This is a genomic window from Streptococcus sp. 263_SSPC (genome assembly GCF_001071995.1).
Taxonomy (GTDB): Bacteria; Bacillota; Bacilli; order Lactobacillales; family Aerococcaceae; genus Granulicatella.
The window spans coordinates 1-43,646 of record NZ_JVNU01000020.1 but is presented as its reverse complement, the minus strand read 5'-3'; the positions used below and the strand labels follow the sequence as shown (position 1 = coordinate 43,646).

The 43,646-nt window shown below is 41.0% G+C and carries 38 protein-coding genes, 4 tRNA genes, 2 rRNA genes, 1 riboswitch and 2 other annotated features; of the genes, 39 read left to right on the top strand and 5 right to left on the bottom strand.

The window, feature by feature from the left end; all coding sequences use genetic code 11:
• The 11 genes from ADH02_RS01850 to ADH02_RS01800 all read left to right on the top strand — a co-directional run.
• Window positions 1-498 (top strand): 23S ribosomal RNA (locus tag ADH02_RS01850); the annotation flags it as partial.
• Between the two features lie 79 nt (window positions 499-577).
• Window positions 578-693: ribosomal RNA gene (rrf, locus tag ADH02_RS01845) — 5S ribosomal RNA — on the top strand.
• An 11-nt stretch (window positions 694-704) separates the two neighbouring features.
• Window positions 705-778, top strand: a tRNA-Asn gene (locus ADH02_RS01840).
• Window positions 779-801: 23 nt separating this feature from the next.
• Window positions 802-874, top strand: a tRNA-Thr gene (locus ADH02_RS01835).
• A 220-nt stretch (window positions 875-1,094) separates the two neighbouring features.
• Entirely contained in the window at window positions 1,095-1,829 is a 735-nt protein-coding gene (locus ADH02_RS01830) for a metallophosphoesterase family protein (RefSeq protein ID WP_048712757.1), read from the top strand.
• 9 nt (window positions 1,830-1,838) lie between these two features.
• A complete protein-coding gene (locus tag ADH02_RS01825; RefSeq protein WP_048782101.1) occupies window positions 1,839-2,489 on the top strand; it encodes a CPBP family intramembrane glutamic endopeptidase in 651 nt (216 codons plus the stop codon).
• Window positions 2,490-2,507: 18 nt separating this feature from the next.
• The gene (locus ADH02_RS01820) at window positions 2,508-3,632 is read left to right on the top strand and encodes a sensor histidine kinase (RefSeq protein WP_048782099.1); all 1,125 of its coding nucleotides are present in this window, start codon (window positions 2,508-2,510) and stop codon (window positions 3,630-3,632) included.
• Window positions 3,633-3,646: 14 nt separating this feature from the next.
• Window positions 3,647-4,297 (top strand): response regulator, encoded by a 651-nt coding sequence (locus ADH02_RS01815; protein WP_048782097.1) that lies wholly within the window; start codon window positions 3,647-3,649, stop codon window positions 4,295-4,297.
• Between the two features lie 287 nt (window positions 4,298-4,584).
• Window positions 4,585-5,517 carry an ABC transporter ATP-binding protein gene (locus tag ADH02_RS01810; protein WP_048782094.1) on the top strand — a complete coding sequence of 311 codons (933 nt, stop codon included), beginning with the start codon at window positions 4,585-4,587 and terminating at the stop codon, window positions 5,515-5,517.
• 9 nt (window positions 5,518-5,526) lie between these two features.
• On the top strand, window positions 5,527-6,681 hold the full coding sequence (locus ADH02_RS01805) for an ABC transporter permease (protein ID WP_048782092.1): 1,155 nt from the start codon (window positions 5,527-5,529) through the stop codon (window positions 6,679-6,681).
• Window positions 6,678-7,778 carry an ABC transporter permease gene (locus ADH02_RS01800; RefSeq protein ID WP_048782090.1) on the top strand — a complete coding sequence of 367 codons (1,101 nt, stop codon included), beginning with the start codon at window positions 6,678-6,680 and terminating at the stop codon, window positions 7,776-7,778. Before ADH02_RS01805 ends, ADH02_RS01800 begins: the two co-directional genes overlap by 4 nt.
• Window positions 7,779-8,128: 350 nt before the next feature.
• Here ADH02_RS01800 and ADH02_RS01795 read toward each other — a convergent pair whose 3' ends face one another.
• The gene (locus ADH02_RS01795) at window positions 8,129-8,848 is read right to left on the bottom strand and encodes a YebC/PmpR family DNA-binding transcriptional regulator (protein WP_048782106.1); all 720 of its coding nucleotides are present in this window, start codon (window positions 8,846-8,848) and stop codon (window positions 8,129-8,131) included.
• Between the two features lie 156 nt (window positions 8,849-9,004).
• Here ADH02_RS01795 and ADH02_RS01790 point away from each other — a divergent pair, with 156 nt between their 5' ends.
• The 4 genes from ADH02_RS01790 to ADH02_RS01775 all read left to right on the top strand — a co-directional run bounded on the left by ADH02_RS01790 (window position 9,005) and on the right by ADH02_RS01775 (window position 13,204).
• Entirely contained in the window at window positions 9,005-9,283 is a 279-nt protein-coding gene (locus tag ADH02_RS01790) for a thioredoxin family protein (protein WP_048782088.1), read from the top strand.
• A gap of 88 nt (window positions 9,284-9,371) precedes the next feature.
• On the top strand, window positions 9,372-11,003 hold the full coding sequence (locus ADH02_RS01785; RefSeq protein ID WP_048782086.1) for an ATP-binding cassette domain-containing protein: 1,632 nt from the start codon (window positions 9,372-9,374) through the stop codon (window positions 11,001-11,003).
• The gene (locus tag ADH02_RS01780) at window positions 11,000-12,565 is read left to right on the top strand and encodes an ATP-binding cassette domain-containing protein (RefSeq protein ID WP_048782083.1); all 1,566 of its coding nucleotides are present in this window, start codon (window positions 11,000-11,002) and stop codon (window positions 12,563-12,565) included. The genes ADH02_RS01785 and ADH02_RS01780 overlap by 4 nt, the downstream gene beginning before the upstream one ends.
• A gap of 18 nt (window positions 12,566-12,583) precedes the next feature.
• Window positions 12,584-13,204: a sugar O-acetyltransferase gene (locus tag ADH02_RS01775; protein WP_048782081.1), complete on the top strand. Its 621-nt coding sequence runs from the start codon at window positions 12,584-12,586 to the stop codon at window positions 13,202-13,204.
• A 49-nt stretch (window positions 13,205-13,253) separates the two neighbouring features.
• Here ADH02_RS01775 and ADH02_RS01770 read toward each other — a convergent pair whose 3' ends face one another.
• The gene (locus ADH02_RS01770) at window positions 13,254-14,381 is read right to left on the bottom strand and encodes a CobW family GTP-binding protein (RefSeq protein ID WP_048782080.1); all 1,128 of its coding nucleotides are present in this window, start codon (window positions 14,379-14,381) and stop codon (window positions 13,254-13,256) included.
• Window positions 14,382-14,523: 142 nt separating this feature from the next.
• Between ADH02_RS01770 and ADH02_RS01765 the strand changes: the two genes are divergently transcribed.
• The 9 genes from ADH02_RS01765 (at window position 14,524) to tyrS (ending at window position 25,665) form a co-directional block, all read left to right on the top strand.
• A complete protein-coding gene (locus ADH02_RS01765; RefSeq protein ID WP_048782078.1) occupies window positions 14,524-15,414 on the top strand; it encodes a methyltransferase domain-containing protein in 891 nt (296 codons plus the stop codon).
• A gap of 46 nt (window positions 15,415-15,460) precedes the next feature.
• Window positions 15,461-16,927, top strand: coding sequence for an SseB family protein (locus tag ADH02_RS01760; protein ID WP_048782076.1), 1,467 nt, complete (start codon window positions 15,461-15,463; stop codon window positions 16,925-16,927).
• 103 nt (window positions 16,928-17,030) lie between these two features.
• Window positions 17,031-18,398: a hypothetical protein gene (locus ADH02_RS01755; protein ID WP_048782074.1), complete on the top strand. Its 1,368-nt coding sequence runs from the start codon at window positions 17,031-17,033 to the stop codon at window positions 18,396-18,398.
• Between the two features lie 111 nt (window positions 18,399-18,509).
• The gene (locus ADH02_RS01750; RefSeq protein WP_048782073.1) at window positions 18,510-19,859 is read left to right on the top strand and encodes an SseB family protein; all 1,350 of its coding nucleotides are present in this window, start codon (window positions 18,510-18,512) and stop codon (window positions 19,857-19,859) included.
• Between the two features lie 348 nt (window positions 19,860-20,207).
• A complete protein-coding gene (gene queG, locus ADH02_RS01745; protein ID WP_048782071.1) occupies window positions 20,208-21,416 on the top strand; it encodes a tRNA epoxyqueuosine(34) reductase QueG in 1,209 nt (402 codons plus the stop codon).
• Window positions 21,413-21,922, top strand: a complete 510-nt coding sequence (trmL, locus tag ADH02_RS01740; RefSeq protein WP_192831702.1) for a tRNA (uridine(34)/cytosine(34)/5-carboxymethylaminomethyluridine(34)-2'-O)-methyltransferase TrmL — start codon at window positions 21,413-21,415, stop codon at window positions 21,920-21,922. Before queG ends, trmL begins: the two co-directional genes overlap by 4 nt.
• Before the next feature lie 9 nt (window positions 21,923-21,931).
• Complete coding sequence (locus tag ADH02_RS09500; protein WP_160312853.1) at window positions 21,932-22,087, top strand: hypothetical protein; 156 nt, start codon at window positions 21,932-21,934, stop codon at window positions 22,085-22,087.
• Window positions 22,088-22,134: 47 nt separating this feature from the next.
• Window positions 22,135-22,334 (top strand) — a binding site (T-box leader).
• A 74-nt stretch (window positions 22,335-22,408) separates the two neighbouring features.
• The gene (gene argS, locus ADH02_RS01735; protein ID WP_048782070.1) at window positions 22,409-24,100 is read left to right on the top strand and encodes an arginine--tRNA ligase; all 1,692 of its coding nucleotides are present in this window, start codon (window positions 22,409-22,411) and stop codon (window positions 24,098-24,100) included.
• Window positions 24,101-24,142: 42 nt separating this feature from the next.
• Window positions 24,143-24,344, top strand: a binding site (T-box leader).
• Between the two features lie 55 nt (window positions 24,345-24,399).
• On the top strand, window positions 24,400-25,665 hold the full coding sequence (gene tyrS, locus ADH02_RS01730) for a tyrosine--tRNA ligase (RefSeq protein ID WP_048782068.1): 1,266 nt from the start codon (window positions 24,400-24,402) through the stop codon (window positions 25,663-25,665).
• Between the two features lie 905 nt (window positions 25,666-26,570).
• Here tyrS and lacC read toward each other — a convergent pair.
• Window positions 26,571-27,503 carry a tagatose-6-phosphate kinase gene (lacC, locus tag ADH02_RS01725; protein WP_048782066.1) on the bottom strand — a complete coding sequence of 311 codons (933 nt, stop codon included), beginning with the start codon at window positions 27,501-27,503 and terminating at the stop codon, window positions 26,571-26,573.
• A gap of 375 nt (window positions 27,504-27,878) precedes the next feature.
• Between lacC and ADH02_RS01720 the strand changes: the two genes are divergently transcribed.
• From ADH02_RS01720 to ADH02_RS01670, 11 genes are all read left to right on the top strand, one after another.
• A complete protein-coding gene (locus tag ADH02_RS01720; RefSeq protein WP_048782065.1) occupies window positions 27,879-29,180 on the top strand; it encodes a CHAP domain-containing protein in 1,302 nt (433 codons plus the stop codon).
• Window positions 29,181-29,321: 141 nt separating this feature from the next.
• Entirely contained in the window at window positions 29,322-29,798 is a 477-nt protein-coding gene (locus ADH02_RS01715; protein WP_048782063.1) for a hypothetical protein, read from the top strand.
• Between the two features lie 133 nt (window positions 29,799-29,931).
• The gene (locus ADH02_RS01710) at window positions 29,932-30,408 is read left to right on the top strand and encodes a DUF1307 domain-containing protein (RefSeq protein WP_048782061.1); all 477 of its coding nucleotides are present in this window, start codon (window positions 29,932-29,934) and stop codon (window positions 30,406-30,408) included.
• A gap of 13 nt (window positions 30,409-30,421) precedes the next feature.
• Entirely contained in the window at window positions 30,422-30,910 is a 489-nt protein-coding gene (locus tag ADH02_RS01705) for a DUF1307 domain-containing protein (RefSeq protein WP_048782060.1), read from the top strand.
• Between the two features lie 138 nt (window positions 30,911-31,048).
• Window positions 31,049-31,163, top strand: a riboswitch (FMN riboswitch).
• A 115-nt stretch (window positions 31,164-31,278) separates the two neighbouring features.
• Entirely contained in the window at window positions 31,279-31,896 is a 618-nt protein-coding gene (locus tag ADH02_RS01700; protein WP_048782059.1) for an ECF transporter S component, read from the top strand.
• A gap of 152 nt (window positions 31,897-32,048) precedes the next feature.
• A complete protein-coding gene (locus ADH02_RS01695; protein WP_053091391.1) occupies window positions 32,049-33,521 on the top strand; it encodes an SLC13 family permease in 1,473 nt (490 codons plus the stop codon).
• A gap of 16 nt (window positions 33,522-33,537) precedes the next feature.
• Window positions 33,538-33,804 (top strand): chorismate mutase, encoded by a 267-nt coding sequence (locus ADH02_RS01690; RefSeq protein ID WP_048782057.1) that lies wholly within the window; start codon window positions 33,538-33,540, stop codon window positions 33,802-33,804.
• A 191-nt stretch (window positions 33,805-33,995) separates the two neighbouring features.
• Window positions 33,996-35,318 (top strand): alpha-L-fucosidase, encoded by a 1,323-nt coding sequence (locus ADH02_RS01685; protein WP_048782054.1) that lies wholly within the window; start codon window positions 33,996-33,998, stop codon window positions 35,316-35,318.
• A 31-nt stretch (window positions 35,319-35,349) separates the two neighbouring features.
• A complete protein-coding gene (locus tag ADH02_RS01680) occupies window positions 35,350-38,040 on the top strand; it encodes a DEAD/DEAH box helicase family protein (protein WP_048782052.1) in 2,691 nt (896 codons plus the stop codon).
• A 115-nt stretch (window positions 38,041-38,155) separates the two neighbouring features.
• A tRNA-Tyr gene (locus ADH02_RS01675) sits at window positions 38,156-38,239 on the top strand.
• Between the two features lies 1 nt (window position 38,240).
• Window positions 38,241-38,312 (top strand) — tRNA-Gln (locus ADH02_RS01670).
• On the opposite strand, the gene ADH02_RS09240 is transcribed toward ADH02_RS01670, so the two are convergent.
• The gene (locus ADH02_RS09240; protein ID WP_065427000.1) at window positions 38,304-38,486 is read right to left on the bottom strand and encodes a hypothetical protein; all 183 of its coding nucleotides are present in this window, start codon (window positions 38,484-38,486) and stop codon (window positions 38,304-38,306) included. The two genes, ADH02_RS01670 and ADH02_RS09240, sit on opposite strands and share 9 nt — an antisense overlap.
• A 237-nt stretch (window positions 38,487-38,723) precedes the next feature.
• On the opposite strand from ADH02_RS09240, the gene ADH02_RS01665 reads away from it, so the two are divergent.
• The 3 genes from ADH02_RS01665 (at window position 38,724) to ADH02_RS01655 (ending at window position 40,921) form a co-directional block, all read left to right on the top strand.
• A complete protein-coding gene (locus tag ADH02_RS01665; protein WP_048713445.1) occupies window positions 38,724-39,047 on the top strand; it encodes a PTS sugar transporter subunit IIB in 324 nt (107 codons plus the stop codon).
• A 231-nt stretch (window positions 39,048-39,278) separates the two neighbouring features.
• Window positions 39,279-40,028, top strand: a complete 750-nt coding sequence (locus tag ADH02_RS01660) for a copper homeostasis protein CutC (protein ID WP_048782050.1) — start codon at window positions 39,279-39,281, stop codon at window positions 40,026-40,028.
• Entirely contained in the window at window positions 40,025-40,921 is an 897-nt protein-coding gene (locus ADH02_RS01655; RefSeq protein ID WP_048782049.1) for a PEP phosphonomutase, read from the top strand. The genes ADH02_RS01660 and ADH02_RS01655 overlap by 4 nt, the downstream gene beginning before the upstream one ends.
• A 334-nt stretch (window positions 40,922-41,255) precedes the next feature.
• On the opposite strand, the gene cbpA is transcribed toward ADH02_RS01655, so the two are convergent.
• Window positions 41,256-41,894, bottom strand: a complete 639-nt coding sequence (gene cbpA / locus ADH02_RS01650) for a cyclic di-AMP binding protein CbpA (RefSeq protein WP_048782048.1) — start codon at window positions 41,892-41,894, stop codon at window positions 41,256-41,258.
• 250 nt (window positions 41,895-42,144) lie between these two features.
• Here cbpA and ADH02_RS01645 point away from each other — a divergent pair, with 250 nt between their 5' ends.
• Window positions 42,145-43,518, top strand: a complete 1,374-nt coding sequence (locus ADH02_RS01645; RefSeq protein ID WP_048782045.1) for a hemolysin family protein — start codon at window positions 42,145-42,147, stop codon at window positions 43,516-43,518.
• Window positions 43,519-43,646 lie beyond the last annotated feature (128 nt).

Here is a 43,646-nt window from a genome sequence, read left to right as displayed (position 1 = left end):
CCGTATGGAAGGGCCATCGCTCAACGGATAAAAGCTACCCTGGGGATAACAGGCTTATCTCCCCCAAGAGTTCACATCGACGGGGAGGTTTGGCACCTCGATGTCGGCTCATCGCATCCTGGGGCTGAAGTCGGTCCCAAGGGTTGGGCTGTTCGCCCATTAAAGCGGTACGCGAGCTGGGTTCAGAACGTCGTGAGACAGTTCGGTCCCTATCCGTCGCGGGCGTTGGAAATTTGAGAGGAGCTGTCCTTAGTACGAGAGGACCGGGATGGACACACCGCTGGTGTACCAGTTGTTCTGCCAAGAGCATCGCTGGGTAGCTATGTGTGGACGGGATAAACGCTGAAAGCATCTAAGCGTGAAGCCCCCCTCGAGATGAGATTTCCCATCATTTTAAATGAGTAAGACCCCTGAGAGACGATCAGGTAGATAGGCTAGAAGTGGAAGTGCCGCGAGGCATGGAGCGGACTAGTACTAATCGGTCGAGGACTTAACCACGAGTTGTATAGCTGGTAGATTGATGGAGTTGGATATAGATTCAGTTTTGAAAGAACGAAAGTTTTTTCAGAAGATAAAGTGTGGTGACGATGGCAAGAAGGATACACCTGTTCCCATCTCGAACACAGAAGTTAAGCTTCTTAGCGCCGATAGTAGTTGGGGGTTTCTCCCTGCGAGGGTAGGACGTTGCCACGCTTTAATATTTTTCCGCCATAGCTCAGTTGGTAGTAGCGCATGACTGTTAATCATGATGTCGTAGGTTCGAGTCCTACTGGCGGAGTTCTTTTTTTTTACCCAAAAAACGCTGCTTTAGCTCAGTCGGTAGAGCGTCACCTTGGTAAGGTGGAGGTCGCCGGTTCAATCCCGGCAAGTAGCTTTGATTAAATAAATGAATGATGAAGCGAACTAGAAATGATGATGATTTCTAGTTCTTTTTTATGAACAAAAATCTGAATACGAAATGACTAGGAATATTAAGAATAGAGTTTTAGATTGAATCATAGTATTTGCAAATTTTTTCATGAGTCAAATCCACTTTCATATTGACGCGAAAGTTTGCTATAATAGACAGTAACAGAGCAATTGAGGTGTAGAAAATGAAAAAAACGTATTTTATTATTGGTGATATTCACGGTGAAGCAGACATGATGGAAGAAATGCTTCAAAACTGGGACGAAGAAACTCAGCAACTTGTCTTCATGGGAGACTTGATTGACCGTGGACCAGACAATAAACGTAGTGTCCTAACAGGGATGAAATATGCGAAAGAGAAAAATGCATGGTATTTGATGGGAAATCATGAAGTGATGTTCCTGGCATTTATCGACGATCCTGAAGGACGTTTTCCACACTACTTCAGAAACAATGGGGATACAACGATTAACGACTTACTCGGACGTCCACAAGGCACTCCAGTCAATCCGGTGGAAGATGCCGAAGCAATTAAAGCACAATATCCAGAACTCATCGCGTTTCTAAGAGAACGTCCACTCTTTATCGATGAAGGCGATTTGCTCTTAGCTCATGCTGGGGTGGATTTACGCTTAGACGACTGGCACGACACTGAGCCAAAAGACTTCTACTGGATTCGTGAGCCATTCCATAAAGGGGCCAACAACACTGGCAAGACGATTATCTTCGGTCACACACCTTTACGTGGCTTAAACGAAGATGGCGACTTTATGAAATTATGGCAACATGACGGCAAAATCGGTATCGATGGCGGAGCTGTTTTTGGCGGCGCGCTTCACGGTATCGTATGGCATGATGGCAAAATCGAAAAAATCTATAGCATTAAAAATACAAAACCAGTCCGTTTCACGGATGACTAGAGGTGTTCTATGAAGAAAAATGCGGTTCTATTATGGGTTGTTTACTTTTTAAACTTGATGGTTTTCCCGGCGTTCTTTATTCGTTATACGTCTTCGGGACCAAGTATTGATACAAATGCCTACCTAATCCTTCAACTGGTTTCAACAGTGATTGGGGTCGCATTGTTCCGCGAGAAGCTTGTAGAAGGGTTCAAAAACTTCATCAAGCGTCCGTTTATTCGAGATTTGGCAATTGGATACGCACTTCGTATCGGGTTAGCAATTGCGGTCGCTCAATTGATTGGAGATGTGACGTCGGATAACCAAGAACAAATCGAGAAAATGATGAGCACAAACAATGCAGTGACCATGTTTGTTCTAGTATGCGTTGTGGCGCCAATCTTGGAAGAATTGGTGTTTCGTGAAGCCATCATTGGTTCGTTTAAGAAATCGCTCAATATTCACGTACTAACGTTTATTTCAGCGTTTCTATTCGTACTACTTCACGCACTTTCAAAAGATGCTGTAGGTTTGATTGATTGGACAGCGGCGTTGATGTACGTTCCATTAACGATTCCGATTGTTGGGATGTATCGTTATTATAACGACAATGTTTTTGCATCTATCTCGATGCATTTTCTCAATAATTTTATCGCGTTTTTATTTTTATTAAATCAGTAATGACAAAGGGGTGAAATCATGAAAATCGATCAATGGGTACGATTCATTATTCGGTATGGTTTCATCCTTTTTGCGCTTTTTGAATGGTCGCAACTACCGAATATGAACGCAGGAGACATCGCCTTCTTCTTTGGATTTATCGCGCTTGTGCAAGTGGGCTATTATTCATTGAAATATCAGTGGTATATCCTGATTGAAGGCATCGCGGTCGTCCTCCTCTGTTTGTATTTCCATACCATTTTTACAGGACTGATTCTGCTTCTCTGCTTCGAGGTGAGTCTACGATTCTCCTTTAGAAATGCATTGATTTTACAGTTCATATTAGGGGCGGTCGTTATCGTGCCAGCCGTTCAACAAGGGAACAGCATTCAAGTTGTGATGACCTTGTTCTTCCTTTTATTCTTCTCTTATGGAAATCATATTTTGGAAGAGCGAAGAGCGCTGCAAGAAGAGTTGGAAAAAGCCGAGCAAAAACTTAGCGAGCAACGGTATGACTTGCAACAAGCCCAATATAAAATGGGGACGATGAAGGAAATCTTCACGCTGCAAGAGCGAAACCGAATTTCTCGTGAGATTCACGATTCTGTGGGACATAGTCTGTCCACGATTATTATTCAGCTAGGGGCGATTTCGCAACTGGCGAAGCAACAAAATTCACCGATTCAAGAAATGAGCGAGGGGCTTCGTGATTTTGCGGTCGAAGGATTGCAAGAAGTGCGTAAGATTGTTCATGACTTGAAACCAGAACAAATGGATAAGAAGCAGCTGGATATTGCGTTGGAAGAATTTTTCCACGAGGTACAAGTCAACAGCGGCATCGATATTCAATTTAGAAAAAATGAGCCAACCTTCACGCTTACAAGTGAGGCAGAGCTCAGTATCTTCCGTGGGGTTCAAGAGGCGATTACAAACGCCATGCGACATGGCCAAGCGACGCGTATTACTGTGTTACTGATGTATAATCCATCGCAATTAGTCGTAACGATTAAGGATAACGGAACGGGAGCGGTCGATTTAGTTCCAAAAGGCGGACTCAAATCCCTCCAAGAACGACTCCGTGCAGAAGGTGGATCGGTGACACTGGAGGCGTCAAATCCTGGCGTGACCGTGCAAATGATCCTACCGAATACAGAAAAACAATAGAAACGAGGAGAACCATGACAAACCCAATCAAACTTATTATTGCCGACGATGAAATGCTCATCCGTACGGGTTTAAAAATTATGCTTGAGGCGAGCGGTAATGTCGAAGTCCTCGCTTTAGCAGAGAGTGGACGTGCGGCCTTCGAAGCCTGCAAGGAGCACCAACCAGATGTGGTCTTGATGGACATTCGCATGCCAGAGAGTAACGGAATCGAAGGAACGAAGCTGATTAAAGAGGCCTTTCCAGAGGTGAAGGTGCTGATTGTGACGACCTTCCAAGATACCGAATATATTGTAGAAGCCGTGCAAAATGGTGCTTCGGGGTATTTATTAAAAGACAGTAGTCCAGAGGCGATTCTTGACGGAATTAAAGTCGCCATGTCTGGAAAAGTCGTGATGGATACGGTGATTTCAGAGGCGTTATTGACGAATACGACTGTTGAGAAGCCTGCAAGCTTTGATGCGGAAAAATGGGGGCTCACACCGCGTGAGGTGGAACTCATCCAACAAGTGGCGCAAGGCTTAAGCAATAAAGAAATCGCGCAAACGCTCTTCCTCTCAGAAGGAACCGTAAAAAATAATATTAGTACGATTCTATCTAAATTAGAATTGCGTGATCGCACTCAACTTGTGATTTTCGCGTACGAAAACAAACTCAAACAATAATTTAAGACTGCTCCGATTCTTTCAGACAAACCACCGTGGAGTATAGAATCTGAAAGAGTCGGGGCATTTTTTATAGAAAACATGACTTTAGTCACGGTATGTGATGACGTTTTGGACTATAGACTCCGATGGGTGTTTGCTATGATAAGGGTACAAACAAGTAGGAGGATAAACAAATGAACGAATCCAAGAAGACGCCTAAAGATTTAAAACAGGAAAAAATCGTCGCGATTGTTCTTTGTTTATTAATAGCAATCCTTTCATTTATTCGATAAAGAGGTGTACATATGATTGAAATTAAAGACGTAACCAAATCTTACGGACGACAAAAAGTCCTACAAAATGTTTCCTTTGAAATTATGGAAGGGGAACTATTCGGCTTGCTTGGTCCAAACGGGGCCGGGAAAAGTACATTGATTGATATTCTGACAGGGATTCAATCGATGGATAGCGGTGACATTTTCATTAATGGAAAGTCGATTAAAACCGATAAAGTAGAAATTCGAAAACACTTAGGCTTAGTGCCACAAGATATCGCGCTTCTTGAGGAATTGAACGCGGTCGACAACTTAGAATACTTCGGTGGACTTTACGGCTTAGCTGGAGCAGAGTTAAAGAGTCAAATCGAGAAGTTGCTGGAAGTGGCCGGACTAACCGACAAGAAGAAAGAAAAAGTGAAAAACTACTCTGGCGGGATGAAACGTCGCTTGAATATTGCTGTTGCGATGTTGCATAATCCTTCGATTTTGATTTTAGATGAACCAACTGTCGGGGTTGATGCGCAGTCGCGTCAACATATCTTCGACTATATTCAGTCTCTCGCTGAACAAGGCACGACAATTCTTTACACATCGCACTATATGGAGGAAATCGAAACCCTCTGTAAGCGTGTCTTCATTCTCGATTTAGGAGAAGAAGTGGCATATGGCACGAAAGAAGAAGTGAAAAAACTCGTGGGCCATACACAAACGGTGGCTCTCACATTGGACCGCGTGCCTGCTGGATTCGATGAAGTGTTGAAGAATAGCGAAAACGGCATTCAATTTGTAACAGTGGACGGACAAGACATAGCCCTCACGATCGACCAAACGATTTTCTCGATGATGAAATTGATTGAGCAAGTCGAACAGGCACAACTCGTGATTAAATCCGTCAACGTAAAAGAAACGACATTAGAAGAGGCGTTCTTACAATTAACAGGAAAAACGCTTCGTGATTAAGGAGGACTTATGAGATACATTCGTTATATTAAAGCCAATTTAATATCCTCTCTGAAGTCTTTTCCGGCGCTATTACTCATGGTCTTAATGCCATTTCTATTAACGCTATTTTTGGCGTTTACCACAAAGAGTGCCTTCAATCCGTCTGATTTAACGATTGAAACGAAGATTTATATCGATAATCAAGACAAAGGGGCTTACGGACAACAAATCGTTGCGTTATTTGAGCAACTCACTGAGGAAAAACAAATTGCGCTGACAAGTGTGAAAGACGATGCCAAAATCATTGCGACGATTCCAGCTGATTTTACAGAGTCGATTCAAACGCGTTCGCAAGCAACTCCGATTACCATCGAGAAATCAGGGCGAACATCGAGCACGTCGCTCGCGGTGTATGAATCGCTCTTGAAAACAATGACTTCGCAACTATTAGAAGCAAGTTCAGTGATGCATGAAGTCGCAGAAAGTAAAAATGCATCCATTACTCCTGAACAAGCTGCGGGAATGCTTGTATCCTTACAACAGGAAATCGCATCTAGAGCCTTCGAGACAGACCAAGTGGAAGCTGAATCCCAAGTGACTGCGAACCAACACTACGCAATTACAGGGCTTGGATTTCTATTCATCATGTTCCTTGAAACTGCGATGCGCTTTGGGGTACAACGAGAACTCAGCGGACTTCGCAAAAGATTGAACGTATTGCCATTTAGCATTTGCGAAAGAGACAGACTCGATTTAGCTGTGAACATGATTATGACGACGCTATTGTCATTTGTGTATATCGGCCTATGGAAAATCCTCGATCGAACGACTTTTGGAGGAAACATCGGTATCATCTTTATCCTCATCGTTTTCTATAGTCTAGTCTTTAATGTCCTTGGAAACTTACTCGGTAATTTTGTGACGGAGAAGAACATGCCAGCCTTCTCAACTGGAATTAACTTGGTTTACTTGTTCTTATCGGGTGTCATCCCGCTAGATCGTATTAGTTCAACCTTCAGTTTCCTAAGCGGAAATCCATTCCGCCAATTTATTTACACCCCATTTGTCGATGTGATGAATGGCGTGTCGATGAAAGGAATGGCTATGGTTGCCGCACCGATTATTTTAGTGTTAGGAGTAGCCTTTAACTGGTCATTGAAGAGAAAGGAGGCGCGTCAATGAATCTTGTAAAAATGACAATCTTTCATTTAAAACGATTATTGAAAATGCCACTGATTCTCTTTATGATGATTGGAATGCCAGTCCTTATCAATGGAATTATGCTTACCACGCAAGGAAGGGTGGATACGAAAGCGCCAAGTACGGTCGCAAAAACCGTTGCCTTTGTATTCAACGAGGGAAATGAAGAGTACGAAGAATTGATTGCGCCGTATATCCGAGAAGAGAATGTGTACTTCGATTTAGACAGCGCCAAAGACGCCTTGAAAAAAGGAGAAATGACCGTTATTTATGAAGTGCCTGCGAACTATTTACAGAAGGCGAAAGAAGGGCAAGTGCCAACGATTCGCATCTGGAATACGCAGCGCGGCACAAGAGACTTTCTACTTGATGCACAGTTGACGAAGGTGCTAAAAGAAGTCATGCTAAACGCGAAGCTGCAACAAACAGGCGTGTTGACGAAAGAAGAGACCTTGCCAGAGACTGACAATGAAATGGTCGTAACTATCAATGAAACGAAGACGAGTGTTGCGAGTGGGGTAGTCATGCTCATCTCTCTCCTTTATGTCATCATGAATGCGTCAGTGATTGCTTCGGACTGGATTAACTTCAAGAAGAGTCATGTGTTGAAACGCTCAGTCGTCTCTCCACGTTCGAATTTGGAGATTACACTTTCGTTCTTATTAGCGTACTTTATCTTTATGTTTATCGTCAATATGCTTATGATGGCAGCGATGTTCTTTACAGGACTCGTACCAGAAATGAACTGGGGAGTGTTTACAGGACTATTAGCCGCGACGATTATTTACAGTCTCTGCCTAAACTTATTCTTCTTCAGAATTTTCAAATCACCAGGACATGCGACGACGTTTGGAGTGCTGTTTGTTATGGTGATGGCGGGGATTGGAATGCCAGCAGCGTTTGGGGATTTTGGAGGAAGCTGGCTCAGACTTGTGGCGTATATTAGCCCAATCTACTGGTTGTACAAGTCGATTGACCTTCAAACGCTCTTCCCATCAGTCTGGGTTATCCTTGCGATGGCAGGGGTCTACCTCACTGCAGGAAGCTACCGACTTGAGCAGTATGTGCAAAATAAATAGGACGGACAAAAAACAGGACACTACAAGCTCCTATGGATATCTTCATAGTAGTGACAATAGCTGCACCGGATTGAGCCTTACGTCTCAATTCCTTTCAAGCTTCAAACTGCCGCTAGGAAATAAATTCCCAAGCAGCAGTAATTCACATTGAATTCACTCGCTATTGTTCCTACTATAGAATCCATGGAGCTTTTCGTGTCCTGTTTTGTCCTTTTTGCTGAAAAGTTAATGGGGTGCTTCCTGGGTGAGGTGCCCGCGAGATAAGAAGCTGATGAGAAGGGCGTTCTCAGGTTGAAAGGGGACAAAAAAAGCAAAATGTAACATATAAGTACATTTTGCTTTTTGACGTATTAGTCTTCTAAGTTTACGTTGTGGTACACTTTTTGAACGTCTTCGTTGTCTTCTAGAGCGTTAATCATGCGTTCGAATAAACGTAAGTCGTCGCCTTCAAGTGTTACTTCTGATTGAGGAATCATTTCGATTTCGCTCACTGTGAATTCAGTGATTCCTAAATCTTCTAATGCTTTACGAACAGTATGGAAGTCGTTTGGTTCAGCGTAAACAATCGCTTGGTCGTCTTCTTGAACAACGTCACGAACGTCAACGTCTGCTTCCATTAATTGTTCTAATAATTCGTCAGCATCTTTGTTTGCGATACCGAAGATTGCTGTGTGGTCAAATAAGTAAGTTACAGAACCTGGAGCACCCATGTTACCGCCGTTTTTGCTGTAAGCGGCACGTACGTCAGCTGCTGTACGGTTTACGTTATTTGTTAAGGCATCTACGATAATCATAGAGCCGTTTGGTCCGAAACCTTCGTAACGGAGTTCTTGGTAGTCGCCATCGCCGCCACCTTTAGCTTTTTCAATCGCACGTTCGATGATATGACGTGGTACATTATAAGTTTTAGCACGGTCAATAACGAATTTTAATTTTTGGTTTGAATGAGGATCTGGTTCCCCTTGTTTTGCAGCTACATAGATTTCAATCCCGAATTTAGCGTAGATTTTACTATTGTTAGCATCTAATTTTGTTTTCTTTTCGACAATATTTGCCCATTTACGTCCCATTGTTTCACTCACTTTCTGATTTTCATCTGGACTTAACTCTTCCATTATACACAATCAAGACGCGGTTTGTTAAGTGTTTTCTACTAAAAAAGGGCCTATGAGCAAAGTTTGCAAGAATTCTTGGGCTATCGGGTATGATAGGAGTGAGGTGAGAAAATGGAAACTGTAAAAATCATCTATATTTCGACTCCGACATGCGGCGTGTGCCATGTGATTCGTCCGCAAGTCATGGAAATCGCAGGAGACTACGGCATTACCGTAGAAGAAATCGACGCCACTCTTCATCCAGAAGTGGCTAGCCGCTATGAAGTATTAACCGTGCCCGCCATTCTCTTGATGGTTGGAGACAAAGAATTCGCGCGCCAAGCACGATTTATCGACCTGATGGAACTCGAAAAGCGTATTGTTCAAGCAAAGGCGTATGTAGAAAATTAAAAAATCCAATATTTTAATTGAAAAAACGTGGAGAAAGTACGAAATCTCCACGTTTTTTGTATTGTGCCTGTTTTATGACGGGAGTATAATGGGATTATCTTATAATTTTTTAGACATTGAAAAATGGGAGAACGAATCAATGAAACAGTATCTGCTCAGGCATAAAGTAGCATCTCTTGTTGTGGTGTTATTATCTTTTTTGGAAAATGCATCCTCTATTATTAGTATTTCGTTGAATGCACCAGCATTTAATGCTTTGGTAAAGGGCGATTTTTCTACGTTTTTAATGTGGAAGTTAGTAGGAATAGCTTTCAGTGGAGTTTATTTGGCATCGTTATATGGATATAATGTGCAACTGAATAAGCTCATCCAAAAAATTAGCATTGAAATCCGAGGAGAAATTGCTGACAGAATCGGTCGTGCGAATTATTCAACAGTGACAGAAAAAGATGTTTCTGCGTACGTTTCATGGTTTACAAGCGATTTAGAGCAATTAGAAGACAATGGATTTGCTGTGCTATTCAATAGTATCGGAAGTGGAATGATGCTGATCTTTGCATTGATTTCTCTCTCACTATTCCATTGGGGATTAGCAGTCGTGACTGTCTTGGTAGCGTTGATGCTTATTTTCACGCCAAAGTGGTTTCAAAAACAAACCAAGGAAGCTACTTCAAATCTATCTGCTGCCAATGAAGAATTTACTACAACTGTTCAAAACTTATTTAAAGGATTCGAAGTGTTTTATACCTCGAATGCAGTGGGACAATTTGTGAAGCGAATTAAAGTCGCTTCAGATGCATTATCAGAAGTTAAAGTCAGTTATCGAAAGAGATTTTCTTTTGTACAATTGTGCATTTCGATACTGAATTTTGTTGGGAAAATTTCAGTGGATGTCGTAGCCGGAATCATGGTGTTTGCTGGAATGATTTCAGTAGGGGCATTTACTGCAGCAGGTTCTCTTACATTTAACTGTTTTGCATCGTTAGAACAAGTCGTTCAACAATTAGTTCAATTAAAATCGATTCATGTTTATTTTGATAAATTCAATAGCTTAGAAGAGGATTCGAATTTACAACCAGAAAACAGTTCTCTGCAACAATCTTTATCATTACGAGATGTATCAGTTAGCGTGAATGGGAATGTCATTGTACAACCCGTGACGTTCACCATCGAAAAAGGGAAGAAATATGCGTTGTTAGGGGATAGCGGCACTGGGAAATCAACATTATTGAATTTCTTAGCCGGTCGAAATCACGATTTCACGGGTGAAGTGATCCTCGATGGAAAGCCTCTTTCTAAGAAACAAATTGTACAGCTGCGCAATATTACTGCATACAATCCTCAGAAGAATCATATTTTTAACGCCACAGTAAAAGACAATATTACGTTATGGGAAAATCGTCCGTTTGAGGAAGAATCTCGTCAAATGGGATTGAATCAATTTACGAATGCTCAGGAAGTTGTGAGTGAACATGGGACTAAGTTATCAGGAGGGCAACGACAACGATTAGCGCTGGCTAGAACGTTACTTGAATCAGATAAGGTGTTATTACTCGATGAAAGTACCGCGAATTTAGATTTGGAGAGTGCGCGAAGTATAGAGGCTCAACTCCTTCAAAATCCTAACCTAACCCTTGTGATTGTGACACATCATTTTTTTGAAGAACATCGTGATTTATTTGATGAAGTGATTTACTTAGGGAAGGAGAAATCATTATGAAGCAGAAGTTATTACAACATCCATCCAAAGTAATGATTCTTCTCGTACTAGTAATCATCAAGAGTCTTTTAACCGTAGCAAATATTGCCATTATTGCATTTGCCATTGACGCGTTAGTCGCATTAAACGCTTGGCAATTTGTAGGAACGCTTGCGATTCGGTTTGCTATGAAAGGCATATTATCGTATGCAGATTTCTTATTCTCCGTTCAACAAGAAAAATTCATTCAATTAGTGAATACGGAATTAAGGGAAGAAATTGCAGAAAAACTTCGTAAGGCGAATTATATGGAAATCACCAAACGTGAATTTCCAGAGTATGTAGCTTGGATGACAAATGATATGGAGAGAATCTCGTCATTGGGACTTCCAATGTTCTTCACGATAACAGAAAGTGTACTAACGGTGCTGTTATCAATAGGAGTTATCCTTACTTATCACTGGTCTATTCTATTGCTTTTAGTGGTATTAATTAGCGGACTTCTTTTTATTCCAAAATTATTCGAACCACATACGAAGAAAGTACTGGAAAGTTATTCTGCAACGCAAGAAAAATTTTCTTCGAATGTTCAGAACTTACTAGAGGGATATTCCGTATTCTATGCATTAAATAAAATGGATACCTTTAAAAATCGTGTCCAATTTGAATCGGGTGCTGTTAAAGATTCGGTAGTTCGTTTAATTCGCGCATTCATGCTCTCTGGAATTGCTTCAGGAGCCGTGAATAGTTTAGGGCAATCATTGAGTGCTATTTTAGTCGGATATCTTGTAGTTAATGGAATTGTATCGATTGGGGTTATGGGAAGTGTCGGTTCATTTACAGGAATCCTTTTCGGCAAAGTCAGCCTAATCGCGCAAAATCTAGTACAGTATAAGTCTGTTCAAGTGTATTTTGATAAATACGAATCCATTCTTCCTGATGAAATGTTACAAGAAGAACTGGAACTGAAGGACTCTCTAGAATTGAGATCTGTAGAAGTAGCGGTCAACGGAAATAAAATTGTGAAACCAACTTCCTTTAAGATTGAGAAAGGAAAAAAATATGCTCTAGTCGGGGATAGCGGAAGCGGAAAATCGACATTATTACATTTCCTTGCAGGAGAAAACAATGACTATTCTGGGGAAGTATTTTTAGATGGAAAAGAACTAACGAAGGAACAAATAGTTCAATTGCGTAGTGCTGTTCACTACAATCCGCAAAAGAATCATTTGTTTAACGCAACTGTTAGAGAGAACATTACATTGTGGGATAACACCAAAGAAATCTCACTTCCTGAAGAACTAGGCATCCAGCAATTCTGCCAATTGGATGATGCGGTTACTGAGCATGGTAGTCAATTATCTGGCGGTCAAAGACAGAGAATTTCTATAGCGCGAGCATTAACGCAACCACATAAACTCCTTCTGTTTGATGAAAGCACAGCGAGCTTAGATATGGAGAGTGCTGCTCGTATTGAGAAAATGATTTTGTCAAATCCAGAACTAACCGTTATAATGGTGACACATCATTTTATCGAAGAGAATAGAAATCTTTTTGATTATGTGATTCAATTGGAGAACTAGCTATAAAGGAGTATCTAAATGAAAACCATGAAAGAACGTATGCTCACAGGAGACTTATATATTCCGTCTCTGACAGAAGGGCTAAGAGACTTATCAATTAAAGGGAAAAAACTAGCGCAACAATACAATCGTTTGGACTTCGATGATTTCGAAGGAAGACGTGCGTTGTTGAAACAGTTATTCGGAAAAACAGGCGAGAAGATTTACATGGAGCAACCCATCTATGTGGACTACGGAGTTCATACAACGATTGGCGAAGGCTTCTATGCGAATTTTGACTGTACATTATTAGATGTAGCGCCGATTACGATTGGGAACAACTGCATGTTCGGTCCGCACGTATCGCTTGTGACGCCAGGACACCCAACCGATGCCGAAACGCGCAATGCGGGTCCAGAATTTGGCAAGCCGATTACAATTGGTAATAATGTATGGCTTGGGGCCAACGTGACGGTGAATCCGGGAGTGACGATTGGCGACAATACGGTCATCGGGTCTGGATCTGTGGTCACAAAAGACATTCCAAGTAATGTGATTGTGGTCGGAAATCCATGCCGCGTCCTTCGTGAAATTACCGAAGAAGAGAAGGCAGAATGGAGACAAAAACACCAAGAGCTATTAGAGGAACTTGGAAAATAAAATAGAAAATGAAGAAGGTCGTCCAAGTAGGACGACCTTTTCGTTTGATTTATTTTTCAGTACAAGCAATAAAGCTTTCGCGTAATTGGTTTTCTGGAAGGTTCTTTCCGATGAAGACCAATGTTGAGCCGCGTTTTGTATCATTCCAATCGCGACCTCTTGAGATATCAAAGCTCATTTGAACACCTTGGAAGATGATTTGGTAATCTAATCCTTCCACGTTCAAGATTCCTTTGTAACGGTATAATTCTGGCCCGTAAATATAAACAAGTTCGTTCAACCATTCGTTAATGTTTGCGAGAACTAATGGTTTGTCAGTCTCGATAACGAATGAGTTAATACCGCTATGGTGGCTATGACTGTGGTGGTGATGATGCTCGTGTTCATGGTCATGGTGGTCATGTTCATGCTCGTGTTCATGGTGGTCATGTTCATGCTCATGGTCGTGGTCATGATGGTGGTGCTCGTGATCGTGGTCACCGTGCGCATGTGTATGGCCACATTCTTCGCAATATTCTTCTTCAGCGTGTTCTTGCATTTCTAAGATTTTCTTTTCAGATGCGTAGAACAATTCAAGTCCGAACATGTCGCTCATATGAACAGGACGTGCGTCAAGGTCTTGGATTTCCGCAAAGGCATTGATGCTACGAACTTCGTTAATCACTTTCGCGTAAATCGTTTCGTCTACTAAGCTATGTTTTGACATGAAAATTTTATCCGCGAATCCAACTTGTTTTGCTGGTTCAGGTTGATGCGCTGTTTGGTATAGGAAGTTTTTAGAATCCACTACCGTTAATACCGCATCTAAGATAAAGTGCTCGTTTAAGAATGGCACGTTAATAAATGTTTGTGCGATTGGTGCTGGATCAGCAAGACCTGTTGTTTCAAATAACACGCGGTCCACGCGAATGCCGTTTTGTTCTTTGACCATTAAGATCGATTTCAACATATCGGCAATGTCTGTACGAAGTGTACAGCAGAGGCAGCCGTTATCCATTTGATAGATTTCTTCTTCAACGTCAAGCACGAATTGATGGTCTACACCGATTTCGCCGAATTCGTTAATGACAACAGCGATATGTTCGCCGTGTTTTTCTTTTAAAACTTTGTTGATTAAAGTTGTTTTCCCAGCGCCAAGGAAGCCGCTGACGATTGTAACTGGAATTTTTTGTGACATAATTCTTCTCCTTCACCTTTTCCATTTTCTTCAAGTAAATTCATTGTAGCACTCTCTTAAAAAATCTCAAAATAGACTGTTTCCAGCATTTGGTTGCGAATGTGCTATACTGAAACAGAGAAAACTAGAAAGAGTGTATCGAATGACAAAACAGGAAGCACCAAATGCGGCCATTAAGAAAATCGATTGGGCCGAGCAATTTATCAACCAACACTTACAGGCCTTTCGTTGCCCGTATTGCCATGAAGCGATGGTTTCTACCGAGAATCATAGCGTGGTTTGCGAAAAGGGGCACAGGTTTAATATCTCTAAAAAAGGCACCTTGCATCTCATGAAGCAAAATGCGAATACGGATTATGATGCAACACTTTTCCAACATCGCTATGAACTGGCGCAGAGTGGTTTCTTTGAGCCTTTATTAGAGGCAATCTTGCCGCATCTTTCGGGAGGCGAAGAGAAGTTTATTGTCGATATCGGATGCGGGGAAGGCAGTCATTTATCGTGGCTATCCAAGCGCGTAAAGGTACCCTTATGCGGCATAGATATCGCTAAAGAAGGCATCCATCAAGCATCGGTTCATTTTGGAAACGATGCGCTATTCTTCTTAGGAGACTTGGCGAACTTGCCATTTGCGGACGAATCCTGCGGGACGCTGTTAAATATTTTAACGCCGTCGAACTACCAAGAATTTATGCGCGTGTTAGCTCCAGGAGGGACGCTCGTTAAAGTCATCCCTGGAAACGAGTATTTGGCGGAGCTTCGACAACAGCTGTATCGTTCAAATCCGGAAAAACAAACGTATTCGAATACGGATATTCTAGAACGCGTGAAGACCGAATGCCCTCAAGTGAAATTTGAAGAAGTGCGCTACACGGTGGATTTGACCGAAGAAACCTATCGTCATTTACTTGAAATGACGCCTTTATACTGGGGAGCAAGCGCCGAAGATAAGGCCTATAGCACCTCTCATCCGCTCTCGCAAGTAACGGTGCACTATGTAGTGGCTATCGTGAAAAAAGCCGAAAACAAATAGGAAAAGTATGGTATAATAAACTTATTAACAAGCAGGAGGCCAAATAATGGGATTCAAAGATTTATTTTCTCGTAAAAAAGAAGAACCGAAAGTAGAAGAAAAAACGGTTCAACCAGAAGAAAAAAAGGAAGAAAAACAGGCAGTTGAGCCTGCTCCAAAAAAAGCTGAAGAAACGAAGGAAACTGAAGAACCACGCGTGTTTACTGTGGGGATTGAATATGTATATACTGTCTCAAAAGATTCACCAGATATGGTTGTTGCTGGACAAGTAACGGGAACCATCAAAGTGGGGGATGAAGTCATTCTTACTAAGATGGGGAGCGATGATGAAGAACCATTTAGAACAGCGGTCTACGGGATTCAAGTCGGCGAAGATCGTGTGATGGAAGCAACGAATACAAAAGCCGTTCTATGGGTGGAAGATGCGACAAAATTCTTCCCATATATCGGAACAGTGCTTCACTCTGAAGGCGTTACTGAGCAGCAAATGTACTCTGCTTATATTAATGCCCTTGGCGAACGTTTTGTTGGTATGGAGGACGGAGTCATCTCTGATTTTGACCGAGCACATTTATCAATCACCGACGTTGCCGAGATTTGGAGACTCTTTTTATGGTACTGCAATGCCAATGCAGAGAAAGACTCGGAAGAAAAACGTGAAGAGAATTTCAACAAACTTCGTACTCTTGTAACAATCGTTCGAGACAAATTATTCCTTTTAGATGGTATTTATGCAGTCTATTCTGTTAAAACAGGTGAACCGTTCTTATTTGCTAAGACATCGACAGAAGATGAGGATAACTATTTAACATCACCTCCAATGATTCACTTGGTAACGAAAGCGAACAAGAAACACTTAAAAGAACGAAATGAAGATACAGAAGACTTAGAACTTCGTTATATCGACAATGGAGAAGATAAACAAGGTATTTTAAACTTCCTCAGAGAGGCCATTTTATTAGATGGAGCACAAGGGGTTCAGATTCTTTCTGAATATACCGCAATTGCAGCAGAAGGCTTAGTTGAAATTCCAAACTATGAAGGAATGCGTGAAGTAGATGTTCCTGTTGAAAACCCAGGATTAGTTCGCTGGATGTTGCTTCTTGGTCAATTAGGAAAACCAGATACTCCTGAAAAAGAATTCCTTCATGAAATGTACTTCTATTTCTTCGGGCAAGAATTATTGAAGGCTAATTTCATCATTCCAATGCGTGCCCATGGAGAAATTCCACAAGCGGATGAAAAAGGCGTTACGAAATTCAAAGACGGCTTCAAGTTTGATTTAGCCATGGAAAAAGGTACAGAAAAGAAACAAGCAATGATGTTCTTTACAGACTGGCTACGCTTCCGTCAAAAATTCGGAGAAGACTGGCAAGGACTCATTCAGCAACTTGATGGTAATCTTGCTTTCCATGATGTCATCATTAATGGAACAGGAAAACCAGAAGCAGGAGTCTATATTACAGAAAGCATCTTTAACAAAATTAAAGAAGCCCACAAAAAAGACGCATAATGCATAAGGACTCACAGTGTGAGTCCTTATTTTTTGTCTCTATATTCGCAAAAAAGCTATGCTATAATGGATTTATCAGCGATTAGCAACGGGAGGAATATGAATGGGATTATTCGATTTTTTATTTGGAAAGAAGAAACAGGATCCGAGTTTTACTCTGGGTAAGGAAGAAGCAGAATCAATCTGTATGCTTGGAGTAAGTGATGTGATTGGTGTTGATGACAACGCTACAGACTTCATCATTGAGGGCTTTGTTCAAGGAAGCCTCAAAGTAGGTGACGAACTTGTTGTTACAAAGATAAGTTGTTTGTCCAAGACGCCTGTAAAAACCGTCATTACATCCATTTATGTTAATGAAGAAGAAGTTCAAGAAGCCTCAGAAAAAATGGTGAAGGTAAAAGTCAAAGATGGGAATAAACTTGGGATTTATAAAGGTACCATGTTGCATTCGGAAACCGTGACAGATACTCAGGTTTACCATGCTTATCGTTTTACAATGGATATCGCTTTTGTAAGGCAACAAGATGGAATACTCACTGAGGAGGATCGTGAAAAATTAGCCGCTTCAGACATTTCGGAGATTTGGAGTTTATATTGGAAGGCCCATCTTGAAGAATTTGAAAGGGTAAAAGAAATAGAACTGAAGGTGGATCAGAGAAGACGAGATTTCTTTAAACTGATTCGAGAAAAACTATTTTTATTAGATGACATTTATGTAATATACTCAACAAAAATGAACGAACCTCATTTGTTTGCTAGAGCATCATTAGATGGAAATAAGGGGATGACTGTTTCACATTCATGGGTTTATCTGATTCCAAGTTCATACATGCATTACCGTAAAGAGATTTATAAGAAAGATAAGAGATATGATTTTAAACGGATTGAAAACGGACCTGAAAAAGAGGGAATTCGTAATTTTCTAAGAGATTTATTTATATATGATGGAGTAGAATCGATTCAATATTTCACAGAAGATACGTTGATTTTTGCAAAAGAATTAATGGACCTTCCGAATTATGAAGGGGTAGATGAAGCAGAAATCCCTGTAACGAATCCGGATTTAGTTAGATGGTTACATCTAACACGTCAATCGAGCGGAATAGACGATAAAGAACAAAAGAATATCGGTTACGGATATTTTTGTATTTTTGCCAAATCTACAAAGACCGCAAAATTTATTGCGCCAATGCGACTTCATGGGTATGACCAACTTCTGGAAGATAATCCACAAACTGCAATCGAACCTAATATTCCTTTTAATTTAGCGATACAACAAGGGAAAACAAAAGAGAAGGCCGTTCAAGTGTATACAGATTGGAAGAGACTCCGTAAACACTTTGGTGAAGAGTATAAAGGATTAGTTGTAACGCTTGATGAATTGATAAAAGATTATGATGTTGTTATTAATCCTGGAGAATATCCGATAGCTGAATTGATGACAGAAGAATTCTTTAATGCAGTAGATTAAATAGTTATAAGAAAAGCAACTCCTTGAGTTGCTTTTTCGTTGTCTCTATATTCGCTAAAAGAGCTATGTTATAATTGAAGTATCAGCGATTAGCAAACGGGAGGAATATGAATGGGATTGTTCGATTTTTTATTTGGAAAGAAGAAACAGGATCCGAGTTTTACTCTTGGTGTTGTTAATTTTTTTAAGGGAGAAGACAATCCTTCAGACTTAATAATTGTGGGTTTCGTGAAAGGAACTATAAAAGTTGGGGACGAAATTGTTGTTACAAAGATGAGTCGTGTGACGGAAACTCCTGTGAAAATAACCGTTCTATCACTTGAGGTTCCTGAAGGCGAGGTTCAAGAAGCTACAGACACAATGGTGATAGCAAGAGTCCAAGATGGGGCTAAACTTGATATTTATAAGGGAACGGTGTTGCATTCGGAAAATGCTCCGGATGCACAACGATATAATGCTTATATTACTGCGCTGGGAATCGCTTTTGTGAATGAACAAGAGGGCAAACTTACTAAAGAGGATTGTGAAAAATTAGCGGCATCAGATATTTCGGAGATTTGGCAATTATATTATAAAGTGCATGCTGAAGAGGCTAAACGATTTGAAGCCAAACAGGTACTATTAAATTATAAAAGACGAGAACTCTATAAATTGATTCGAGAAAAACTGTTTTTAGTAGATGATATTTATGTAGTGTATTCAGTAGAAACTGATGAGCCTTATCTATTTTCACATGCATCAGAAGATGAGAAGGGCTCACTCTCTGTTACAATGCCAATGGCTCAATTGATTCCAAGCTCATACATGCATTACCATAAAGAGATTTATAAGAAAGATGAGATATTTGATTTTAAACGAATTGAGAATGGGCCTGATAAAGAAGGGATTCGTAATTTCATAAGAGACTTATTTATCTATGATGGAATACGTGGAATCCAATATTGTGGTGAAAAAACAACGATTCTTGCGGAACAACTAGTGGATCTTCCGCGGTATAAAGGGATTGATGAAAAAGAAATACCTGTAACGAATCCGAATGTGATCAAGTGGTTATATTTGGCACGTCAATTGGGCAAGCTGAATACTAAAGATAAGAAAACACTCAACCAGGTCTATTTATATCAGTTTTATGAAGCTTTAAAAACAGCAAAATTTATTGCCCCAATGCGACTTCATGGATATGACCAACTTTTGGAAGACAACCCGCAAACTGAAATAGAACCTAACATTCCTTTTGATTTAGCGATGCAACCCGGAAAAACGAAAGAGTGGACACTCAAAGTGTATACGGACTGGAAAAGACTTCGTAAGCACTATGGAGAAGATTGTAAAGCATTAATTGTGACGCTTGATGAACAATTAGAGTATTATGATGTCGTTATTAATCCGGGAGACCATCCGATGGCAGCTGCTACGATTACAGAAGAATTGTATAATGAAGTGAAGAAGAAAACAGTATAAGAAAAGCAACTCAAGGAGTTGCTTTTCCTTTGTTTATAATGCTCTTAAAGTGCATAACAGAAGGATTTTTTTGATGGAAATTCAAATTAACCCGGGGAATGATTAAAAAATTCCAAAAACGTTAGAATTTCTTAACTTTTCAGTTGATTTTTTTTGAGAAAAGCGCTATTATACAAATAATCTTTTGCTCTGTAATTGATTTTGCACGGCAATTGATGTTCGACTAACGTTAACTTTCGCAGTGTTTTCACCGAAGGCTAGCGTTCTTTTTTTGCGCAAAATTTAGACACTTTGTGATAAAAGAGAAGTATAGTACAATAGATAAGTACAAAGGAGAGGAGGTTTTTGATGGATACAGCAGTCTTGAAACAGAAAATTATTGCAAAAAGTAAAGAGCTTGGCATCGATAAGATTGGTTTTGCTTCTGCCGAGCCGTTTACGCACTTAGAAGAGAGCATGCGTCGCTCCAAAGAACTCGGTCATACGACGGGGTTTGAGCATCCAGTGCTTGAAGAGCGTATTTATCCTGAGAAAATCTTCGATACTCCAAAAACGATTATTTCCATCGCGCTAGCATATCCGACACTTCCGAAGAATAAGCCGGAACGTGTGAAGGGTGAGCGTCGCGGAGCCTTTGCGAGGGCTTCGTGGGGGGAGGATTATCACTTTATTCTCTCAAGACGCATGGAAGCACTGATTCATTACATCAAAGAAGAAGTTCAAGACGAAGATTCCCGTTTTAAGCCGATGGTCGACACGGGCGAATTAATCGATGTCCGCGTGGCTGAGCGTGCGGGAATTGGCTTTGTCGGCAAAAATGGACTTCTCATTACGAAGGAATTTGGCTCGTATGTCTATTTAGGCGAGCTGATTACGAATATCGAGTTTCCAACCGATGAAATGGTGGACTACGGGTGCGGCGATTGTACGCGCTGTGTGGATTTCTGTCCGACAGGTGCGCTCCTTGGCGACGGGCGTATGAATGCCATGCGCTGCTTGTCGTATCAGACGCAGACGAAAGACTTTATGCCGCAAGAGTTTCGTAAAAAAATCGGGCATGTGATTTATGGCTGCGACATTTGCCAGCAAGTGTGTCCGTATAATAAGGGGAAAGATTTCCACTTGCATCCTGAAATGGAGCCATCCGTTGAGGAGACACATCCGCTACTGAAGCCGCTCGTGACGATTTCAAATAAGGAATTCAAGGAGCGTTTTGGCAAAATGGCCGGATCGTGGCGTGGGAAGAAGCCGTTGCAACGAAATGCGATTATCGCCCTGGCCAACTACCGCGATAAAACGGCGGTGCCACTGCTGCTTCGTGTCATGAAAGAAGATATGCGCCCTGTGATGAAGGGGACCGCTGCATGGGCCGTTGCAGAAATCGTAAATGAGTCCAATCAAGAGATGATCGATTATTTTAACGAACAAAAAGCAGCAGCAACAAAGAAACTCGAATCGCTCGAAAATCCGTCGAAGGAAGATATCGAGTTAATTGAAGAGTTAGACAAAGCAATTGTAGTCTTACAAGAAAAGTATAGAGAAGAGGCAACCAAATGACGGTGAATCATATCGTATTATTTGAACCACAAATCCCAGCAAATACTGGGAATATCGCAAGAACCTGTGCGGCGACGAATTCGCCACTGCACCTGATTGAACCGCTTGGATTCTCGACAGATGACAAGCACTTAAAACGCGCGGGGCTTGATTATTGGCATGATGTCGATATTACGTATCACAAATCCCTCGAAGCGTTCTTAGAGTATTTAGGAGAACGTCCATTATATTTAATTACAAAATTCGCCAACCATACGTATGATGAGGTGGATTTAGCCCGTGATGAGGAACAATTCTTCATGTTCGGGAAAGAAACAACCGGTCTTCCTGAAGACTTTATGCGTGAAAACGAAGAGAAATGCTTGCGTCTTCCGATGAACGATACGCATGTAAGGTCATTGAACTTGTCGAATACGGCAGCGATTGTTGTGTACGAAGCGCTTCGCCAACAACGTTTTGCAGGGCTTGAGCTTGTGCATACGTATGACCATGATAAATTGAAGTAGGTGACCAATATGAATCAGAAATTATATCAATGTATTGTGTACGCCATTTGTGCGATTGCTTTTGTGATTTTAGCGGTCACTTCGAAGCCCCTCTATGGCATCTGCGCGGCATTATTTGCCATTTCGTCAGTGGTCAATGGGATTCGTTATTTCAAAGAGAAGTAAAATTGCAAAATCGCACTAGTTATGATACAGTGGATGACAGTTAAATAGCAAAATTGATGAAAAAGAGAGTAGTTTTTAACCGAATGTATTAGCGAGTTGGAAGGGTGAAAGCCAACCATTCATTAAAAATGAACCGCACTTTTGAAATGATTATTTGAAATGTAGGATAATCCGGATTCGCCGTTACCGAGTAAAGTGGCTCAATTTGAGCAAGCAGAGTGGTACCACGGGAATTCTCGTCTCTATATGACTGTCGTCGTATAGGGATTTTTTTGTGCAAATGGATATCCGAGTATAAAACCAAAGAAAAGGAGAACAAAGATGAATTATAAGAAAATTGTTGCAGAACAAATCGCAAAAACAGTCGGCGAGCATTTAAGCGTCGATGAAATCGTATCAATGATTGAAGTGCCTAAATATGCGAACCAAGGGGACTTAGCTTTCCCTGCATTTACACTTGCAAAAGTATTACGTAAAGCGCCACAAGCTATCGCGACAGAAATCGTGGAAGCCGTTAGCGATAAGCATATCGAACGCGCAGAAGCAATGGGACCATACGCGAACTTCTTCTTAGAACGTAGCGCTTTTGCTGATGAAGTCTTAAAAGAAGTCTTAGAACTTGGCGCGCATTACGGTGACTGGGATTACGGTCAAGGACGTAAAGTCGTGATCGATATGTCTTCACCAAACATCGCGAAACCAATGTCAATGGGACATTTACGTTCAACAGTAATCGGGAACGCGATTGCGAACCTTGAGAAAAAAGTAGGCTATGAGCCAATTCGTATCAACCACTTAGGAGACTGGGGAACACAATTCGGTAAATTAATCGAAGCGTACAAATTATGGGGAAGCGAAGAGCTTGTAAAAGCAGATCCAATCGCAGAACTCATTAAATTATACGTTCGTTTCCACGAAGAAGCAGAACTAGATCCAACATTAGATGACAAAGGCCGTGCATGGTTCAAGAAACTAGAAGATGGAGACCCAGAAGCCGTTCGTCTATGGGAATGGTTCAGAAGTGAATCATTAAAAGAATTCAACCGCGTGTATGACTTACTCGGCGTGACTTTTGATTCATACAACGGTGAAGCGTTCTATAACGACAAGATGGACGTTGTGGTCGACATGCTTGAAGAAGCGAACTTACTAAAAGTGGATAATGGTGCTACCATCGTAGACCTTGAAAAATATGATTTACCACCAGCATTAATTAAAAAATCAGACGGCGCAACACTATACATGACACGTGACTTAGCAGCCGCAAACTACCGTAAGAATACTTACGATTTCGCGAAATGTATTTACGTGGTAGGGATGGAACAATCAAACCACTTCAAACAATTAAAAGCAGTCTTAAAGGAATTAAACTTACCTTGGTCTGAAGATATCGTGCATATTCCATTCGGACTAATCACATTGAATGGTAAGAAATTATCGACACGTAAAGGAAAAATCATCCTTCTTGAAGGCGTGTTAAAAGAAGCGACAGAACTTGCTTTGAAACAAATCGAAGCGAAAAACCCATCACTTGAAAATAAAGAAGCTGTGGCACACGCTGTTGGGGTAGGTGCGGTTATTTTCCACGACTTGAAGAACGACCGTACAAACAACTTCGACTTCGCGCTGGAAGAAGTGGTGCAATTCGAAGGTGAGACAGGTCCTTACGTGCAATATACACACGCTCGTGCGATGAGTATTTTACGTAAAGCCAACCATACCGTAGATACACAGGCTGCCTTCTCATTAACAGACGATGATGCGTGGGAAGTATTGAAACTCATCGAAAACTATCCAAACGTTGTGCGTTTTGCTGAAGAAAAATGCGAACCATCAGCAATTGCGAAATACGTTATCAACTTAGCACAAGCGTTCAATAAATATTACGCACATACAAAAGTACTCGTTGAAGATGAAGCCTTCAACAGCCGTATCGCTTTAGTACAAACAACAGCAAGCATCCTAAAACAAGGCTTAGCGCTTCTTGGCGTAGCTGCTCCTGATGAAATGTAGTCATTGACATCAAGTAGGATAAGCCGTATACTAAATGCACATATATAAGCAATGAACAAGCGCAGTAGTGGTTGTCCACGGGAGAAAGAAGAGAATTGTCGGTCGGTGCAAGACAATCCCCCACATCCGCGAAGTACACTTGGGAGCTATCCGTCAGGACGTCTCATCCGCGATAAGGATGCTCGAGTGGATGATGTCCTGCATCGTCAACAAGGGTGGTAACACGGTGAAAATCGTCCCTAATAGTCTTTTTGGCTATTAGGGATTTTTTATTTACAAGAAAGAAGGGAAGAAACAAGATGAACATTATCGATGATTTAGAATGGCGCAGCGCCATCAACCAAATGACAGATGAAGAAGGCTTACGTGCCTTAACAAACGAAAAGGCTGTATCCCTCTACTGTGGGGTAGACCCAACTGGGGACAGCATGCACATTGGACACTTAATTCCATTTATGATTCTTCGTCGTTTCCAATTAGCAGGACACAAACCAGTGATCTTAATTGGTGGAGCAACAGGTTCTATCGGGGATCCAAGTGGTCGTACAAGCGAACGTGTGCTTCAATCAATGGAACAAGTTCAACACAATGTCGAAAAACTGACAGCGCAAATGAAGAAATTATTCTTCACAACCGATGAAGACCAAGCGACATTACGCCTTGTAAACAACTACGATTGGACAAAAGATTTATCATTATTAGACTTCTTGCGTGACTACGGGAAGCATTTCAACTTGAACACAATGCTTGCTAAAGACGTTGTCGCAAGCCGCTTAGAAGTGGGAATTTCATTTACAGAATTCTCATACCAAATCCTACAATCAATGGACTTCTTGCATTTATTCAAGACAGAAGACGTGCAAGTCCAAATCGGTGGTGCGGACCAATGGGGGAATATCACTTCAGGTCTTGAATTAATCCGTAAAGTGGAAGGGGCAGAGTCTCGTGCTTACGGTTTAACTATTCCATTGATGTTAAAATCAGACGGTACAAAATTCGGGAAATCAGCTGGTGGCGCTGTATGGCTCGACCCTGAAAAGACAACTCCATACGAATTCTACCAATTCTGGTTAAACCAAGATGACCGCGACGTGATTAAATACATCAAGTACTTCACATTCCTAGACCGCGAAGAAATCGAAGCGCTCGAAGAAAAAGTGGCGACAGAACCACACAAACGTGAAGCGCAAATCCGCCTTGCCGAAGAAGTCACTCGCTTCGTTCACGGCGAAAAAGCCCTAGAAGACGCGAAGAAAATTACAAACGCGCTCTTCACAGGGAACGTACAACAATTAACAGCCGACGAAATCGAACAAGGCTTCAAAAACATGCCAACTTTTGAAAGTTCAAAAGAAAGCCAAAACCTAGCAACATGGCTTGTGGACCTTGGTATCGAACCATCAAGAAGACAATCACGTGAAGATATTCAAAACGGCGCGATTTCAATTAACGGTGAAAAAGTAACCGACCTCGAATTCGAATGGACGAAGGAACAATCTTTTGAAGAACGCTTCGTCATCGTCCGCCGCGGTAAGAAAAAATACTTCTTAGTAGTGTTGAAATAATAAAACGATAGATGATTCTTTCGAATCCTTCGGATTTATTTATCATCATTGTAACGTTGCACCGGCGCAAGCCTCGGTCTTGCGCCTTAAAAGCCTCAAAGAGGGAGTAAGACCAAAGACAAAACAGGACTCACAGTGTGAGTCCTGTTTGCTTTGTAGTCTTACCCCCGCAAAAGGATGATTAGGATTAAGCGAATCACGAGTGATGAAGCTTAATTCAATCATCTACTGCGTCTACCTTATAAAGTACTTTAAGTACGGATTATAAATCCTACGCCCTCTTTTTCATTTTTATGCTTTAACACGTTACTATGATGATAAAATCCGCAGCATTCTCCAGAATCATCCTGTATCTTCTTTATACCTAAAACCACTAAAAAATGATTCTTAACGAATCTGACGATAACGGGCAGTTCACAAACTTGGGAAATAAAAAAGTTTTTAAATAGATTTTTAAACCTGCTATAAACGCCTACACAATCATATTTCAAAAGCAAATGTAAAAAACACAATATAACGTATACGTTATATTGCAAAATAACTTTTTGATCAAAAACCCGAATTTGTTGCCTCTAAAACTCAAGATTTTAGGTAGCTCATTTCGAATGCAAAGCGGTGCACCTTCCCATATAAAACTGCATCCGCTCAATCCCATGAAAGCTCGAGTTGTTTTAAAACAGAAACCGCAGAGTTATCTTCAAGCGGAGAAAAAATAAGATTCCAAAGAATGGGCGGATTTTATAATAACCGTAATGGGGGATAGGATTAAATGCGAAATAGCGGCCGTCAGAAATTTTTTGTACGGCCGCTTTGAGGCTTTGAAGGTGAGAGACTTCGGCTCGAACCGGTCCCCCATTACAGTTATTATGAATAAATCCGCAAGGATTCTTTGGAATCAAATGGAATTATACTTTCTCCACCGTTACCGCATTGAAAATAGCATCGAAGTTATCCATGTTAATAAAGCCCGTTTGAGCTTCCATGGCATTGAGCGTACCTGCAGTCACAGCAGTTTTTAAAATGGTCTCGCTGCTTTCGCCTTTTGCAATCGCATGCGCTAACCCAGCAATCGTTGAGTCTCCAGAGCCAACAGGATTCACGGCGTTGACTTTGGGGATGTTGACTTGATAAAAGACCCCTTCGTGTTTTGCCAATGCGCCTTTTGACCCAAGCGAAACAACCACCCAATCCACCCTGTCAAATAGCGGAGAGTTCAATTGTTCCTTCAATTCTTCCACCGTTGTTGCTTCAGGAACCCCTAGTAATCCAGCAAGTTCTTCTTGGTTTGGCTTAATTAAAGCAGGCTTTGTAGCAGCTTCGAGCGCAATCTTCAATGTCTTTCCAGAAGTATCTAAAAGCACAGGAATGTTGGCTTTAGCAGCTTTTTCAATAATCGTTGCGTATAAATCGTCGTCCATTCCAGCAGGCAAGCTCCCAGAAATCGTGATGAGATCGACTTCTTTTAATAAGTTTTCAAAGTGTGCGAGGAAACCTGCTTGTTCCTCTGGCGTAATCGTAGGACCAGCCTCTAAGATTTCCGTTTGTGATCCTTCGTGTAGGATGGCAATACAATTACGAGTTTCCGATTGGATCGGATAGAAGTCATTTCGCAAGCCAACCTCATCCAGTTTTTCTTTAATAAAAGCTCCAATATGGCCCCCGAGTAACCCTGTTGCTAACACCGGCGAACCGAGCTGTTTGAGCACGCGACTCACGTTTAGTCCTTTCCCTCCAGGCGTTTTGCTCACCTTTTTTGTACGATTGACTGTATCAATCTTTAATGTGTCAACGGTATATCCGATATCGACCGCCGGATTCATCGTCAATGTTAATATCATAAAAATAGCTCCCTTCTATTTTTTCAAGATACGTTAAATATACCATATTTATCGGGAGTTGAAACCGTTTGTAACAAAACTTTTTTCGTGTGTCATAAAGAGGAGTGTGGAAGAGTTAAAAAACAGAAACCCACTCCAAAAATCGACAAAAATTCACATTTTACCCTGTAATTTTTCACAAAAAATAACCATTTATGTATCAAAAAGGTCAGTCGTTCGGGTTATGTTACAGCTTTATTACAAGGTATTATCAATTCGAAGAAAATCAACATCGGCCTAAAGTCCTATGGTATTATAGTATCAAGTTAAGTTTTATAAAAGCCGTGACCGGCTACTTCGAATATATATTTAGTGAGAAACATTGGAGGGAATCACTTGAAAAAACGTTTATTAACAGTATTAGTAACAGGAACAGTATTATCATTAGGAGCTTTAGCGCCATCAGTTAACGCGCAAGATTTCGATTCACAAATCGAAACAGTTAACTCATCAATCGCTAACATTAATGAGAAAAAATCAGCAGTTAATTCTACAATCGATACATTAGCGAAAGAATTATCTGATGTACAAACTAAAATCGATACAACTCAAGCTAAAAAAGCTGAAGTTCAAGAACAAATCGAAACATTAAAAGCTGAAATTGCTAAATTAGAAAAAGTTATCGCAGAACGTAACTCACGTTTAGAAGAACAAGCTCGTTCAGTACAAACAAACGGTGCTCGTTCATACTTAGATTTCTTATTAAATGCTGAAAGCTTATCAGATGCGGTTAGCCGTATCGGTGTTGTAATGGACTTAATGAGCGCAAACCGCGAATTAATGCAACAACAAGCTGAAGACAAAAAACAAGTAGAATCTAAAGAAGAAGCTCAACAAGAAAAATTAGCTGAACAAGAAGCAGCTGAAAAAGAATTAGCTTCTCTACAAACAGAATTAAACGATACTTTCTCTAAAAACAAAGTATTATTAGCAAACCTTTCACAAGAAGAGTTAGCTGAAATCACAAAACGTGACGGATTAGTTGCTGAAAAAGAAGCTTTCCAAAAACGTTTAGCTGAAGAAAAAGCCAAAGCTGACGCAGAAGCAGCTCGTATTGCTGAAGAATCACGCCAAGCGTTAGCAGCTCAAGCCACACAAGCAACACAAACAGTTGCAACGGCCACAGCTTACCAAGCTCCAGCAGCAAGTACAACTTCAGAAAGTACAACTTCAACATCAACTTCAACTTCAAGCTCTAATGCAACACCAGCAGCTACAACACAAACATCAAGCTACACTTACACAACTGGCGGAGGTTTTCCAGCAGTTGACCCAAGTTTCCGTGCTTCACTTAACGGTGGATACTTCGGGCAATGTACTTACTATGTATTTAACCGTATGGCACAAGTCGGTACACCAATCGGTCACAGCATGATGGGTAACGCTAATGAATGGCCTTCATATGCACGTAGTTATGGATACTCAGTGTCAAGAACACCGGCAGCAGGTACAGCGATGGTATTCCAAAGCGGTATCGGTGGGTCACACCCAACTTATGGACACGTTGCATTCGTAGAATCAGTTAACGCTGACGGATCAGTTTACATCTCTGAAATGAATTTTGTTGGATTAAACGTAATCTCTTATCGTACAATTCCAGCAAGCGTAGCAGCACAATGTGAATATATCCATTTTTAATACGAAATGAAATGACCGTCTCCTGAAAGGGAGGCGGTTTTTGTTTACACTTTTTATCGTAGTAATCTTATAAAAGCAGATTTGACATTGCGTACTATATTTTCTATGATAAAGGTAAGTCAGATTTAAAGGAGTATTCTAATGAAGAAAATTTTGAAATTAACAATGGTGTTGTTAGGAGCGTTATTTGTTTTACTAGGATGTAGTTCAGAAGCTAAAAGTGAATTTGTTTTTGATCTTAGTGATATAAAACAAAAAATAACCTATGTATACGATAAAGAAAAAGATTCAGTTTCATCTGTAACATTTAATCTCATCTATGACATTTCAAAAAGTAAAGAAATCGAGGAAAGAGCACGTAGTACCCAAAAACTAATAGTAGACGACGCGAATGGCATTGAAGGGGTCAAAGTCACTCAATCTGATAGCGCAAAAGAACTAAAGATAACGATTGAAGTGGATCTTAAGAAGTTCAACTACGATGATGAGAAGACAGGTGCTAAAGCACCAGCTCTCTATAGTAGCGTTCATACAGCGGTAATAAAGAAAAATGATATTTTCAGCTTTGAAGAATCTAAAAAGAGTATTTTAAAAGAAGGATTTAAAGAAGTGAAATAATCGATATGAACTTGGATTGCAGTAAATGTAATCCAAGTATTTTTATAAGTGATGAGTATGGACTGCAATGGAAATTGACAAACTATAGTTCATTTTCTATGCTTAAAGCAAGTCAAAACAAGGGAAGTATCATATGAAGAAAATTTTTAAACTATCCATTCTACTATTGGGAGCATTATTTGTATTACTGGGATGTAGCCAAGAGACAAAAAGTGAATTTGTTTTACAAAAGACTGCAAGTAAGACGACATTAACTTATGTATACGATAAAGAGAAAGATTCGGTTTCCAAACTAACGATGAATATTATTTACGATATCACAAAAAATGAACAGTACACAGAAGCCGTGCGTAGTCAGCGAGATGGAATTGTTTCAGAGATGGAAGGAATCGAAGGTGTTACATACACTAAAAAGGACGATAATAACTACATTACGCTAACGATTGAAGTCGACGTTAATAAATTTAAGTTCGATGATGAGGCAAGTCGCAAGAAAGCTCCAACGCTCTATAACACAGTTAATGCAGCTTTGAAGAAAAAGGATAATATGGTTAGCTACCAATTATCTAAAGAGGCTATTTTAGAATACGAGTTTAAAGAAGTGAAATAAGGAGAGTACTGTCATGAAGAGAATATTGAAGTTATCTATTGTACTATTAGGAGCATTGTTTGTATTACTAGGATGCCGTTCAGAAAGTAAATCAGTCTTTGTTTTTCAAACAGAAAATTCGAAGATCACTTATACATATGTATATGACAAAGGAAATGACGAAGTTTTATCTCTAACAACCGATGTAGTAGTACGTTTATCAGAGGTTCAGGAATTAGCAACAGCAACTCGTCAAAAACGAGATGAACTCGTGAATCAAATAAAAGATATCGAAGGTGTAAGAATTACTTTGTCAGATGGTGCAAAAGCAATAGGTTTCACTATTGAAATAGACATGAAGAAGTTCAAATTGAATGATCCAGAAAGTCGTGCAAAAGCGCCAAGTTTATATGAAACAATGGATGTTGCACTGATTAAGAAAGATGGCAAAGTAAGTTTTTCAGCATCTAAAGAAAACATTGAACGCCTTGGATTTGTTGAGCAAAAAGAAGAAAAGAAATAATTTTATCAATCAAATAGCAGGACTTGGATGATGATAAACGTCATCCAAGTTTTTTTATTGGAGAAACAGCATAAAAACAGCTTTTTGAGGCAGAGAGATTGCCTAAGTGGCGGCGAGGTGCTACAATACAAACATAAATAACATTTTCGGGGCAAGGTGAAATTCCTGACCGGTGGTATAGTCCACGAGCCGATTGGCATGATCTGGTGCAATTCCAGAACCGATAGTATAGTCTAGATGTGAGAAAATGGCACTATTTCAACAAGTCTATTTGACGAGCAGTATTGAAAGGTCCATTTCAATGCTGCTTTTTTCTTTGAAACTGAGAAACAGTGCAATTTCCTTCGCCCTATGAAGGAGGACGTACCATGAGTACAAATGTAAAAAAGTCGAACAGAACATCGGCTAAAAAAATTGTTCTAGTAGGAGTCTTTGGTGCGATTAGTACCGTATTAATGCTATTATCGTTCAACGTACCGTTTATCCCAACATTCGTGAAGCTCGACTTCTCGGATTTACCAGTATTACTGGGTGGATATCTTCTTGGACCATTGCACGGAAGCTTGATTGCGCTCATCAAAGTGTTGTTAAACTTCTTCTATAACGGGTCAATGACTTTTGGAATCGGAGAAACAGTAAACTTAATCGGTAGCTTAAGCTTTATGTTACCAGCAGTGCTTTACTATCAACGTCGCCGTAATTTCAAATCAGCAGTGATTAGTTTAGTCATCGGTACGATTTCTGCAACAGTGGTGTTACTGACAGCGAACTACTTCGTGATGTTCCCACTTTATGCAACAGCGATGAACTTCCCAATGGAAAAAATCGTTGCTGCAGCACATGCATTAAACCCATTGGTAACAGACTTAGGATCATTAATGGTATTCGCATTACTTCCATTTAATATCGTGAAGTTCGGCCTAAATAGCGTACTTGCGATGTTAATGTACAAACGTTTAGCACAAACCTTAAAATTAGAGCATTAATCCAGAGTCGGGCTTCGTGCCCGGCTTTTTATTTGCAGGAAAATTTCTTCTATATAATAGTAGAAAACTGTTTAGAAATTTGCAGAAACTCTTTATTTCCAATAGCAATCTGCTAAAAAATGAGGTAGGATAGATAAGAATGAGGTGAACCAATGAAAGGAAAAACATGGACTAAGTTGCAACTATCCATCGTTGCGCTCAGCGCTGTTCTCATGGGAACGAGCGGTTATTTAACCATTACACAACAATCATTATTTGGGCTTGAAGCACCAACAATTTCCATCCTATCTATCTTCTTTAGCAGTCTATTACTCTGGCTCTTTGTCGCAACGGACTGGCCAAGCGTTCTCTGCTATGTGATGTTAGGAATCGGGATGCTTCCAGGCGTCAACTACGGACAGATTTTTAATTTGTCGTTTGGGAATACAACCTTTGTCTTCCTATTATTTACTTTCTTAATGACATACGCCCTCGAGCAAACGCCTGCACTGAGACGTTTCGTCGCACGTGCACTCGGCAGCTCCTTTGCAGGAAAGTCTCCATGGCATTTTATCGGGGCCTTTTACGCCAGCGTTCTCGCCATCAGCCTCTTTATTTCGCCGACGATTCTCTTTATGATCGTCTTCCCGATTTACGAGGAAATCATGGCTGTTCTCGGATTGAAAAAAGGCGATAGACAAGCTTCGGTGCTCCTGATTGCACTTTTTGCCACGGTGGCAATCGGTACTGCGATGACGCCAATCAACCACGTCTTCTCTGTGACTGCCATGGCGCTTTACAAGAATGCGACAGGAATCGCGATTTCCAACGCGCAATATATGATGATTGGCATTCCAGCCGGACTCGTGCTCTTTATCGCGATGTGGGCTGTTCTTAGAACCGTTTGGAGAGTGGATTTATCAAACGCAGAAATGAAACCACTCGAATCGCTTGAAGCTCTTCCTGCCAAATCAAAACGCGAAACCGCGACAGTATTCATCTTCATGGGCGTCGTCTTATTATGGGTGTTACCAGAACTCGTAGGAGGATTCTTACCAGATATTGCAGCCTTCCTAAAAACAGCAGGAATGGCATTCCCACCGATGATTGGGGTCATCGTGATGGCGATTCTGTCATTTGACGGGAAACCACTCTTATCGATTCAAGAAGGACTTCAAAAGGGCGTGTACTGGCCAAGTATGTTCTTGGTAGGAGCCACTTTAAGCATGGGAACTCTTGTCACAAAACCGGAATTAGGAGTGATTGGACTTCTCGAAAGTTCACTCGTACCAGTATTTGCGACGCTCGCTCCAATTCTAGTCGTGATTATTTTTGTCCTTTGGGCAGGATTACAAACGAATGTCTCTTCAAACTTAGTAACCGTATCGGTAGTCACAACCGTATTAACGACCGTCTATGCAACAGGCTCAGTCGACGTCCAAGCGGGAACGATTGCCTGCTTGATTGGATTCATGGCGAGTCTTGCCTTCATGACACCACCAAGCATGCCGTATGTAGCGATTTCGGTCGGTTCTGGTTGGACGAATGCAAAAGATGCCTTTGTATACGGAGGGGGCCTATTCTTACTCAGTGCCGCTAGTGCGATTATTGTAGGTTACCCATTAGGCGTCTTCTTTGGAATTTAAATGAGGAGGAAATCTCTTGTTAGAAAAACAACGCGCAGAAATTGATGCCATCGACCGCGAGATTGTAGCGCTCTTTGAACGCCGCATGCAAGTCGTTGTCGATGTCGCTCGTATTAAAAAAGAAAATGGCATCGCGATTTTAGATGCGAGTCGCGAGAAAGAAGTGATTGCCAAGGTGCAGTCGTACTTGAAAGATGCCACATTGAAAGAAGAGTTGGCAGAAGCTTACGAGACTTTGATGAAAGTTTCAAAGGACTATCAGAAAAAAAGAATGAATCATTAATAGAACAAATCTCTTAGATATCTCTGGATTACTGTAAATCCTTGTGAGAAGGTAATCCTATCTAAGAGATTTTTTGTATTGTGATTATATAAAAAGGCAATACTGTTCTTTCAAGAAAAAGGTGTAATTGAAAAGAGAAGAGTGCTAGAATAACATTAGTTGAATGTATTGATGTAAAGGAGTGGAGGGGAATGGAGAATTCCTTAGAAATCATTTTACAAAGGACGGAATGGTTTAGACAAGCTCGATTTGGGATGTTTATTCATTTTGGTCTTTATGCGATTCCTGGAAGGGGAGAATGGATTCGCAGTAATGAAAAAATGACAATTGAAGACTATCAACCCTATTTTGACGCATTTAATCCAAGTGAATTCGATGCCAAAGTATGGGCAAAGGCTGCTAAAGAAGCGGGAATGAAGTATGTCGTATTGACGGTTAAACATCACGACGGATTTTGTTTATTTGATTCTGAGTATACAGATTATAAAATTACCAATACACCCTTTGGAAGGGATTTAGTTCGGGAATTTGTAGAAGCGGTAAGGGGTGAAGGGCTTCGAGTAGGATTATATTTTAGTCTGCTGGACTGGTATCATCCAGATTATCCGAAGTACGCCGATCGACATCATCCTATGAGAGAAAATATCGCTTATAAGGATGAACAAATCGATTTTAACCGCTATTTGGAGTTTATGTATCACCAAGTGGAGGAAATTGTAACAAAGTATGGGAAACTCGATATTCTCTGGTTTGACTTTTCTTACGGAGAAATGTTTGGTGAGAAATGGAAGGCAAGCGATTTAATAGAACTTGTAAGAAAACATCAACCTGATGTGGTTGTTGACAACCGCTTAGAGACTTCTGGAGAGGGGTTCGGAAGTATTGCTAGTGAGGAGATTCATCTTTATTCCGGAGACTTTGTTAGTCCTGAACAAATCGTGCCACATGAAGGGATTCGGAATGTAAAAGGGGAATTGCTACCGTGGGAATTATGCCTCACTATGAATAACCATTGGGCCTATAACCCAAGCGATAAACTCTATAAGAGCCCTAAAGTACTCATTCGTAAACTGGTGGAATGTGTTAGTAAGGGTGGAAACATGATTTTAAATGTGGGACCAAATGCAAAGGGAAGCTTTCCTCAAGAGAGTATCGATATTTTGCGTGAAATAGGATGCTGGATGAAGAGCAATGGAGAATCTATCTACGAAGGAGAATTAGTGAATCTGCCAAAACCGGAATGGGGTTATTATACAAAGAATGGGAAAATTTTGTATGCTCATGTTTTTGAACAACCGATTGGTCCGATTGCGTTAACAGGGATCGATAAAGAGCAGATTGAACGTATGAGTTTTGTCCATGATGGTAGCGAAGTAAGAATTTCTAACAGTTGGACTACTTTAGCTTTTCAAGACATTTGTTTTGCACAATATGGAGAAATTGGGGCTTACACCTATCCATTGCCAGATGAGGTGGACAGTGTTATCAAAATCGAATTAAAAGAAGAAATCTGATGGTATAATGAATGAGCAAAGGAGGGGTTACATGTTCGAACACTTATCTTTTAAAGGCGAGTGGAGAGCGTATCAAAAGCGCATTTTAGAAAAGAGCGATTCGATTATGGCGGATGGCCATATTCACTTGGTGGCGGCTCCAGGTTCTGGGAAAACGACGCTAGGAATTGAATTTATCCGTCGTAATAGTAAGCCGGCGCTTATTTTAGTGCCGACTGTAACCATTCGTCAGCAGTGGGTGGACCGTATTCGTGAGGCGTTTTTGGATGATGCGAGCCTAGCCGATGAAATGATTTCGCAAAATCTGAAGCAGCCAAAGACCATCACCGTTGCGACGTATCAAGCCTTGCACAGTGCCATCAATCGTCTGGAAGGCGACGCTGAAGTCGAGGATACGGACGATGTGGTCGAGAACGAGCACTTTGATTTTAAAGACGTGGATATTATTAAGCTCTTTAAGGAAGCAAACCTTGGAACATTGTGCCTCGATGAGTGTCATCACTTGCGAAATGAATGGTGGAAGAGTCTAGAGACCTTCCGTAAATCCTTTGCGGACATCAGTGTGATTTCGCTGACGGCAACACCTCCATATGAAGGGGAGCCTGCGCTTTGGGAGCGTTATGTGACCATGTGTGGGGAAATTGATGAAGAAATTACCGTTCCAGAACTCGTTAAAGAGGGAAGTTTGTGTCCGCACCAGGACTATGTGTATTTCTCTTTTCCAACGAAGGAAGAAGAGAAACAACTCGATCAGTTTTCTACTCAAAAGAGAGCCTTCTTGAAAAATCTATCGTCTGATTCGATGTTTTGTGAGGCGGTAAGAACTAGTCGCGCGCTCGATGGAACGATCTCCGAAGACGAACTCTTAAACGAGCCGAAGTATCTCTCGGCAACACTGATTTTCTTACGTCATAAAGGCATCGAGTTTCCGAAACATTTCCAACAATTACTGGGGGCAAGCCTGCTTCCGACATTTGATTTGGCGTGGTTTGAAATCCTCTTACAGGGAATGTTATTCGATGTGCCGCATTGGTATGATTTATCCGAAGAAGACTGTAAGGAATTGAAGCATGAGTTGAAATCGCTCGGGTTAATTGATCGTAAACAAGTGCAGTTACTTCGCAATAAACAACTCGACCAGCTGTTAAATCAATCTCTTGGAAAACTAAACGCAGTCCGAGAAATTTTTAAGGCTGAATATGAAACATTAGGCAGCGAATTGAGACAGTTGATTCTAACCGACTTCATTCGAAAAGATTTTGAGGTGCACTTAGGAAATCCAGAAGTTCAATATAGCCAACTGGGCGTATTGCCTTACTTTGAAGTGCTTCGTAGAGAGCTTGTGGAGCAGCAATTAGACGTTCCTGTGGCGGTTTTAACAGGAAGTCTCGTAATTATCCCAACAGCAGTGAAACCGCGTCTAGAGGCTATTTTTGGTTCCGATAAGATCACCTTCCAACCAGTAGGACAACTTGATGAAAACGACTATGTGAAGGTCCATCTAGTAGGGTCGCAACATGATTTAGTGAGCGCCGTGACGCAGCTCTTCCAAGAAGGACAGATTCATGTCGTGATTGGAACAAAATCACTCCTCGGCGAAGGCTGGGATGCGCCATGCGTGAACTCATTGATTCTCGCGAGCTTTGTCGGAAGTTTCATGCTCAGCAATCAGATGCGAGGTCGCGCGATTCGCATTTGGCCGGAAAATCCAGATAAGACAAGTAGCGTTTGGCATCTCGTGTCCATTAATCTGGCGGAGAAAAAACTCTTCAAGAAGAAAGAAGACGAAGAGGTTGCTGTGGGAATCGATAGTCCGGATATGGAATTATTACAACGCCGCATGAAGCAGTTCTTAGGATTACACTATAATGAAAACACGATTGAATCAGGCGTGGATCGACTAGACTTTGGAACGATCAAGTTTACGAAGAAGGATTTAACAAAGCTCAATCAAGAAACCATCGAACGCTCGCGTAACCGCGAAAAGTTGAAGAAGCGCTGGAATGAATCCCTTCCGCTTCTAGAAGACATGGAAATCTCCAATGAAGTTGCAGTGGACAAGACATTCTTGCCAACCGTTCTTCTGACAGATGCACGGAAAATTCTAACCTATGCACAAGCAATCGCACTGACGGAACTGATTGTCTACATTATTCTCGATTTTGCGAACGGACCGTCCCAACTCTTATATCCAGTGGGGATTTTATCGCTAATCGTGTTAAATATCGTCTGGTTGAGATATTTCCTATACAAGAGCCCGTATAAACGCCTCGAACTCTTTGCCGAAGCCGTCCGAAAAGCCTTGCTGGCATCCGGACATCTGCAGACGCAAAACTGTAAGGCCAGAGTCGTTCGCGGTGATAAGAATTCGATTCAAACAGCCACTTATCTAAAGGGTGGCACCTTGCGCGAAAAAGAAATTTTTGCACAGGCACTATCGGAATTCTTTGCTCCAATCGAGAACCAACGCTATATTTTAAGAGCTACGACTTGGGTCAATGACCAAACGAAATATTTTGCCGTCCCAAGCATGTTCGATAAACGAAAAGAAGACGTCATCGTCTTTGTCGCAAATATCGAAAAATACATCGGCTCATACGAAATCATCTACACCCGAAGCGTAGAGGGCCGTCATATTCTTTTAGATGCTCGTCTGAACGCTTTAGGAAATAAACAAGAGCGCACCTTCTCGAAGAAGAAAGTGACATCTAAATTAAAATAACTCATAAAGAATCTAGCCAAAAGTGGACTAGGTTCTTTATGTTTTTGCGGTAAAATCCTTGCATTCTATTTCAAACTATTGTAAGATATCTGAGTACGAAATTTTAATATTTGCTGGAGGGGTAGCGAAGTGGCTAAACGCGGCGGACTGTAAATCCGCTCCTTCGGGTTCGGCAGTTCGAATCTGCCCCCCTCCACCATTGGGGTATAGCCAAGCGGTAAGGCAACGGACTTTGACTCCGTCATTCGTTGGTTCGAATCCAGCTACCCCAGTTCTACAGGCACCGATTCCGGTGCCTTTTTTGTTGCCCAATTTTTAGAACAATCCGTCGCAGCACCGTACCATGTTGTTCCGGTCCCACCGACTGAAACCATTTGTAATTTTTTTGCTGACTGTATTTTGATAGAGCAGTTCAATCGAAGAGACATCTTTTTCTTTCTTAGCACACCAATCATCCAAAATCGGTCAAAAAGTAAGAAAAAATACGAAATGTTTCACATAGATATTAAAAATTGACTAACATTAGGGAGTAGTTATTGGGTATAATAGAAGCAAATAAACTGTTATTTTTAGATTAATGTATTCCATGCTTCTATAAAATTATTGAAGAAGTTTGTTTATGATGTTGAGTTTTTGAAGAATACCATAGAAAATCATAAATTACAATAGAAGGAGAATTTTCAATGAATAGAATTTGTCTATTTTGTAGTACAGGTATGTCAGCAAGTTTTGTAGCGAGTAAAATGCAGGAAGTGGCAAGTAAACATAATGTGCCATTAGAAATCAAAGCATTTACAGATTGTAATATCGATATGATTTATGATCAATATCATCCGGATGTAATTTTATTAGCGCCACAGGTAAACTTCAAATTCAGCATAATTTATTCAAAATATAACCCTTTAGGTGTTCCTGTTGAAGTAATCAACTTTGAAGATTATCAAAGAATTGATGCTGAACGTATCTTGAAGCGCGCCATTCAATTGTTGAGAACAAAAAATAGATAACCACATTTATAAATAGCTGAATGAACAAAGTTTTATCGGATTTTATTGCACTCTATTAGAAGGAAATATATATAATATTCCAAATATCATTGCGTATGGCCCAAGTTTCCCAGGGCAAAGAGATATTGCGCATTTGCCAAACGAATGGATTGGGATTAAAGACTTAGAAACAGATACGATTATTTACGGATTAGCGCTACTTGCATTGTCGCGCATGAAAGAAGGGACGGTATGACAGTAGAAGTATGTGCTGGAAGCATCGCAGACTGCCAGATTGCAGAGCGTGCGGGTGCTGACCGCATTGAATTGAATAGCGCGCTTTTCTTAGGAGGATTAACGCCAAGCATCGGAACCTTGCAAAAAGTGCTCGATTCTGGAGTGAGCCTTCCAATTGTCTGTATGGTTCGTCCTCGCGGTGCAGGATTTTGTTACACGAAGGAAGAGTTTGAGAGCATGCTGATCGGTGCAAAACTCTTATTAGAAGCTGGTGCGAAAGGGTTGGCGTTTGGATTTCTATTAGAAGACCGGACGATTGACTGGAATCGTACGAAGCAGATGATTGAGTTATGTCAGAAATATCATGCCGAGAGTGTGTTCCATAAGGCGTTTGACCTTGTGCCGGATGTGAATAGTGCCATCGAGGGATTAATAAAGCTAGGATGCACGCGCATTTTAACAGGGGGACAACAGGCGCAAATTGAGAAAGGAATCCCGCTCTTAAAAGACTTGCAAGCTCGCTACGGAAGTCAGATTGAACTGCTTTGTGGCGGCGGTGTCACTAAAGAAAATGTCCAGCACTTAATGCAGGAGACGGGGATTTCGCAAATCCATGGAACGTTTAAGACGTGGAAAACGGACCCGACGACTGCAGGCGAGGGGCTTAGCTATGCCTATCATGAAAATGGAGATTACGAACAGACGGATGAAGCGTTGTTGAAAGAGGTAGTGGCGCTGGTTCGTGGACAGGAGGAAACGAAATGAGTAAACGATTGTTAAATTGTGTGGCCAGTGATTTCAGAAAAATGACCGGAAAGGAACTGAAAAAGGCGATTGAAGCAGCAGAAGGTAGAACAGTGTGCTGTGAAACGGTATGCGTGAGACCAACTTTCTTAAATGAATTATCCAACGCAGAAATCGCAAAGGCATTCGGTGGAGATATGGTGCTCTTAAATGGATTTGACTGCTTCGATCCGCTCATCTATGGGGCTGAAGAAAGTGAAAATCCAGTACAACGCGCCAAAGAACTGAGTGGTTTGCCAATTGGAGCGAACTTGGAACCAGTGGATATGAATGCGGAGATGCTAGAAATACGCATCGAAATCTCACCAGGTCGCACTTGTACGGTTGAAACGGTGAAACGTGCGGAAGAACTTGGTCTTGATTTTATCTGCTTAACCGGAAATCCAGGAACAGGGGTAACGAATGAGACGATTGAAGCGTCACTTGCCATGGTGAAACAACACTATTCAGGGCTTGTGATTGCTGGGAAGATGCACGGAGCAGGCTCGAAGGAACCTGTGATGAACGTGGATATCGCGAAACGCTTTATTAAAGCGGGAGCCGATGTGATTCTTGTTCCAGCGGTTGGAACGGTGCCAGGATTCACTGACGAAGAGCTTGTGGAAATTGTGAAGGTGGCGCATGCCAACGATGCACTTGTGCTTTCTGCGATTGGAACAAGCCAAGAAGGTTCTTCAAGAGAAGTGATTGAACAAATTGCCATCCGTAATAAAGTGGCCGGTGTGGATATTCAACATATCGGGGACGCAGGATACGGCGGTTTAGCGACAGTGGAAAATATTTACGCATTGTCGGTTGCGATTCGAGGGGTTCGTCATACAGTAGCTCGTATGGCACGTTCGGTGGTTCGTTAATTAAAAGAAAAAAAGAACAGCACACTAGCTTAAGGCTGGTGTGCTGGTTTTTTGTGTAGATGTAATTAGTGAAGTTGAGTTCGGGCTCACATTCTAGTAGTTGAACTCGAAAAGGCAGAAACGACGTCCACTTCCCGAAATGTACGCAGAACGTTGCACGTTCCTTCCGTCATTTCGGTCCAGTGATTCGTTTCTAAACGCCTTTTCTTGTATCCTATAGTTGAACTCGACCTCGCAGAAATGGCGTGCGTTTCCCGAAACGTCCGCAGAACGTTTCACGTTCCTTCCGGCGTTCCGGTCCAACGTTCCATTTCTGAGCGCTCGGTCTCGTATCCTATGTGTTTTGCAAATCTTCCACTTCCGCAACAGAATAGTTTTTCTTTTCTAGGTTGTCGATGATTTGTTTTAGGGTGTCTTTTGTCACGCCTGCTGGCAATGTGATCAAGATACGGCGTAAGCTTTTATCTTTCTCAGTATCGATGGTCATTACGTTAGCGATAGAAGCATACTTGTTAATCACTTTAGAGATGTTCGCAAGTGCGCCTTTTTCACCGCCAGAGATAATCGTTAATACGTAAGAACCGTTTTTCACGTTCCATGATTCTTGAAGCATGCTAAGTAAGCTGCTGTGTGTCAAGATTCCGTAGAAACGTTGTTGTTTATCTAACACGGCAATGTAAGGTAATTCTTTAATCGTGAAGAACACTTTGAAGAAAGAGCTATCCACGCTGATGAATTTAGTCGAGTTTTTAATTAAATGAGTTACTGGAAGACTCATATCTCCACCGTTTGCTTTGTGGCGATAGATATGCATTTTATAAATGTTCCCTCTAAAGAACGTTTCCGTTTCATCTAATACAGGAACACAGCGGTATCCTGATTCTTCTAAAATCTTAATCGCTTCTTCTAACGTGCATGATTCTTTAACGACCGTTAGACTCTTTTTTGGAACTACAAGAGATTTTAATAACATACTCATTCCTCCTTGAGATTGGTTTCACTACAATAGTACCACTTTTTGGCGAAATTGTAACTAGAAAAGTTAGGAAATGATGAGAAAACGAAAAGAATCTTTCTGAAAAATGCATTAGAAAGGGCTTTTAACATTAAAGAACCATTACAAAACAGGGGAAAATCTTGATTTTTCGAAAAAAACTGATATGATATCTCTATACCATTCATAGAATAGGTAAAATCTATAGTTAAAAGGGGTTAACAAAATTATGACAGCTGATTCAGATGGGAGTTCGCTGGGAGTCCAGATCTTAATCATTGTATTATTAACTGCATTAAATGCATTTTTCTCTGCAGCAGAAATTGCGTTTGTGTCTATCAACCAAGGGAAAATGGCACAGAAAGCGCAAGAAGGAGATAAGAGAGCCATTAAGGTAATGCGCTTATTAGAGAATTCGGATGAGTTTCTCGCAACAATTCAAGTAGCCATTACATTTGCAGGATTCTTCTCGAGTGCGTCTGCCGCAACAAGTTTCTCTTCACGAATTCAACCATTATTAGGAAACATTCCTGGAGCCGAAACATTATCACTTGTGATTGTGACAGTCGTTCTAGCATACCTTACTTTAGTATTTGGGGAATTATATCCAAAACAAGTAGCGTTGCAAGTGGCAGAACCGATTGCATTATATACTGCAGGACCAATTTTGTTTGTCAAAAAGATTGCAAAACCATTCGTATGGATTTTGACGTTCTCAACAGGGTTATTAAAACGAATGACACCAATCGAATTTTCGAGGGTAGAAGAAAAATTAACACGAAGCGAGATGAAGTCTTTACTTGCCAACAGCCGTAACGACGGAGCGATTGATATTTCCGAGTTTGCGATGATGCAAGGGGTACTTTCTCTAGATACCAAACTAGCACGTGAAGTGATGGTTCCACGTACAGATACATTAATGCTCGACGTGGATGACGATATTTCAGAGAACTTAGAGACCATCTTGAACTGTTCTTATTCTCGTCTTCCTCTTTACGAAGAAGATAAGGATAAAGTAATTGGAGTGATTCACGTAAAAGATGTTTTCCGTGCTGCAAAAGAGCAAGGATTCGACAATATTGACTTACGTGCCCTAGCGCATGAGCCAGTATTCGTACCATCAACGATTTTCGTGGATGATTTATTAGTAGAATTTAGAAAAACTCGTCAACACTTAGCGGTATTGAAAGATGAATACGGCGGGGTTGAAGGGATTGTTACATTAGAAGACTTGATTGAAGAAATCGTCGGAGATATCGAAGACGAGTACGACGTAGAAGAACAAGAAGTCGTAGAAATTGACGAAAACAATTCGGTGATTGATGCCGGAATGTCACTCGACCGATTCAATCAAATCTATCAAACGTCATTAGAGTCTGATGAAGTGGACACAATGGCGGGTGCGATTATCGAGAAACTTGGCTACTTCCCAGATGATGATGAGGTAGTGAAGGTGAGATTCGAAGGGTATCTGTTACAACCGACGGAGATCGAGAATGATCGTATTCGTAAAATCCATGTCACAAAACTTTCTGAAGAAGAACTCGAGCAGATTCGTGCTGAAGAAGGCGAAACAGACGAAACCGTTGAAGATAATGATTAATCAAAGGAGGGGGCAACCCCTCCTTTTTTTGTGCTGTAAGTGCTAAAAACAATAAAACTAGACTTACGTCTATCTTACAGATTCCTCGGATGTCTTCATAATAGTCATAATGGGGCACCGGATTGAGC

Bases quoted from the DNA above. Each gene is read 5' to 3' on its own strand.
- ADH02_RS01830 (WP_048712757.1), top strand. From the start codon at position 1,095: ATGAAAAAAACGTATTTTATTATTGGTGATATTCACGGTGAAGCAGAC.
- ADH02_RS01825 (WP_048782101.1), top strand. From the start codon at position 1,839: ATGAAGAAAAATGCGGTTCTATTATGGGTTGTTTACTTTTTAAACTTG.
- ADH02_RS01820 (WP_048782099.1), top strand. From the start codon at position 2,508: ATGAAAATCGATCAATGGGTACGATTCATTATTCGGTATGGTTTCATC.
- ADH02_RS01815 (WP_048782097.1), top strand. From the start codon at position 3,647: ATGACAAACCCAATCAAACTTATTATTGCCGACGATGAAATGCTCATC.
- ADH02_RS01810 (WP_048782094.1), top strand. From the start codon at position 4,585: ATGATTGAAATTAAAGACGTAACCAAATCTTACGGACGACAAAAAGTC.
- ADH02_RS01805 (WP_048782092.1), top strand. From the start codon at position 5,527: ATGAGATACATTCGTTATATTAAAGCCAATTTAATATCCTCTCTGAAG.
- ADH02_RS01800 (WP_048782090.1), top strand. From the start codon at position 6,678: ATGAATCTTGTAAAAATGACAATCTTTCATTTAAAACGATTATTGAAA.
- ADH02_RS01795 (WP_048782106.1), bottom strand. From the start codon at position 8,848: ATGGGACGTAAATGGGCAAATATTGTCGAAAAGAAAACAAAATTAGAT.
- ADH02_RS01790 (WP_048782088.1), top strand. From the start codon at position 9,005: ATGGAAACTGTAAAAATCATCTATATTTCGACTCCGACATGCGGCGTG.
- ADH02_RS01785 (WP_048782086.1), top strand. From the start codon at position 9,372: ATGGGATTATCTTATAATTTTTTAGACATTGAAAAATGGGAGAACGAA.
- ADH02_RS01780 (WP_048782083.1), top strand. From the start codon at position 11,000: ATGAAGCAGAAGTTATTACAACATCCATCCAAAGTAATGATTCTTCTC.
- ADH02_RS01775 (WP_048782081.1), top strand. From the start codon at position 12,584: ATGAAAACCATGAAAGAACGTATGCTCACAGGAGACTTATATATTCCG.
- ADH02_RS01770 (WP_048782080.1), bottom strand. From the start codon at position 14,381: ATGTCACAAAAAATTCCAGTTACAATCGTCAGCGGCTTCCTTGGCGCT.
- ADH02_RS01765 (WP_048782078.1), top strand. From the start codon at position 14,524: ATGACAAAACAGGAAGCACCAAATGCGGCCATTAAGAAAATCGATTGG.
- ADH02_RS01760 (WP_048782076.1), top strand. From the start codon at position 15,461: ATGGGATTCAAAGATTTATTTTCTCGTAAAAAAGAAGAACCGAAAGTA.
- ADH02_RS01755 (WP_048782074.1), top strand. From the start codon at position 17,031: ATGGGATTATTCGATTTTTTATTTGGAAAGAAGAAACAGGATCCGAGT.
- ADH02_RS01750 (WP_048782073.1), top strand. From the start codon at position 18,510: ATGGGATTGTTCGATTTTTTATTTGGAAAGAAGAAACAGGATCCGAGT.
- queG (WP_048782071.1), top strand. From the start codon at position 20,208: ATGGATACAGCAGTCTTGAAACAGAAAATTATTGCAAAAAGTAAAGAG.
- trmL (WP_192831702.1), top strand. From the start codon at position 21,413: ATGACGGTGAATCATATCGTATTATTTGAACCACAAATCCCAGCAAAT.
- ADH02_RS09500 (WP_160312853.1), top strand. From the start codon at position 21,932: ATGAATCAGAAATTATATCAATGTATTGTGTACGCCATTTGTGCGATT.
- argS (WP_048782070.1), top strand. From the start codon at position 22,409: ATGAATTATAAGAAAATTGTTGCAGAACAAATCGCAAAAACAGTCGGC.
- tyrS (WP_048782068.1), top strand. From the start codon at position 24,400: ATGAACATTATCGATGATTTAGAATGGCGCAGCGCCATCAACCAAATG.
- lacC (WP_048782066.1), bottom strand. From the start codon at position 27,503: ATGATATTAACATTGACGATGAATCCGGCGGTCGATATCGGATATACC.
- ADH02_RS01715 (WP_048782063.1), top strand. From the start codon at position 29,322: ATGAAGAAAATTTTGAAATTAACAATGGTGTTGTTAGGAGCGTTATTT.
- ADH02_RS01710 (WP_048782061.1), top strand. From the start codon at position 29,932: ATGAAGAAAATTTTTAAACTATCCATTCTACTATTGGGAGCATTATTT.
- ADH02_RS01705 (WP_048782060.1), top strand. From the start codon at position 30,422: ATGAAGAGAATATTGAAGTTATCTATTGTACTATTAGGAGCATTGTTT.
- ADH02_RS01700 (WP_048782059.1), top strand. From the start codon at position 31,279: ATGAGTACAAATGTAAAAAAGTCGAACAGAACATCGGCTAAAAAAATT.
- ADH02_RS01695 (WP_053091391.1), top strand. From the start codon at position 32,049: ATGAAAGGAAAAACATGGACTAAGTTGCAACTATCCATCGTTGCGCTC.
- ADH02_RS01685 (WP_048782054.1), top strand. From the start codon at position 33,996: ATGGAGAATTCCTTAGAAATCATTTTACAAAGGACGGAATGGTTTAGA.
- ADH02_RS01680 (WP_048782052.1), top strand. From the start codon at position 35,350: ATGTTCGAACACTTATCTTTTAAAGGCGAGTGGAGAGCGTATCAAAAG.
- ADH02_RS01665 (WP_048713445.1), top strand. From the start codon at position 38,724: ATGAATAGAATTTGTCTATTTTGTAGTACAGGTATGTCAGCAAGTTTT.
- ADH02_RS01660 (WP_048782050.1), top strand. From the start codon at position 39,279: ATGACAGTAGAAGTATGTGCTGGAAGCATCGCAGACTGCCAGATTGCA.
- ADH02_RS01655 (WP_048782049.1), top strand. From the start codon at position 40,025: ATGAGTAAACGATTGTTAAATTGTGTGGCCAGTGATTTCAGAAAAATG.
- cbpA (WP_048782048.1), bottom strand. From the start codon at position 41,894: ATGTTATTAAAATCTCTTGTAGTTCCAAAAAAGAGTCTAACGGTCGTT.
- ADH02_RS01645 (WP_048782045.1), top strand. From the start codon at position 42,145: ATGACAGCTGATTCAGATGGGAGTTCGCTGGGAGTCCAGATCTTAATC.